The sequence below is a fragment of the Nocardioides daejeonensis genome (assembly GCF_003194585.1).
Classification (GTDB): domain Bacteria; phylum Actinomycetota; class Actinomycetes; order Propionibacteriales; family Nocardioidaceae; genus Nocardioides; species Nocardioides daejeonensis.
The window spans coordinates 167,644-222,341 of sequence record NZ_QHKZ01000005.1; the positions used below are offsets into that span (position 1 = coordinate 167,644).

Here is a 54,698-nt window from a genome sequence, read left to right on the forward strand (position 1 = left end):
GGTTCACCCAGCTCTGGGTGACCACCATGCCGACCTTGCGGTAGAGGTCGAGGGCGCCGGTGCGGGAGTCGGTGGAGAGGGTGGTGCGAGCAGCGCCGTGCTCCCGGCAGATCGCGAAGGCATCGTTCAGCAGCACCTGAGCGAGGCCGCGCCCGCGCTGGTCGCGGCGTACGGCCAGGCGGTCGACGTAGCCCTCGGCGATGCCGTCGATCTCGGAGCGGATAAGCACCGTCACACCGACCACGGTCTCCTCCGCGTCGACGACGACCCGGAGCTGCCAGGGCTCGCGACCAGGGCGTTCCAGAACCGTCGCCCGGAACTCCTCGAACGTCTCCCGAGCGCGATCCGACCACTCCAGGAAGGCATCCTCCAGGACGTCGTGTGCGGCCTGCTGCTCGTCGGTGCGGGCCGCGCGCACCGCGTAACCCGGAGGCAGGTCGCGGTCGGCGAGGTCGCGGCCCTGAGGCAGCGCGAGGACCCAGGAGGTCCAGCGTGGCTCCCAACCCAGCGCGGCGAGGAGCCGGTCGCCGGGCGAGCCTTCCGGGTTGGGCATGCCGATCACGCGGCCGCCGCGCTCCCGGACCTTCTCGGTGAGCCACCCGGCCAGCCAGGTGCCGATGCCCTGCCCGTGCCATTCAGGATGAACCGCCGCGTCGCCGCGGTCGCCGTGGCTGTGCTCGGCATAGCCGACGAGTCCTTCCTGGGCGAAGACGCCGATCGTGCTGTCGGCGATGTCGAACCCGGGCCGCTGCCAGTCGGAGAGGATGTCCGCCTCCTCGATGGCGATCTCTCCGGTGGCGGCCAGCTCTTCGGCGGCCATCACTGCTGCCACCGCTGCGGCGTCGGTGCCGCCGAGTGGGCGGATGCTGAGGCCGGTCGGAAGTGCGGTCATGGCGTCATTGAACTGACGCCGTACGGTCGGGCGCATCTGCTTTTCGGCGCCGGATGCCCGGAAGCAACAGGTCCCGCCCCCGGCGTACCGGGAGCGGGACCTGCAGAGAGGTGCGACTCAGGCGTTCTTGATCGCCGAGACGTCGAACTTGAGCTTGACCTTCTCGGAGACGAGCACGCCGCCGGTCTCCAGCGCGGCGTTCCAGGTCAGGCCCCAGTCCTTGCGGTTGACGGCGACCTCGCCCTCGAAGCCGACGCGGGTGTTGCCGAACGGGTCCTGAGCGGAGCCGACGAACTCGAAGTCGATGGTGACCGGCTTGGTGGTGCCCTTGATGGTCAGGTCGCCGGTGATCGCCCAGTCGTCGCCGTCGCGCTCGACGGAGGTCGACGTGAAGGTGATGGTCGGGAACTGCTCGACGTCGAAGAAGTCGGCCGAGGCAAGGTGTCCGTCGCGGTCGGCGACACCGGTGTCGACGCTGTTCACGGCGATGGTCAGGTCGACCTTGGAGTTGGCCGGGTTCGCGGCGTCGATGTGAGCGGTGCCCTCGAACTCCTTGAAGGCGCCCCGGACGTTGGTGACCATCGCGTGCCGGGCCTGGAAGCCGATCTGCGTGTGCGCGGCGTCGATGGTGTAGTCGCCGGTGATGTCCTCGATGGCCTGGGTGGCGGCGTCGAAGACGGGCTCGTTCTTGGCGGACTTGCGGGAGAAGATGCTCATGTGGGTGTCCTTCGCGATCTTGGTGCTTCTGGCTTGGTTTAAGTTTCAACCATCGACCCCCGACAACGCTTCCCTCCGAGGGTGTGATTCACGTCACGTCCACTCCGGACCAGGCGCGGTCGATCGCGTGAGCGACATCGATCAGGCGGGCGGCGCGCACGGCGGGCTTCTCAAGCTCCCGGGCGACGTACTTGGCGACGAAGCGGGTCAGCTCCGCCTCGACCCCCGCGACGCGCTGCAGGAGCGAGGCGCGCAGGCCGAATCCGCGCAGGTCCACCTCGATCTGGTCTCCGCGGGGCGGGAGTACGTCGATGAAGACCCGGCAGCCGGTCAGGGCACGGGCGGTCAGCTCCAGCGGGATCGAGAGTCGTGCATCGAACCGCTGCTTCTCCAGTTGGAGGTCCAGCTCGAAGGAGAGGCTCACCGGCAGCGTCACGATCAGGCGGACCAGATCGCCGTCCACGGAGGTCGCGGTGGGACGCTCGATCACGCCCGTCGCGCGGACGCGGGCCAGCCTGCCTGGTCCGACTCCGATCGGACCGAAGGCGATCGGCTCGCCAGCCAGCACGTCCACGCCGGCGAGGATCCGCTGCTCGGTCACGGCGACGCGGAAGAAGTCGCGACCGAACTGCTCGTAGGTCGTCGCCTGGCCGGGCGCGTGCTCAAGGTGTTTCTCGTCGTACGGAGCTTCGTCGGGCATGGGTTCATCGTGCCGCGAGCACAGTTTCCGGAACAGGGGGACCGATCAGGTTGTTGAGCTTTGTATCCGGATCACGGTGACCCAGATCTCATCTGGGGTTAAGGTCCCATCACCTCACCAGGGGAGCGAGAGGGGTCGATGATGATTATTCACGAGGGTGTCAGTCACCAGGCCAAGGTCGTAGGCAGGTTTGCCCGGACCTTCGTCCGCCCTGCGCTCGCGATGTATCCCACGCGTGGTCCGCTCTCGCACGGTCGGCACGCCATCGAGGCTGTTGCCAAGGCTCAACCCCGCAGTCGTCGGGTGCGGGTGCGCAAGGTTCGCTACGGCTACTGGGACGCCGAGCTCGTCCGGCCCCGCGGCGTTCGTCCGGGCGTCGAGTCGATCGTCTACTTCCATGGCGGGGGCTTCCTCTTCTGTGGCACGGCGACCCACCGCAAGGTGGTCGAGCAGCTCGCGCTGCGCACGGGCCTGCCGGTGCTCAGCGTCAACTACCGCCAGCACGGCCGGGGCACGGTCCGCGAGGCGGTCGCCGACGGCCTCGATGCCGTGGAGTGGATGCTGGCCCACGGGTACGAGTCGTCACGGATGGTGCTGGCCGGCGACTCGGCCGGTGGCCACGTCGCCTTCTCTGTCGCGATGGCCGCCCGGGACCAGGGCATGACGCTCGCCGGCCTGGTCGGCCTCTCGCCCTGGCTGGAGTTCGACAACACCGAGCGGTGCGCGACCCCCAACGCCCGCTCGGAGCACTACCTGCCGAGTGCCCGACTCGGCCGGATCGCTCAGCTCGTCACGGGCCAGCCGATCGTCGAGCCCGCTCTCTCCCCGGTCAACGGCAACCTGCGTGGCCTGCCCAGCACCTTGCTCATCTGCTCCACCGACGAGGTGCTACGTCACGACAGCGAGCTTGCGGCTGCCCGCCTCGCTGCCGCCGGCGTCCCGGTCGAGGTGCATGCGTGGCAGGGGCAGGTGCACGCCTTCCCCGTGCTCGCCGACCTCATCCCCGAGGGCTCCGCCGCCCTCGACCTCGTCGCCGACTTCGTCACCGAGCACGTCGGCCGCTCCCGCCTGCGCGTCGTGGGGGACATCGCCGTCTGAGCCCGCGCTCCGCTTCAGTTTCCCCGCCCGGGCGGGGAACTTGGTGCTTGTATGCCGTAGCTACGCACACCAGGCATGCAATTTCCCCGGCAAGTTGCTGTGATCCTGCTCCCATCGGCTTGAAATCGGGGCCCGAGGAATGTCGACATGCGACGCTGACCCACTACCGTTGTGGGGTGAGTGACCACGACGTGACCGAGACCGAGACGACGGACGAGCAGCCCGAGACCCCCACCTTCGCCGACCTGGGGCTGGAGGAGCGGGTCCTGAAGGCCATCCGTGCGGTCGGTTACGAGACGCCGTCGCCGATCCAGGCAGCGACGATCCCTGCGTTGATGGACGGTTCCGACGTCGTTGGCCTTGCGCAGACCGGCACCGGCAAGACGGCGGCGTTCGCGCTGCCGATCCTCTCCCGGCTCGAGCGCGGCCAGAAGTCGCCGCAGGCACTGGTGCTCGCCCCCACCCGCGAGCTCGCCCTGCAGGTCGCCGAGGCGTTCGAGAAGTACGCCGCCAACCTCTCCGGTGTCAGTGTGCTCCCGGTCTACGGCGGCCAAGGGTACGGCGTCCAGCTCTCCGCGCTGCGCCGTGGCGTCGACGTCGTGGTCGGCACCCCCGGCCGGATCATGGACCACCTGGAGAAGGGCACGCTCGACCTGACCGAGCTCCGCTTCCTGGTGCTCGACGAGGCCGACGAGATGCTCCAGATGGGCTTCGCTGAGGACGTCGAGACGATCCTGGCCGACACCCCCGACACCAAGCAGGTCGCGCTCTTCTCGGCGACCATGCCCTCTTCGATCCGCCGGATCTCCAAGAAGTACCTCAAGGACCCGGTGGAGGTGACGGTCAAGAACAAGACCACCACCAACGCCAACATCACCCAGCGCTACCTGATCGTGTCGTGGCCGCAGAAGATCGACGCGATCACCCGCATCCTCGAGGTGGAGAACTTCGAGGCGATGATCATCTTCGCCCGCACCAAGCAGGCTACCGAGGAGCTGGCCGAGAAGCTGCGCGCCCGGGGGTTCTCCGCCCAGGCGATCAACGGCGACGTGGCCCAGGTGCAGCGTGAGCGCACGGTCAACCAGCTCAAGGCCGGCAAGCTCGACATCCTGGTCGCCACCGACGTTGCCGCCCGCGGTCTCGACGTCGAGCGCATCAGCCACGTCGTCAACTACGACATCCCGACCGACACCGAGTCCTACGTGCACCGCATCGGTCGCACCGGCCGGGCCGGACGCAGCGGTGACGCGATCTCCTTCATCACGCCGCGCGAGCGCTACCTGCTCAAGGCGATCGAGAAGGCCACCCGCCAGCAGCTCACGCAGATGCAGTTGCCGACCGTCGACGACATCAACTCGACGCGCCTGAGCCGCTTCGACGACGCCATCACCGAGGCGCTGGGCAACGAGGACCGGGTCAGCTTCTTCCGTGATGTGGTCACCCACTACGTCAACGAGCACGACGTGCCTGAGGTCGACGTCGCCGCCGCTCTCGCCCTCGTGCTCCAGGGCGACGAGCCGATGCTGCTCGACCCCGACGAGCGTCCGGCCCGCCAGGAGAAGTTCCGCGAGGACCGAGGCGATCGCCACGAGCGATCCGGCCGCGACGACCGGCCGCAGCGTGGTGGCCGAGGCCGCCAGTCCGACGTACCGATGCAGATGTACAAGCTCCAGGTCGGCAAGCGCCACAAGGTGGAGCCGCGGCAGATCGTCGGTGCGCTGGCCAACGAGGGCAACCTTCGCCGTGCCGACTTCGGACGCATCGAGATCCGCCCGGACTTCTCCCTCGTCGAGCTTCCGGCAGACCTGCCGGCCGGCACCCTCGACCTGCTTGCCAACACCCGGATCTCGGGCAAGCTCATCGAGATCCAGGTCGACAACGGCCCGCGGCGGCGTACGTACGGCGACCGCCCCGAGCAGCGCGGCGGCTACAAAGGTCGCGGCGACCGCAAGCCGCACCGCAAGGGCCAGCGTCACGACGGCTGATCCCCGGACGGCGTCCACCGCGCAACGTCATGCGCCGGCGGAGCTACACCTCGTCGAGCGCAGCACGTCCCACTCGGGTGGGGTCGGCTAGCGGGGAACGCGCACCAGCAGTCGGCCGTGCACGCACTCCATGACGAGCTCGCGGCCCGGGCCGACCGAGTCGCCGTCGAGTTGGCGCGGAGTGTCGGCGGCAGCGCGGATGATCACCTTGCGACCGGTCATCCGGTCGAGGGTCTCGTCGGTGCGGCTGCGCTTGGCCATGACCCGCCACACGATGGGCAGCCAGGAGAGGAAGCGCTTGGGGTGCAGCATCACGACGTCCAGCACGCCGTCGTCGATCGCGGCGTCGGGGAGGAGAGGCATGCCGGCCTGCAGGAAGCCCACGTTGCCGACCACGACGGTCCGGGCGCGGTGCTTGGTGAAGGGGCCGTCGTCGACGGAGATCTCCAGGCGTACGGCGGGGAACATGAGTGACTTGAGGGCCGACCAGACGTAGGCGAGCCAGCCCACCTTCGCCTTGATCTCCTCGTTGACGCCTTCCATGATCGCGGCGTCGAAGCCCATCCCGGCCATCACCATGAAGTGGGTGTCGTCCAGACCGCCGTCGCCGGAGACCTCGACCATGTCGATGGCCCTGTCCTGACCGTTGAGCGCGACGTCGATCGCGGAGCGGATGTAGAGGGGGATGTCGAGGTTGCGCGCCAGCAGGTTGCCGGTGCCGGCGGGGATGATCCCGACCGGGATGCCGGTGCCGGCCAGCTCGGCGCAGACCTCGCGGACCGTGCCGTCGCCGCCACAGACGACCACGAGGTCGGCGCCGGCGACGGAGGCGGCGTGCGCCATCCCGGTGCCCGGGTCCTCGACCGTCGTCAAGTGCCAGACCGGCGCGTTCCACCCGGCTTCGGCGGCCATCGCACCGACGATCGACTGGAACTGGCCGACGTCCTCCACCTTGATCGGGTTGAGCACGACGTGCAGATCACGGGTCGTCGCCGGCACGCTGGTGAAGAGTGGCTCCGCCGACTCCGCCACGCTGCGCGGTTGCGGAGAGAAGAAGGCGAGCACCAACAGCACGATCCCGGCCGAGAGCAGGGCGCCACCCACCACGTCGCTCGGGAAGTGCCGCGCCAGCAGGATGCGGTCGGCGAAGATCAGCAGGCACAGCAGCACCAGCCCCGCGGTGGCCGTACGACGCAAGCCCGGACGGCGTAGGAACATCTGGCTCAGCACCACCAGCACCCCGGTGATGGAGACGATCCAGGCCGAGTGGCCCGAAGGGTAGGAGCCGCTCGTGAGCTGCTCGGCGAGCACCGACCAGTCGGGACGCTCGATCCCTACGACCGCCTTCATGATGTGCGTGAGTGCGAACGAGGAGAGCATCACGATCGCGCCGTAGACCGCGGCTCGCCGCTGCCCCTTCAGCCAGAGCAGGAGCACCAGGACGGTGGAGATGATGGTGGCCGCGATCGTGTCGCTGGCGACCTCCACCACATGGAGTACGTCGACCAGCAGCTCGTGCGGCGAGGTCCAGTCAGCGGCGCTGCGGGAGACGTCGCGGTCGAACTCCCCGAGGGGTTGCCACGTGGTGGCGACCAGGGTGGTCACCACGGCGAAGAGGCCCAGGCAGAGCCCGGACCACGTCAGCAGCCAGGCGCGGGAACGGTCGATCAAGGGAGGGTGTCGCTTCCGTCGGGGTGGTTCAGGGGCGGAGGGGCAGCAAAGAGTATGCCTGCCCGGCCTCGGTCGGGGTCCGGCGATAGCCTTGGGCCCATGATCGACCCGCGCCTTCTCCGAGACGAGCCAGACCGTGTCCGCGCCTCCCAGGTCAAGCGCGGGGCCTCTCCCGACGCGGTCGACGACGCGCTCGCCGCCGACGCGGCCCGCCGGTCCGCCATTGCGGCCTTCGAGGAGCGCCGCGCCGAGCAGAAGGCCTTCGGCAAGTTGGTGGCGCAGGCGAAGGGCGAGGAGAAGCAGGCCCTGCTGGAGCAGGTGAAGGCGCTGGCCGCCGAGGTCAAGGAGCTCGAGGCGGCGCAGGGCGTCGCCGAGGAGGCCTGGAGCAACGCGCTGAAGGCCATTCCCAACGTGGTCGCCGATGCTGCTCCCACCGGGGGCGAGGACGACTTCGTGGTGGTCGAGGAGGTCGGCACGCCGCGTGACTTCGCGGCCGAGGGCTTCACGCCGCGCGATCACATCGAGCTGGGCCGAATGCTCGGCGCGATCGACCTCGAGCGCGGTGCCAAGGTCAGCGGCAGCCGCTTCTACTTCCTGACCGGCGTCGGTGCCGAGCTTGAGCTCGCCCTGGTGAACCTGGCGATGGAGCAGGCCCGCAACGCCGGTTTCACGCAGGTCATCGCCCCCTCCCTGGTCCGCCGTGAGGCGATGGAGGGCACCGGCTACCTCGACCAGGGCGGTGGAGAGGACATCTACCGCATCGAAGGGGAGGAGATGTACCTCGTCGGCACCTCCGAGGTGCCGATGGCTGCCTATCACTCGCAGGAGATCCTCGACGCCTCGTCGTTGCCGCGGCGCTACGCCTCGTTCAGCCCGTGCTTCCGCAAGGAGGCAGGATCGCACGGCAAGGACACGCGCGGCATCATCCGGGTGCACTGGTTCGACAAGGTGGAGATGTTCGTCTACACGACGCTGGAGCAGGCCGCCGACGAGCACCAGCGCCTGCTGGCCTGGGAGCGGGAGTTCCTCGACAAGCTCGAGCTCGCCTACCGGGTCGTCGACATCGCCTCCGGCGACCTCGGCGCCTCGGCGATCCGCAAGTTCGATTGTGAGGCGTGGATCCCCACCCAGGGCAAGTATCGGGAGCTCACGTCCACCTCCAACTGCACCGACTTCCAGACCCGGCGTCTCGACATCCGTGGGCGGTTCACCGCCACCGACTCGACGCCCGCCACGACGGGTCCGATCGCCACCCTCAACGGCACCCTGACGGCCATCACCCGCACGATCGTGGCGGTGCTGGAGACCCACCAGCAGGCCGACGGCTCGATCCGGGTGCCGGCGGCGCTGCGGCCCTGGCTCGGCGGGCGCGAGGTGCTCACCCCGGTGACGTCGTGACTGCGTCCTGGCAACCGCGCTTGGTCGCGCTCGACATCGACGGCACGCTGCTGAGATGGGTGGAGGGCTCAGGCGCCGTCCACGGCGAGGTCGACCCGGTGGTGCGCGACGCCGTACGCCGAGCGGCCGAGGCGGGCGCGGAGATCGTGCTGGCCAGCGGCCGCTCCCTGCACTCGATGTTGCCGATCGCCGACCAGCTGGGGCTGCCGTACGACGGCGAGCGCTGCTGGATCGTCGCGTCCAACGGTGCTGTGGTGCTCCGCTACCCGCCAGCCGAGATCGTCCACGAGGAGACGTTCGACGCCTCCGAGGCGGTGCGCGATGTGCTGCGGCTGCGTCCCGGTGCGCTGGTCGGGGTGGAGGAGCGCGGCAAGGGCTACCGCGTCAACCGGCACTTCCCCGACGGAGAGCTCGCCGGTGAGATGATCGTGACACCGGTCGAGGAGATGGTCTCCAGGCCGGTGAGCCGGGTGATCATCCGCGACCCCGAGGCGACCGTCGAGGACTTCGAGCGGCTCGCGAAGGAGCTCGGACTGCACGGCACCGACTACGTCATCGGGTGGACGGCCTGGATGGACCTGGCGCCGCTCGGCATCTCCAAGGCGTCCGGTCTGGCGCGGGTCGCCTCCGAGCTGGGTATCGAGGCAGCCGATGCGCTGGCGATCGGCGATGGCCGCAACGATCTGGAGATGTTCGACTGGGCCGGCCGCAGCGTGGCGATGGGGCAGGCCGTCCCGGAGGTCCTTGCTGCCGCTGACCACGTCACCCTCGCCGTCGACGATCACGGCGCTGCCGTCGAGCTCGATCGATGGTTCGGACCCTCCGGTGGCTGATTCGCACCCACGGGATGACTCCCGCTCGGTGGTCGGGCTGGACTCGGCGGGTGGCTCCCGCTCGGTGGTCGGCTCGGACTCGGCGGGTGGCTCCCGCTCGGTGGTCGAGCCTGTCGAGACCCTCCGTACCGCGCGGCTCTCGTTGCCGTTGATCACCCCGGCGCAGGCGGCTGACCTGCGCGAGGGGAACCGGCATCCGAGCTTCGCGCCCGGCTTCCCACGCCCCGACGACATCGACGCCGCCAGCCTGGCGTCGGGCACTCCGTGGGGCCCGCGGCTGGTCGTGCGTGCGCACGATGGATTGGTCTGCGGCACCGCCGGCTTCTTCGGACCGCCTGACCAGGAGGCGGAGGTCCCCGAGGTCGAGGTCGGCTACGGCCTGGTGCCTGAGGCGCGCGGCCGGGGCGTGGCGAGTGAAGTGCTGGCCGCGCTGCTGGCGCTGGCCGACGAGGCGGCGGTGCGGGTGCGTGCCAGCGTTGCGCCCGACAACGCAGCCAGCCTGCGGGTGCTGGCGAAGAGTGGCTTCACCCAGTTGCGGTCGACCACTCCCGAGGGTGAGCTCGTGATGGTCCGTCCTGTCCGCACGGAGCACGGATGAGCAGGCCGCGCCTGGTCGCCACCGACCTCGACGGCACCCTGCTCTCGCCGGACGGCACGGTGAGCGACCGGACGCGGCGGGTACTCCAGCAGCTCGACGCCGAGGGCATCCCGGTGGTCTTCGTGACCGGCCGGCCGATCCGCTGGATGGAGATGCTCTGGAGCGACGTGGGAGGCCACGGGCTGGCGATCTGCTCCAACGGTGGCATGGTGTACGACGTCATGCGGCGGGAGGTGCGCAACGCCCTCACTGTGCCCCGCGACTTGGCGCTCCGGGTCGGCGAGACGCTACGTCGCGCCGTACCGGGCACCAGCTTCGCGCTGGAGAAGACGACTGGGTTCGCGCGTGAGGCGGAGTTCGCCAGTCGCCATCCCGACTCGTCGGGCATCCCGACCGGGCGGCTCGAAGCCATCTTCGACGACCGGGTCGTGAAGCTGCTGGCGCTCCACGACGAGATCGCACCGGAGACCTATTGGCGGCAGGCGCGGGAGCTGGTGGGGGAGCTGGTCGAGGTCACCTGGTCCTCCCAGTGGGCGCTGCTGGAGATGTCGGCGCTCGGCGTGACCAAGGCGAGCACGCTAGCCCGGCTCTGCGTCGATCTGGGCATCGGCCCCGAGGAGGTCGTCGCCTTCGGCGACATGCCCAACGACATCGCGATGCTGGAGTGGGCGGGGCGCTCCTACGCGATGGCCGGGGGCCACGAAGACGTACGCCGGGTGGCCGGCGATGTTGCGCCGGGCAACGACGAGGACGGTGTGGCCGTGGTGCTCTCCGACTTGTTCGGCCTGTGAGAGTGTGTGATGCGCACGAGCGTCGGTGATCCGGAGGTGATGAAGGTGTGGGTGCAGCACGCTCCCGTCGGGCGACGTCTGCTCGCGGCGGCACTGGTCACGCTGGGCCTGGCCTTCACCGGCCCGATCGTGTCTCCGGCAGCCCACGCCGTCGACACCTGTGCCACCGACCAGCTGACGCCGCAGCAGCAGGCGAAGCTCGACTACGTGTTCCTCGGCAAGGTCAGCGACGTCGCCGAGTCGGCCAAGGACGGGGTCGTCACCCGCATCTACACCGTGCAGGTCTCCCGCTGGTGGCGGGGCGACCTGCCGGAGCTGATCCGGGTCACGTCGCCGGCCGGTGCCTCCGAGTGTGGGCTGCGCGGCGTCCGCAAGGGATCGTCGTATGTCTTCATGGCGGGTGCCGCCGACGGCAAGGACCAGGTCCGGGCGCTGAGCTATGAGGGCACGCGCAAGGCCGACGCCGCCACCGAACGCGAGGTGACCCGCCAGCTGGGTGTCGATCCGCAGAAGCCGGTCACCGAGAAGCCCGCTCCGGAGAAGCCGACGGCGACGCCGACCGTGCTCGACGACTCCGATCCGCCCGCCGTGGCGGACGTGATCACCGTGCCGGTGATCGTCGTGGTGGCAGGGCTGATGCTCTTCGGCGTAGGCACCCTGCTGGGCCGCCGCGAGCACTGAGCTCGAGGGAACCTCCCGATCGATCTCGCCTGCTGCGCGCCGTGATGCAGCACGCTGGGCTGCGCCACGAACCGCCGACAGGGATCCCAGCCGCCTTGGTGCCCGTTGCGTTGCCAGCGCACGCGCCTTCCGACGCTCGCGACGGCCGAGCGTTTACCGACGCCCTCGGGCGGTCAGAGGTACATGCCGCCGGTGGTCGGGTCGCCAGCGGTCGGCGACTGCGGCGGCATCTCCTGCTCCTGCTGTGCCCGCGCCATCGCCTGAGGGAGTGCCCGGCGCATCTGCTCCAACTGGGCGCGTGAGGCCATCTGCTGGGCGTAGATCGCGGTCTGGATGCCGTGGAAGAGGCCCTCGAGCCAGCCGACCAGTTGCGCCTGGGCGATCCGCAGCTCGCTGTCGCTGGGGGTGCCCTCGGTGAACGGCAGGGAGAGCCGCTCGAGCTCCTGCACAAGTTCGGGAGCCAGACCCTGCTCGAGCTCCTTGATCGAGGCCTGGTGGATCTCCTTGAGGCGATTGCGGCTCGCGTCGTCGAGCGGTGCGGACTTCACCTCTTCGAGCAACTGGCGGATCATGCTGCCGATCCGCATCACCTTGGCGGGCTGCTCGACGAGGTCGGTCAGGCCGTGGCCGCCTCCCTCGCTCTCGCTCTCGCCGTCGTCCTGCTGGACCGCTGCCAGCGCCTCGGCGGGGATGGTCCCGACCGGCTGACCGTCGGGTCCCACGATGACGATGTGCTGCTCCTCGCCGGCGTTCTCAGTCATGCCCCCACCCTACTGACCGGCCGTACGGCGGCCGGCAGCGGAAGCGAGTCTCACGGCAGGGCAGGCAGCGTGGTGAGCAGCACCTTGCCGATGTGCGTGCTCTCGTCGACCAGCGTGTGTGCCTCGCCGGCGCGTTCCAGGGTCAGCACGGTGTGGATGACCGGCTTGATCGAGCCGTCCGCCACAAGCGGCCAGACATGTTCGACGACGGAGGCGCAGATGGCGGCCTTCTCCTCGGTGGGGCGGGCGCGCAACGAGGTGGCGAGCACCGCGGCGCGCTTGCGGAGCAAGGTGCCCAGATCGAGCTCGCCCTTGGTGCCGCCCTGCATGCCGATGACCACGAGCCGCCCCTGGGTTGCCAGCGCATCCACGTTGCGGCCGAGGTACTTCGCGCCCATGTTGTCGAGGATGACGTCGGCCCCGCCCGCGGCCTTGAGCACCTCGACGAAGTCCTCATCGCGGTAGTTGAGAGCGACGTCCGCGCCGAGATCGCGGCAGACCCGCAGCTTCTCCTCCGAGCCGGCCGTGGTGAAGACCCGAGCAGAGAGCGCGGTCGCCAGCTGGATCGCGAAGGTGCCGATGCCTCCGGCCCCGCCGTGCACCAGGAAGCGCTCGCCGGGTTGGAGGCCGGCCAGCATGAACACGTTGGACCAGACGGTGCAGGCCACCTCGGGCAGGGCTGCGGCGGAGACCAGGTCGATGCCCTCGGGCACCGGCATGACCTGTCCGGCAGGGACGCGCACCTGCTCGGCGTAGCCGCCTGAGGCGAGCAGCGCACAGACCTCCTGGCCCACCGTGAAGCCCTCGACGCCCTCGCCGAGGCTGGCGATGCGGCCGCTGCACTCGAGGCCGAGGATGTCGGACTCCCCAGGTGGTGGCGGATAGAAGCCCATCCGCTGCAGCGTGTCGGCCTTGTTGACCGCCGTGGCGACGACGTCGATGACCACCTCGCCGGGGCCGGCGACCGGTGCGTCAGTCTCGGTGACGGTGAGGACCTCGGGGCCCCCTGGCTCTCGGGCGATCACAGCGCGCATGAGGCCACCGTAACGCCCGGTCCGAGCCGCGTCAGAGGTCAGCGAGGTCCGAGCTGTGATCGACCGTGCTGTCGTCGGGGATCTCCTCGTCGACGTCCTCCGGGTCGGGGGCTCCGGCCGGTCTCTCCCAGCTCAGGGCGAGCTGGGTGGCCCGCTCAGCCAAGCCCTCGACGGCGGCGCTGTCGGCCTCGGCCAGCCCCGCGGCGTACCCAAGGAGGTAGGTGGTGATCGGCGCCGCCGGCCGTTGCACGTTGTGGGCGGCGGCGCGGGCGAGGTCCAGCACCAGGGCCTCGTCCAGTTCCGCCTCGATGTCGAGAACGTCGCAGAGCTCGTCGATCCAGTCGTGCAGGTTCACACCACCAGCGTGCTGTCTTCGCCCCCGCCTGGCAACCCTTTCGACGTCAGCTCTCCTCGAACCGCGTCCGAGCTTCGCGGAGGTCGGCGAAGCTGTCGATGTCGAGCGCCTCCTCCGGGCGCCCGGGTACGTCGACGAGGTCGAGTCCGTCGAGCAGGCGGTGCAGCGGCATCCCATGGCGCTCGTCGTACGGCGGGGCAGCGGCCGCGAGACGTTCGGTGTCGAGGACCATCGCCAGCTGTCGGCGTCCGGAGAGATCGCAGAGGACGGCCCCGTCGCGCCCGCGGGCCCCGTCCCGGAGCCGGGTCACGGTGCGCAGGTCGACGAACGGCATGTCGACTGCCAGCGCCATGAGCTGACGCGGGGCGCGCGCGAACGACTCCAGGCCGTGGAGGAGCCCGGCGGCAGGGCCGCCGCCACGCGGATCCTCACGGGTGAAGGTGACCGGCCGCTCGGTCGGCACCCAGTCGCCGAGCACGACCACCTCGCCGGCGTCGAGGACGGCGTCGAGGGCCCAGTCGAGGAGGGTGCGGCCGCCGAGCTCGATGGAGGCCTTGTCGGCGCCGCCGATCCGGGCCCCGGTGCCGCCGGCGAGGATGACCGCGCCGAGCGCGAGCGGGCGTGTGTCCGACATGCCCACCATCCTGCACCAACGATCTGGCACGCTGGACGCATGGATGCGTGTGATCCGGGAACCGGCCGCCTTCGCGTGGCGCTTGCGCAGCTGGCCTCCGGCCTGGACCCCGCCGAGAACCGCGCCGCCATCGCCGGACTGGCGGAGGAGCCGAGCGCGATGACGGCCGATCTGGTGGTGCTCCCCGAGGCGATCGCCCGCGACTTCGGGTCTCCTCGCGACGACCTGGCGCCGTACGCCGAATCGACGTCGGGGCCGTTCGCCCAGGCGATCACCGCGCTCGCCGGCAGCGACCGGACCGTCGTCGCCGGCATGTTCGAGGCGTACCCGGGGGGTCATCCGTTCAACACCTTGGTGATGCGGGGTGCCCGAAGCGCCGACTATCGCAAGATCCACCTCTACGACTCCTTCGGCTACCGGGAGTCGGAGCGACTCACCGCCGGCCCCTGGGAGCCGGTCACCGTCGACCTCGCGGGCTTCCGGCTCGGTCTGATGACCTGCTACGACCTGCGCTTCCCCGAGCTGGCGCGTGACCTGGTCGACCGCGGCGCCGACGTCCTCGTCGTCCCGGCCGCCTGGGTGGCCGGAAGGACGCCGGAGGAGCATGCCCTCAAGGTCGAGCACTGGCGCACCCTGGTGCGGGCCCGCGCGATCGAGAACGTCGCGTACGTCGTGGCCGTCGGCCAGCCGAGCCCCCGCTACACCGGTCACAGCATGGTGGTGGACCCGACCGGTCGCGTGCTGGTGGAGGCGGGTGACGCGACGGAGGTGCTCTGCGCCACACTCGAGGCGAGCACCCTGCGTGCGGCCCGGGAGGCGAATCCCTCCCTCGACAATCGGCGTACTCCGTCCCGGTAGCCTCGGTCCGTGTCCCGTCGTGCCCCAGGTCGTCGCGCCCTGCGAGCCGCGCCCGAGCCTCGCCGCGATCTGGCGCGCTCCAGCAAGGTGATTGCCGGGTTCAGTGCGGTGGGAGTGGGCCTGGCATGGGCACTGCTGGCGATCTTGGAGGTCGGTCCCTCTTGGGCTGACCAGGTCGCCGCCGTGGTGCTCTCCACCACGATCACGGTCTCGTTGGCAGCACGCACCGGCGGCCGGCCGGTGGTCTTCGGCGCCCTCGCCCTGGCGCTCGGAGTGGTCGCAGTGACGACGGACTCGGGGCCGATGCGAGCGGGCGCCGCAGTGCTCACCGCGGTCGCGACGGGCGTGCTCGCGGTGGTGCTGACCGTGCCGGCTCCTCGGTTCCGGCTCGCCGTGCGCGAGGTCGGCGTCGCCACTCTGGTCTCGGTGGTCGGCGCGTTCGGTGTGGTCGGCTTCCGTCCGCGCGTGAGCATGGACGCCTTCGACTACGTCTCCCTCGCCCTCGCCTTCGCGCTCACCCTCGCGCTCGTCTACCGCCTGGGTGCGGGCCTCAACAGCCTCGGCCGTCGCGGCGTGATCGTGGTCGTCGGTGGAGCGGTCGCCGTCGTTGTGGTCATCGCCTACGCAGAGCTGCTGCGCCGCTACGGGCCGCCCGGGATGCTCGAGACCGTCTTCGACGCCGTCCGTTGGCACCGGGACACGCTCGGCGCGATCCCCCGCCCCACCGTGCTCTTCATCGGCGCCCCGGCCATCGTCTGGGGCTGCCACATGCGCGCTCGGCGTCGTCAGGGCTGGTGGGTGACCGCCTTCGGTGTATGCCTCACCGTCAGCTTCGCCACCGTCCTGATGAACGACGAGACCGGCTGGCTCGAGGCCGCGCTCATCGTCTTCTACTCCCTGCCCCCCGGCCTGGTCCTCGGCTACGCCGCCATTCGCGTCGACCTCGCCCTCACCGGCCCCCGGGGCCGCCGCGCCCGTCGCGACGAGGAGGCCCGCGCCCTGCGCCCCGAGCCCAGCCGCTTCCACGCCCTCCTCTGAGCCGCCCGCTCTGGTTAGTTTCCCCGCCCGGGCGGGGAAACTGGCACTTGTTGGCCGTAGCTACGCACACCAAGCGACAGTTTTCGTCACACAGTTCCGGCTCGAAGGGACGCGAAGGGCCCGCGAGCCGGTACGCCGCACAGCGGCCAGCCAGCGCGGAGCGGCGTACTTCCTGGTAACCGGAGTGCGGGAGTAGCGTCGCCGCCATGGTGCGTGAGCAGGTGACTGACATCGTCGCCGAGATGGTGGCCAACGTGATGAGCATTGACGTCGCCGTGGGCGACGCGGTGGGGGCCGGCGACCAGGTGATCCTGCTCGAGTCGATGAAGATGGAGATCCCCGTGCTCGTCGAGGCGGGCGGGACGATCCGTCAGATTCGGGTTGCGGTGGGCGACGTCGTCCAAGAGGGCGACGTCATGCTGACCGTCGGCTGATCACCTGGCAGAGGGAGCGGGATTCGAACCCGCGGTAGGTCTCCCTACGACCGCTTTCAAGGCGGTTCCGATCGGCCACTCCGGCATCCCTCCACGTGCCCGGCGGGGCACAGGGGCAGTCTACGCAGGTGCCGTACGCCGCCCCGGCGGCCGGTCTGCTCCGTCGTAGCGGGGCCTATTCGGAGCCACCTAGCTCCAGTTCGACGTCGTCGTACGCCAGATCCCGCAGGCGCTGGCGGTGATGGGTGACGTCGGTGAGGAGGCGGCGCAGCGCCTGGCTGAGCGAGTCGACGTCGGGATTGCTCAGCACCTGCGGGCTGAAGACGGCGATCCGGCTCATCAGGTCGTTGCGTTCGCGGAGCACGGTCGCCTCGCGCGCTGCCAACCAGCCGTTGTGGGCCTCGGAGCTCTCGCGGGCGAGCAGATCGCGCAGCGTGGAGAGCCGTTGTCGGACCGTCCAGCGCCAGTTGCCGAGCGCGGTCCCCTGCTGGCGTGGAGCGTCCAGCAGCTGCGACAGCTCGAGCATCGTGCCGTGGCATGCATCCTGCATGGGTGCCTCCGTCCGGGCCAATGTCCCAAGAGTGAGCGTCGGAGTACGAGTGTGACTCCGATCACAGATCCGGACAAGGGCCGGTGCGCGGCGGCGCCGTGCGTTCGGGGAGAATGGCCACATGACGTCCGACTATCGACTGGCCCCTCCGGTCGCCGCCCGGTTGTTGGGCGTGTCGATCGCCGGCTTCGGCCTGCTCATCTTCCTCGTCACTGGAGTCGTCGTGCTTCTCAGTGCGCCCGTTGCGGTGCTGTGGGGCGCCGTGGTGGTGAGCGTCGTGGGGATCTTCGCGGTCGGTGCGCTGCTCACCCGGACTGGTTACGTGCTGAGGCTGACCGACGACGGCTACCGGGTGCGTCTGGTCCGTGGCGCGGGCGTCAAGCAGGCTCGCTGGGCCGACGTCGAGGAGCTGGTCACCGACACGGTGGCTGGCGCTCCTTGCCTGATCTTCCGTCTCCGGGGCGGCGAGGCGACCGTGCTTCCGGTGCAGGTGCTGGCCGGGGACCGTGAGGAATTGGTCCGCGAGGTGGGGAGCCACCTGGCCCGCGGGCGGTGACCACGGGCCCGATTCTGCACCCGACGGCCGGGGCGGCTAGAGTAACCACCGCTCAATGGAGGCGTCGCCTAGTCTGGTCTATGGCGCCCGCCTGCTAAGCGGGTTTGGGGCTACAACCCCATCGAGGGTTCAAATCCCTCCGCCTCCGCAGCGTGATGTCGCAACGACATCGAGGAAGCCCGGGCCCCAGGCCCGGGCTTCCGGCATTTCCATGCACCGGATGTCCGTTAGTGCAGGTATTTGAACAAACTGTTCGTAAGCGCTGCACTTTCTTGCATTGCAGACATTTGCAGTCGCTGGGGCTGGAAGGGCGCCCTCCGAAGGGGCACACTGGAGAATGCAGGGGGTCCATAGGACGTGGGGAGGTTCCACATGCAGAAGTTCGTACGTCGCGTGGCTGCGCTCGTCGTAGCCGTCGGCTTGGCGGTGGGCATCGGCGCTGCGCCGGCGCAGGCAGACACCAGTTGGGGCTACGTGATCGCTCCGCACAGCAACGTGGATCGGTAGCCGACAACTCCACACAGACCTGAGACGAGGACCAACTCATCCCCCCACATGTTCGGTCCCTGAGCCATCCCCCCGGCCCGTCTCAGTGCGAGGGCAGCGACGTTGGTCGCTGCCCTCGCTTCATTTCTCCTGCTGCTGGGGGTCGATGCCGGTGCGTGCGTACTCCTGGCCGAGCAGGAAGCCGAGCTGGAAGCGCGTCTCCGCGTCGTACTCCCGTTTGAGATCGGCCACGTAGCCGGCATAGGTCCGCGGGCTGACGCCGAGCCGTTTCGCGCAGGTGACGTCGGAGTGTCCCTCGGTGAGCATCCGGATCAGCATGGCTCGCTGCTCCTCGGCGATGCCCTTCATCAGGTCGGAGTCGCGGCTGGTGAAGGGGCGGCCGCGCTCCCAGGAGCGCTCGAAGATATCCACGAGGTACGCGATGAGACCGCTGTCGCGGATCGCCAGAGCCATGCCCAGGTTGTCGCCGTGCGGGATGACGGCCACCGAACGGTCGACCACGATGAGCCGGTTGAAGAACTCGTCCAGCGTGCGTACCTCGGCGCCGACGGCGGTCACCTCGGCCACGTAGGCGCGTGTGGCCCTGTTGCGGCGCGCCGCGTGCTGGTAGATGGTGCGCATGCTCACCCCGCGGCGTACCGCGTCGACGTCGCGGGCCGCGGCCACCTTGAGGGTGGACGCCTTGCGGCCCGCCTGCGGTTGGGCAGTGAGAAGCTCGGTCTGCGCGCTGGGTACGACGGCAGCCAGGAACTGCTCGATCTCCTCGCCCCGGAGCTCGCTGATCTGGCCGCTGTGGGTGGAGGGGGAGCGGCGATACGCCTGGCCGAGGCCGTCGAAGACCCGTGCCCAGGCGCTGGACTCCTCGATGAGCTCCGCGCCGCGCATGCTCAGCGGTGAGACAACCTGGGTCTGCACCGACTGCGGGTCGACCACCACGTAGCGGTCGTCCTCCTGCCGGATCAGTCCGGTGTCGGTGAGCAGCTGAACGGCATCGTGGTTGTCGCGGATCAGCGGGTCTGTGCGCGACACCCCGCCGCGGTTCGCGATCTCCTCGAAGAGCGGTGACGCCGACTCCTCGAAGAACTGCCGTCGGCCGTCCGAGGCCCATGCATCCACGGTGATCCCACCTTCCGTCCCCCTTTCCATCCCCCCGAATGTGGCACCAGTATGCCCGGTGGTCGGTGCCCGTTCCGGCCTCGATTTCGACACGCGGTGCGGATCGGCTATTCTCTTCAAGTCCTCGTGACGGGCGCCTGTAGCTCAACGGATAGAGCATCTGACTACGGATCAGAAGGTTTGGGGTTCGAATCCCTACAGGCGCGCAGGTGGCCCCCAACGACTCAGTCGGTGGGGGCTTTCTCGTACGTCGGCACTCGGCTGCTCGAGCGCACCGCGTGGTCGAGGCGCTCGGCCAGGGCGAGGAGGCGGTCGTCGGTGGCGTTGGTCGGGTCGCTGAGGCGCAGCTGCAGAAGCTCGCGCCCGGCGGCCTGAAGGACTCGCGCGCTGTACTCGGGGTCAGGCATGGCGGGGTCGATACCCAGTAGCGCGGAGGCGAGCTGTGCGCGCACCCGTTCCTCCGAGGCCAGCATCCGCTGGTGGAGCTCGGGTGGCGCCCCCTCGGGCGGGAAGAGGAAGAGGCGCCAGGTCTCGGGGTGTGCGTCGACGGCGTGCAGGACGCCCATGAAGATGCCACCCAGGGAGAGTTGTGGCGCAGGGGTGCGAAGCGCTGCGGCAAGCACGTCGGCGAAGTGCTCGGCTGCACGCTGGGTCTCGCGGTCGATCAGGGCGACGAAGAGTCCGGCCAGGTCGCCGAACTGCTGGTAGATGACCGTGCGGCTCACGCCGCTCTCTGTCGCGACCCGCTTCAGGGTCGCAGCGTGGAAGCCCTCGCGGGAGGCGATCTGCTGCGTCACGTCGAGGATCTGCGTTCGCCGGTCCTCGGCGCGCATCCGGGTGCGGCGAGGTTCGTCAGGCGACATGCTTGACAGTCTAACTTACAGAGTGCAAGATCTTGTCAACTAACATAATGAAAGTTAGGCGGATCGGATGTCTCACCACCCAGCGCTCGCCGAGCTCGTCCACCGTCAGGGTGAGCAGCAGCCGACGATGTACGGCCAGATCGACTTCGACGTGGCGCCGTACCGCCTCGCGCTGCGCCACGATGACCTCTCCGCGCTGCCCGACTGGCTGGGCGTCGATCGCGACGAGTTGCTTGCTGACGAGACGGTCGTCGAGCTCTTCGCAACGACCACGATGCTGGGGGACACGGTCGCCGATCCCTACGCGGCGCTGTTGTCGGAGCACTCCCTCAAGCACCTGGTCGACATGCTGGTGCGCGCCTGCCAGGGCGGGATCGAGTCGGTTCCCGAGGCTCCGCCCGAGCTGCGCGCGTTCATTGCGGCGATGGAGCAGAAGCCGGCCTGGCTCGACATGGGGATGGTGGAGAAGGGCGCACGCGCGGCCCGGGTCCAGGCGGCGCTTCTTGCGCCGTTCATCACGCGGGGTGCCTTCGTGGCGACGTTCATGAACACCTACGCCGCGCTTCCGATGGCGCTGACCGGTGCACTCACCGGCGCCCGCGCGGCGCATCGGGTGAACGAGACGACGAGCTTCTTCGCGGTCACCACCCAGCCGGGAGCACTGGACCGCCACGGACCCGGCTTCCAGGCCGCAGCGATGGTTCGGCTCATGCACTCCATGGTGCGCTTCCACGCACTCACCCGTTCCGAGCGCTGGGACCCAGCCGTGTACGGCGTCCCGGTGCCGCAGGTTGACCAGCTGCCGGCCAACTACATCACCACCTTCTTGCTGGCGCACCGTGTGCTTCGCTCGGGACGAACGTACTTCACCAGCACGGAGCGGGCGATGGTCGAGTTCGCGCGCTATCGCGGATTCCTGCTCGGACTCCCGGAGGAGTTGCTGCCCACGGAGCCGGAGCAGATCGTGCAGGTGTTCTACACCTGGGGCGCGCTGCTGCGCGGCGGCTTCGACGACGAGACCTGCGGTCAGTTGGTGCGCTCGACGATGGCGGCCTATCTGCGTCCCACTCGTTCCTGGCCCGACCGGATCGCCGACGAGGTGGAGAAGAGCTACAGCAAGGCCTTCTTCCTGCGGGCCTTCGCCGGCGGCAAGACCGCTGTCGCGCACGAGATGGGCGTCGACTTCGGGCGGGCCGACGTCGCAAGGATCGCGGCCACCGCACCGTTCGTCCTGGGGCGATACATCGCGGTCGGCCAGGCCCGGCGGGTCCCGGTGCTCCGCAAAAGTGTCGATGCCTATCTGGTGCGGATGGTGGAGCGCCGCTTGCGCCAGTACGGAAAGGCGGAGTACACCACGGACGGGTCGTCGTACGCCGATGCGCAGCGCCCACACGCCCCCGCCCGCGGGACCACTGTGTGACGTTTCTTGGCACTTGTGTGCCGTAGCTACGCACACCAAGTGCCAGTTTCCCCGCCCGGGCGGGGAAACTGACGGAGCTAGCGCGGAGCGGCGAGGAAGCGGTTCACCTCGCGGAGGAGGCGGCCGGGGGTGACTTGGGCGGCGGCGAAGAGCGCCTTGGCCTGAAGGCCGACGGCGCGGTGGACGCCGGCGAAGCGGAGGGGGCTGGTGGCGGTGACGAAGACGTCGTCGGCGACGTCGTCGGCGGTGAGCTTGATGCCGAGGGTGTCGGTGCTGCGGGTGTGCATGCCGTCGGTCATCGCGGTGGCGACGAAGAGCGGCCACAGTGCGCGCACCGTGATGTCGTGCTCACGCCACTCCAGGTCGAGTGCCTCGGTGAGGCCGCGCACCGCGAACTTGGTGGCGGAGTACGTCGCCAGCTCCGGTTGCCCGTAGATCGCGGAGGCGGAAGCCAGGTTGATCACCCGGGCGCCGGGGGTGTCACGTAGGTAGGGGAAGGCGGTGTGGCAGCCGTTCAGGACGCCGCCGACGTTGATCTGAACCATCCGCTGCTGGCGGGCCAGGTCGATCGTCTCGAACCGCCCCGACGCGAGGACGCCGGCGTTGTTGACCAGCACGTCGAGGCGGCCATCGGTGAGACCGGCGAACCCGTCCAGTGCGGCGCGCCACGCGTCGGCGTCGGTCACGTCGAGGTGGCCGACGTGCACCTGCCCGCCCGCCTCGCCCGCCAAGCTCGCCAGACCGGCCTCGTCGACGTCGAAGGCACCGACGGTGAAGCCGGCCCGGGCGAACCTGAGCACGGTGGCGCGGCCGATGCCTGCCGCGGCGCCGGTGATGAGCACGGTGGAGCGCGGTGTAGCCAAGGGGACCTCCGTCGGATGCGCTGGACAGCGCCTCAGTCTCGCAGCCGACGTCGGTCTCCGCAGCGTGGCCGCTGTCACTCCTGGAGGTCGGTGGCCTCGACCTCGTCGTCGTCCTCCTCGCGGCGACTGCGCACCACGGCGACGGCCGCGAGTCCGGCGGTGACCACCGCCACGCCACCGATCGTCCAGACGGCCCATGCCGGGAAGTCGCTCTGATCCTGGTCGGAGAGCGCCTTCTCCTTGGTGGGCTCAGCGAGGGCGGAGACGTCGCAGCCGAGGGTCTCAGGGGTGCTGCCGCCCTCCTTGACCGTGAACTGGTAGCTGCCACGCACCACGTGCTCGTCGGCGCTGGTCACCTCGTAGCGGACGGTGTGGACGCCGGGCTCGAGCTCGGCGACCCGGGCACAGACGACGCTGCCGTCGGTCGCGGCCGGCTGTGCGTCGCTCACCGGGACCGGCTTCTCGTCCTTGTCGAGGACGGCGACCTCCAGCGAGCCCCCCACCTCCTCGCCGAACTTCAAGGCGATGAGGTTGGTGTCGGTGCCGACCTCCTCACGGACCGCGGGTCCGGAGTTGACCAGCGTGGTGTGGGCCCAGGCGGGCGCGGCCAGGCCAACGAGGGTGAGCGCGGCGGCGACTGGGAGGGCGCGCAGGGAGGTACGACGGAACGCAGGCATACTCATGGCATCCATTCTGCCGAGGGGGTGGGTGGAGGAATCGCGTGCGTGGCTCCCCTCCAGGTCAGGCGGCCTGCGCGGGGTCGGGTGCCTGCCCTCCGAGCAGCTCGCGCAGCGTCGCGCCGACGGGGTAGTCGGCCAGCACGGGACGTCGGTCGGGGAGGGGATCGCCCTCGATCAGGGCGTTGAGCCGCTCACAGGCAGCGGTGACCACCTGTCGGTGCGCGGTGGAGACGTCCTTGCTCATGTCGAAGAACATCGCCATGAGCACGACGTCGTCGCGCCGAACCATCGTGACGGCGAAGGAGATCGGCAGCTCGATCCCCTTGGCCGTGGCTGTGCCGGTGGCCGAGATGGTCAGCTGCTGGTCGGCGCCCGGTGCCCAGGTCTCGTCGTCGTTGGCGACGTCGAACTGCCAACGCATACCGTCGCCGTCGGTGGTGTCGACCCGCGCACAGTCCTCGGTGAGCTCGATGACCTTGTCGAAGACGTGCGCGGCGCGCTCTCCATCGCCTGTGTCCGTCAGGCTCTCCACGACCGACGGCATCTGGGGCTCCTCCGTGGCGCGGAACTCGATCTCAGGACCGTCGTCTCCGCTGTCGTCGCCCGCCCCGAACGGCCCCAGGTCGAAGAGACAGCCGAAGTCAGGGCCCGCGCCGTCCGTGTCCTCCGCGTCGTCGGGCGCCACCTCGAACGCTGGCCCGAGGTCGTCGACGGCGAGAAGGGCAGGCTCGAGCCAGGCCTGGTCGACCGGCCGGTCGTCTCCCGAGCACGCCGCCGACGAGGCGGCCAGGGCGAGGCCGATCAGGGCCTGGGCGAGACGTCGACGAAGCATGGCGGCACGCTACTCCGGGGGTACGACGGCGCCCCGGTTCGTGGCGGCGGCCCACGGACCGAGATGGCGGGGAACCGGGGCGGAGCACCCAAACGTCGGTGCCGCCGGGTATACCTCGACCCATGGCCTTGCACATCCATCGCGCGGAGCGCACCGACCGGTTGGCGGACGGGTTGGCCGCGTTGCTGAGCTCGCCGTTGCCCGACCCGTTCGCCGACGAGGTCGTCGCGGTGCCGCAGCGCGGCGTGGAGCGGTGGCTGGGGCAACGGCTCGCGCACCGGCTCGGCGTGGGGCCTCGCGGCGGGGACGGAGTCTGTGCGGGCGTTCGCTTCGTGTCGCCGTACTCGCTGGTGGCGATGCTTCACGGTGTCGACCGTGACGACCCCTGGGGCCCGGACCAGTTGGTGTGGCCGGTGTTGCGTGTGATCGACGCGGCGATGGAGGAGGAATGGGCCCACACCCTCGCGGCGCACCTGGGGCACGGTCATCGGGGGGCCGAGGCGGAGGTCCGTGGCAATCGTCGCTACTCGGTCGCGCGCCGGCTTGCTGGGCTTCTCGCCGCAGCGGCGGTGCAACGGCCGGAGATGCTCAGCGACTGGGCTGCGGGCCGGGCCACCGACGGCGCCGGCCGGCCGCTGCCCGACGACCTGGCCTGGCAGCCCGAGCTCTGGCGCCGTGTGGTCGACGAGGTCGACCAGCCTCCGCCCGACGTCCGGATGACGCGGACGATCGATCGCCTTGCTACGGGCGGCGACGATCTCGATCTCCCGGCACGTCTCTCCCTCTTCGGGCACACCCGTCTCGCCCGCAGTGAGGTGCGGGTGCTCGCTGCCCTCGGGCAGGTCCGCGACGTGCATCTCTGGCTGCCCCAGCCCTCCGGACGCCTCTGGGACGCCTTGGCTGAGCTGAGCGCAGAGGGGCCGGTACCGCGCCCCGACGACCCCAGCGCTCCCTACGTCCGGCACCCGCTGCTGGCCAGCCTGGGACGAGACGCACGCGAGCTGCAGCGGGCCTTCGCCGAGGTCGAGTTCGTCGACCACGTCGTGGCGTTGGAGCTACCGGCGCCGACGACCCTCCTGGAGCGGCTCCAGGCGGACATCCGGGCCAACCGGGAGCCGCGACCCGGCCCGGCGGAGCCACGGGACGACTCACTGCGGGTGCATGCGTGCCACGGTCCGGCACGGCAGATCGAGGTGCTTCGAGAGGTGCTGGTCGGCCTGCTCGCCGACGACCCGACGCTCGAGCCGCGCGACGTCCTGGTGATGTGCCCGGACATCGAGACCTATGCGCCTCTGATCCAGGCAGGCTTCGGGCTTGCCGGCGTCGTCGACGAGCCCGGTGTGGAGAGTCACCCGGCTCATCAGCTCCGCGTGCGCTTGGCCGACCGCTCCTTGGCCGCGACGAATCCGCTGCTGACCGTCGCTGCCCGCCTCGTCGAGCTGGCTGGCGGGCGGGTCACGGCCACCGAGGTGCTCGACCTGCTGGCCAGCCCTGCGGTCGCGGACCGCTTCCGTCTCACGACCGATGACCATGCGCGTATCGCGCGCTGGGTCGCCGACGCAGGTGTCCGCTGGGGCATCGACGCCGTAGGCCGCGCCGACTACCGGCTGGACGGGTTCACGCAGAACACCTGGCGGTCGGGGCTCGACCGGATCCTCGTCGGGGTGGCCCTGGCCGAGGACGACCACGGGCGGCTCGGCTCGGCGTTGCCGCTCGACGACGTCTCCTCGGGCGACATCGACCTGGTGGGCCGCCTCGCGGAGTACCTCGATCGGGTCGCCTCGGCCCTGGATGCGCTGCACACCGCGCGCACGGTCCCGGAATGGGTGGCCGCTCTGCAGGAGGCGGTCGGTGCGCTGACGCGGGTGTCCGCCGACCAGGTCTGGCAGACCGCCCAGCTCGAGCGGGAGCTCGCCTCGGTGCGCGAGGCGGTGAGCGCCCAGTCCACCGAGCTTCGCCTGACCGACGTACGCGCGCTGCTTCAGCACCGCTTGGCGGGACGGCCGACCCGAGCCAACTTCCGCACCGGCACGCTCACCGTCTCCACCATGGTGCCGATGCGTTCGGTTCCGCACCGGGTGATCTGTCTGGTGGGGCTCGACGACGGGCAGTTCCCACGGGTCGGTGCCCTCGATGGCGACGATGTCTTGGGCCGAGCACCGCTCACCGGGGAGCGCGATGTGCGCAGTGAAGACAGGCAGTTGCTGCTCGACGCAGTCCTGGCAGCCACCGAGAAGCTGGTGGTCACCTACAGTGGCGCCAACGAGCACACGGGTGCTCCGAGACCGCCTGCCGTGCCGGTAGGGGAGCTGCTTGACGCAGCCGCGCGGACCGCACCGGAGGCGCAGGTGCTGGTGCGCCATCCGCTCCAGTCCTTCGACCCACGCAACCTCACTGCCGGTCTGGTGCCTGGCCGCGCCGAGCCGTTCAGCTTCGACGTCTCCGCTCTCGCGGGGGCCCGCATCGCCCTCGCCGAGCGCACGCCTCGGCCCCCGCTGTTGGTCAAGCCGCTGCCCGCCCAGCCCACGGGCGACGTCTCGCTCGACGAGCTCATCGCCTTTCACACCCACCCGGTGCGGGAGTTCCTGCGGCACCGTCTCGATGTCGCCACCTCCCGCGAGGCGGAGCTGCTCGACGACGCGATCCCGGTCGAGCTCGATGCGCTCGCCACGTGGGGAGTGGGGGACCGGCTCCTGCGGGCGGTGCTCGACGGACGCGATCCGATGCCGAGCATGCTCGACGAGCAGTTGCGCGGCATGCTGCCACCTCGTCAGCTCGGGATCCGCACGCTGCGCCAGGTGGTCGCCAATGTCCAGGGGATCGTCGATGGCACCTCTGCGCTGCGCAGCCCGGAGGCTCGCGCGGTCGACATCGACGTCGATCTCGGCGACGGCCGGCGGCTGACCGGCACTGTGACAGGGGTGCGTGGCCATCAGCGCCTGGTCGTCGGCTACTCCGGCGTGCGGGCCAGGCAGCGGCTGGAGAACTGGATCAGCCTGTTGGCGCTGTCGGCAACCCATCCCGACGACCACTGGACGGCTCTGGTCGTCGGCAAGGGCAAGGGTGCGCCGGCGCGCAGCCTGGCGGGCCCGGTCGATCATCGCGCCGTCGCGTGGCTGCGTGCCTTGGTCGAGTTGCGCGATCAGGGGCTGTGTGCGCCGTTGCCGTTGCCGCTGCGCACCGGGCTGGGCTGGGCTGAGGCGAAGTTCCGCGCGGAGATGGGCGCCCCGATGTCACCTGAGCAGGCAGCGCAGCGTGAGTGGCTCACCGACCGCAACCGCGCCAACGCGCCGGCGGGGGAGCAGGACGATCCGGCGCATCGCCTGGTCTGGGGGGAGGGCGCCGGCTTCGAGGTGCTCGCCGGCCCCGTCGTCGCCGAGGAGGCCGAGGCGGATACCGAGCATCGCCTCGATCAGCTTGCCCGGCAGGTGTGGTGGCCGCTGTTGGCGCACGGCCGGGAGAAGGTGGGGCCACTATGACCCGCGCAGTCCAGCACGTCGCGAGCGATCAGTCGCCTGCGGCGATCCAGCCGCACCGGATCACCGATCCGCTGCCGACTGGGACGACGTTGCTCGAAGCGAGCGCCGGCACCGGCAAGACCTGGACGATCGGTGCCCTGGTCGCCCGGTTCGTCGCCGAGGGGGAGGCCCGGCTCGACGAGATGCTCGTGGTCACCTTCGGCCGAGCCGCCAGTCAGGAGCTGCGGGAGCGGGTGCGCGCCCAGCTGGTCGAGCTGGAGCAGGCCTACGCCGATCCGGCTGCACCACGCTCCGCCAACGAGGTCGTCGATCTCCTGCTCGACGTCGACGAGCCCGAGCGGGAGCAGCGGCGGCGCCGCGTCCGGGAGGCCCTGGCCGAGTTCGACGCGGCGACCATCGCGACCACCCACCAGTTCTGCCAGCTGGTGCTCCGCAGCCTCGGAGTCGCGGGCGACACCGACGCAGAAGCCACGCTGGTCGAGGATCTCGACGAGCTCCTGGTGGAGGTCGTCGACGACCTCTACCTCCGGGGATTCGCCGACACCGAGGAGCCCCCGCTCTTCAGCCGCAGCGAGGCATTGCGCCTGGCGCGCGGTGCGGTCTCCGACCCGCAGGCTCGGCTGGAGCCGGCCGACGCCGACCCCGGTTCGCCGGCCGGGCGACGGGTTGCCTTCTGTGGCGCCGTACGCACCGAGCTCGCTCGCCGCAAGCGCCTCCTGGGTGTGCTGGGCTACGACGACCTGCTCAGTCAGCTGGCCGAGGCCCTGGCGCGTCCGGAGGCACCTGCGCGAGTCCGGATGCGCCAGCGCTGGAGGGTGGTGCTCGTCGACGAGTTCCAAGACACCGACCCGGTGCAGTGGAACGTGCTGGACCGGGCCTTCACCGGCCACGCGCGGATGGTGCTGATCGGAGACCCCAAGCAGGCGATCTACGCCTTCCGCGGTGGCGACGTGGTGACCTATCTGGACGCTGCCGAGACCGCTTCGCAGAGTCGCACGCTCGCCACGAACTGGCGCTCCGACCAGGCCCTGCTCGATCGCATGCAGGTCGTCCTCGAGGGAGCCGCGCTCGGCGACCCGCGCATCGTCGTTCGGCCGGTACAAGCGGCGCATGCCGAGCCTCGGCTGGTCGGCGCACCCGAGCCAGAGCCGTTCACCGTCCGGGTGCTGACCCGCTCGATGCTGGGCAGGCGAGGCAGCGGCGGCCTGCCGGTCGCTCAGGTCAGGCCACTGATCGCCGCGGACTGTGCTGCCCAGATCAAGCGACTGCTGCTCTCGGACGCCACGGTCGACGGTCGGCCGGTGCACCCGGGCGACGTCGCGGTGCTGGCCCATACGGGGGCTCAGTTGCAGGCCGTGCACGCTGCCCTGACCGAAGCCGGCGTCCCGGCGGTCATCGCCGGTGGTGGCAGCGTGTTCCGGACGCCGGCCGCCCGGGAGTGGCTGACCCTCATGGAGGCGATGGAGCAGCCGCACCGTTCCGCACGGGTTCGTGCCGCCGCGCTGACGCCGTTCCTCGGTCTCACCGCGCAGCGGCTCGACGCCGACCCGACACTCACCGACGCTCTCTCCGAGAGGATCGTCGAATGGGCCGGGCTCTTCACTCGGCGGGGGGTCGCCGCCGTGCTGGAGGCCGCGGTCATCGGCGGGTTGCACGAGAGAGTGCTCACCTGGACCGAGGGCGAACGCCACCTCACCGACCTGCGTCACGTCGGCCAGGCCCTGCACCAGGTGGTGATGGTGGATCGACTGGGTCTGGTGGCGGTGGTGCAATGGCTGCGCGAGCAGGTCGCCGACGAGTCGCCCGAGACAGGATCCGAGCGCACCCGACGCCTCGACAGCGATGCCGCCGCCGTGCAGCTGGTGACGATCCACGGCAGCAAAGGGCTGCAGTACCCGATCGTCCATCTGCCGTTTGTGGCTGATCGGTGGGTCGGCAAGCCCGATCTGCCGCGCTTCCACGCGCCGACCGACCAGCAGCGCTGCCTCGACGTCGGCGGCAGCAAGGGGCCACGCTGGCGAGACGACACCGCCCTGCACCAGGCGGAGGAGGCGGGCGAGTCACTGCGGTTGCTCTACGTGGCGATGACGCGGGCACAGAGTCAGCTGGTGACGTGGTGGGCGCCGAGCAACAACGCGACCGGTTCACCGCTGCATCGGATGCTCATCGGGCGTGGACCAGGCATGGCCGCAGTGCCCGACCAGTGCGAGCTGCCCACCGACGAGGCCGCGCACGGCTACTTCGAGGCGTGGCGTGCCCGCGGTGGCCCGGTCTGGCGACTGGCCACCGCCGAGTTCCCGGAGGACCCGCTGCGCTCGACGACGAGCGACGAGCTCGCCGTACGCCGATTCGCCCGGGACGTGGACACCGTCTGGCGTCGTACCTCCTATTCCGCGCTCAGCGCGGCTGCGGAGAGCGCCGGGCTGGCGACCGTCGACTCCGAACCCGAACAGGTGCCTCGGGACGACGAGCCCGAGACCGCTGAGCCGGGGCCGGCAGCGCCGATCACGCTGCCGGGCGACCTGCCCTCGCCGATGGCGGACCTTCCCGTCGGCGCGGCCTTCGGCTCCTTGGTGCACGCCGTACTCGAGCACGCCGATCCGGCCGCTCCGGACTTCGCGGCAGAGCTGCTCACCCGGATTCACGAGCAGCTGCCGCGGTGGCCGGCACCGGTCGATCCGGAAGAGCTGGCGGCCGCACTCGTCACAGTCTGCGAGACGCCGTTGGGCCCCTTGGCGGGCGAGCTGCGGCTGGTCGATCTGCCGTTGCGCCGGCGGATGCGTGAGCTGGAGTTCGAGCTGCCTCTGGCAGGCGGTGACGTCGTCGGATATCCGGCTGACGAGGTCCGGCTCGGAGACCTGGCCGGGCTGCTGCGTGAGCATCTCCCTGCCCACGACCCACTGCTTCCGTACGCCGACGCCCTGGCGGACCCGGCCCTGGGCAGCCAAGTGCTGCGCGGCTATCTCACCGGGTCGATCGACCTGGTGATGGAGTCCGAGGGCCGGTTCCTGGTGGTCGACTACAAGACCAACTGGCTCGGCCGCCCGGACCAACCGCTGACGGCGGCTGACTACCGTCCCGAGGCCCTCGCCGCAGCGATGGGCCACTCGGACTACCCGCTGCAGGCACTTCTCTACGCCGTCGTGCTGCATCGCTATCTGCGCTGGCGTCTCCCCGACTACGACCCTGGGAGCCATCTGGGTGGTGTGCTCTACCTCTACCTCCGGGGCATGTGCGGGCCCGAGACCCCGCGCGTCGACGGCCAACCGACCGGCGTCTTTGCGTGGCACCCGCCCGCTGCCCTGGTGGTGGCCATCAGCGACCTGCTCGACGGCGTCAAGGGGGCACCGTGAGTGAGCTCTTCGAGCCTGACGGCCCAACCGATCACCGGCTTGCGCTGCGTGCGTCCGGCCTGCTGGCGGAGGCCAACCAGGCGGGCGTGATCACGGCTGCTGACGTGCATGTCGCGCAACGACTGGCAGAGCTCGGTGGCGAGCCCGACGACTCGGTACTGCTTGCCGTGGCGTTGACCTGTGCGGCCGTGCGCAACGGCTCGGTCTGCCTCGACCTGACCGACCTCGAGACGCCCGAGGGGCTGACCTGGCCGGATCCGGCGAGCTGGCGTGCAGCCATCGCCGCCTCTCCTCTCCTCGAGGCAGGGGTTGTGCACTGGGAGCACGACCTGCTCCATCTCGACCGCTACTGGAGGCAGGAGGGGCAGGTCGCCGACGATCTGGCCGCTCGCGCCGGGCGCCCCGTTCCATCGCCGGCAGCCGGGATCGACGAGGTCGCTGCCCGGCTCTTCCCCGGTGACGGCTACGCCGACCAGCGCAGTGCTGCGCTCCGGGCGATCCGCGTGTGGACCGCCGTACTCACCGGTGGCCCCGGGACCGGGAAGACGACCACCGTGGCTGGGCTGCTGGCGTTGCTCCTTGCTGCGGCGGGGAGCCAGCCGGAGCGCCCACTGCGGGTCGCGCTGGCCGCGCCGACCGGCAAGGCCGCGGCTCGGCTGAGCGCTGCCGTCCGAGAGGAGTTGGCCGACGTGCGGTTCGACGACGCGGAGCGGGCCGCGTTGAGCGGCATCCGGGCCACGACGCTGCACCGGCTGCTCGGTTCACGGCCCGACACCCGGAGCCGGTTCCGGCACCACCGGGGCAATCGGCTGCCCCACGATGTCGTGATCGTCGACGAGACGTCGATGGTGTCGCTGACGATGATGGCGCGACTCTTCGAGGCGGTCCGCCCAGACGCCCGGCTGGTCCTGGTGGGCGACCACCACCAGCTGGCGTCGGTCGAGGCCGGCGCCGTGCTGGCCGACCTCGTCGCGGGCCTGCCGTCGGAGCAGGTGGCCGAGCTTGCCCACAACCACCGCTCCGAAGCCGACATCGTGGCATTGGGTGAGGCGATCCGGGCTGGCGATCCCGACCAGGTCGTCAGCCTCCTGCGTGCGCCGTCGGAGGAGGTCTCCTTCCAGGAGGAGGTGGGCGATGCCCTGCAGCAGCGCTTGGTCGCTGCCGCGTGGGAGCTCCGCCGAGCCGCACAGGCCGGCGACGTCGCGGAGGCCCTCGCCGCGATGGAGCGCCACCGCCTGCTCTGTGCCCACCGGGAGGGACCGCACGGCGTCGACCGCTGGAACTCGCGGATCGAGCACTGGCTCGCCGAGAGCCTGCAGGACGGCGTCGACCACCCGCTCCGCGATCCCTGGTACGCCGGTCGGCCGGTTCTGGTGACCGCGAACGACCCGACCTTGGGCATCTTCAACGGTGACACCGGCGTGGTGGTGCGGACACCCGACGGCGGTCGACGGGTGGTCTTGGAGACCGCGAGCGGCCCGCTTGCGCTGCCGCCCAGCAGGCTCGACGCGGTGGAGACCATGCACGCGATGACCATCCACAAGGCGCAGGGGAGCCAGGCCTCGGAGGTCACGGTGCTCCTGCCCGACGAGGAGTCCCGGCTCCTTACGCGCGAGCTCCTCTATACGGCGGTTACTCGCGCTCGCCATCGGGTGCGGGTGGTCGGCAGTGAGCAGGTCGTGCGTGCGTCCGTCACTCGCGGCGTGCGCCGCGCCAGCGGGCTGCAGCACCGGCTGGGCGCCAGGTGAGCCGAGCCTCGGTGGCGGAGACCGTGGGAGAGGTGCCCCGATGCCCCTGGTGCGACGCCGGACGACACGGGACAATCGCCCGACGTACACGAGGAATGAGGCTGATGGAGTTGCACAGCAAGCGGATGCGTCTCGGTATGGCTGCCCTGGTCGTCTTGGGTACGCTCGCCGGATGTGGGGACGACGACGAGTCGCCCGCCACCCTGGAGGGCAAGAGCGGAGCCGAGGTGCGGGATGCCGCAAAGAAGGCGATGACCGAGCTCACCGGCATGCGTATGGTCGCCTCCTTCGCTCAGGAGGGGCGCACCGTGAAGGTCGATGCCGTGATGGACTCCGACGGCGACTGCGAGGCAAGCCTCGACATGGGCCCGGGCAAGGCCGAGATCGTCGGTGATGCCGACGGCACCTACGTGTCGGGCGACCAGGAGTTCTGGGCGCTTACCGCCGGGGGCGAGTCCGAGGCGGAGCGGGTGCTCGGGCTCGTCGGCGAGAAGTGGGCGAGGGTCGAGCCGGAAGGCTTCGCCGGTTTCTGCGATCTGCAGTCGTTGGTCGATGGCTTCAACGACGGCGACAAGGCGGAGATCGAGCTCGGCGATGTCGTCGAGCATGACGGGACGAAGGCCCTGCAGGTGACCACGACCAACGCGGAGGAGGGCCGGGTCAGCTCTTTGCTGGTGGCCTACGAGGCGCCGCACCGCGTGCTGCAGATGCGCCAGGAGTCCGACGAATCCACGTCGCTGGATCTCAGCGACTTCGACCGGGACGTGAAGCCGGAGCTGCCGGGTGAGGACGACTACGTCGACCTCACCACGATCGGCGGCTGAGCCTCGTCGGGGTTTGCTGGGTCCCTGTCGCGGGCAAGGAGTGAAGGGCACGGCGGGTGCGGGGCCGCCGTGGAGCACGCGTGGGGGCTCGTTACCGGTAGATTCCGGTAGCGAAGACATGAAGGAGTGGACGTGGAGTTGCATCACCAGCTGCAGACGTTGGTGCAGCAGCGTGGCGAGGCGGTTCTGGCCGACCCCGACGTGCTGCGCGCTGCGCTGGAGGACTACCTCGACGAGCAGACGGCGAGTACCGGTGACCTGAACCTCCTGGTTGACGCCGTGCGTCTGGGGGGACTGACCCGGCTGCGGTCGGCCATGCAGGGGGGCGCCGTTCCGGGAGCGGCCGTCGAGACTGCCGGTGGCTACCTCGCGCGACAGCGTGGCAGCAGTGATGTCGCCAGCGCCCAGTGGGCGGTCGCCGCACTCGGCTACGCCGTTGGGCAGGTTCCTGACCAGATCCCGACCGCCCTCCGGCAGAGCTTCACCAGCGGTGGCCCCGCCCCGTGGCCGCCGGCTGGCGCTCCGGTGGTCTCTCCGCCGCCGATGATGTCGCCGCCGATGATGTCTCCGCCGCAGCAGCCCTGGCAGGCGGGTCCGCCGGCTCAGGCCGGGCCCCCGCCCGGGTGGCAGGGCGGCCCCCCGCCCGGCGCGCCGTACGGGCAGCCTGCAGGGGCGAAGAAGTCGAAGGCGCCACTGATCGCGGTCGGCGCGGCCGTCGCCGTGCTGGCCGTCGGCGGCGGGATCGCCTGGGCGGTCAGCGCGGGCGGAGACGACGGCGACAAGAAGGCCAAGGACGACCCGACGACGTCGCAGACCACGAAGTCGGGCACGACCGAGGACCCGACGAAGACCGGCGGTGACTCCTTGGAGGCCAAGTCGCCCGCGGAGATCCAAGAGGCTGTCGTTGCCGACATGAACGAGGTCACCTCACTCAACATGCGCGGCAAGGTCGAGTTGGACGGGCTCGAGATGGACCTCTCCATGGATACCGACGGGCGCTGCACCGGCACCTTGTCGATCTATGGTGGCGTCGCCAGCATCATCTCGGACGGCACCGACGAGTACCTGAAGGGCGATCAGAAGTTCTGGATCGCCAGCAGCAAGGGGTCGACGCCCCCGTCGTCGGTGCTCGACATGTTCGTCGGCAAGTGGATGAAGACGCCGGGCACCGAGAACTTCGCCAGCTTCTGCGACCTCAACAACCTGCTGGAGGAGTTCGACAACGACGGGGCGGCCGACTTCGAGACCGGTGGCACCAGCATGGTCAACGGACGTGAGGCGCTGCAGCTGAACTCCGATGACGGCAGCACGATCTACGTCGGAAACTCGAGCCCGCACCACATCCTGCGGATCGTCGGCAACGACACCGAGCCTGGTGAGTTCCTGCTCTCCCAGTTCAACCAAGAGCTCGAGATCCGGGTACCCAGCGACTACGTCGACAACCCGAGCAGCTGAGTGGCACGCCCGGATCGACCGTTCGCCGGTCGGTTCGGGCGCATCGCTCGCCGTCGCGGGCCAAGGTCTGGCGGTGCCGCCGAGGTGTGGTGCTCAGTGCGCGGAGCGGCGCCCGGGCCGTTTCTTGCCGCCCGTTGAGCGGCGCGCCGGCTGGTGCGTCGGCGTACGCCAGTCGAAGTAGGTGCGTCCGGCGACCGGCTTGCCGATCACCTCGCTGACCGTGACCAGGGTGAAGCCGCGACGGCGCAGGCCTCTGATCATGCTGTCGACGGCGGCAACCGTCGTCGGGCGGATGTCGTGCATCAGGATCACGCTGTTGCGACGCGCTCGCTGCACGGCAGTGCGAGAGACGTAGCCGGAGTTGCGGATCTTCCAGTCGCTGGTGTCGACGTCCCACAGCACCTCGCTGAGGCCGAGCTCGCCCTGCAGCCTGAGCACGCGAGGGTTCGAGGCGCCGTACGGCGGGCGGGAGAGCACCGGGCGCACGCCGGTGACCTCGGTGATCAGGCGCTTGGTGTGCGCGAGCTGCCAGGTGACCCACTTGTCGGGGAGTGTGGTGAGGTTCGGGTGCGCCCAGGTGTGCACGCCGATCTCGTGGCCTGCCCGAGCGATCTGCCGGGCGGTGCGGCGCCGGCCGTCGAGCATCTGCCCGACCAGGAAGAACGTCGCGGGGGCCTTGCGGCGCGCGAGAACCTGCAGCAGGCGAGGCGTGTCGAGGCCCGGCCCGTCGTCGAAGGTGAGCGCGACGCAGCGCTTGCGCTTGCAGTCCACGGTGCGACGCGTCGACGGCCCGTGAGTGCCTCGGCCGCGCGATGCGGCCGTTGCTTCGTCGTCCTTCGCCGGCGCGGGCGCGGCGGGCTCCTCCGGTGTATCGCCCGCGACGCGGCCCACCGCGGCGGCGACGTCGGGGTCCCCAGCGCCGTGGTGGGGGCGCGAAACGCCCAGTGTGATCGCCAAAGCGAGAGCCAACAGCGCAACTAGCGCCCGTGCCTGCATGCTGCCCCGTCCAGATGTCCCCGCGTTCGTGCTTGGAGAATCATCCCAGAATCCAACGTGATCTGTGGCCTAACCCCAACTCTTCCGCGGTGGGGTCAAGTTACCCTGGCGTACATGAAGCGCACGATCTACGACGCCGACCACGAATCGTTCCGCGACTCCGTCGCAGCCTTCCTCGACCGCGAGGTCAAGCCGCACGTCGAGGAGCACGCCGCCAACAAGGCGATCCCCCGTGAGTTCTGGCTCGGCGCGGGGCGCCAGGGCTTCCTCGGCCTGGAGATTCCCGAGGAGTACGGCGGCGTCGGTGCCGGCGACTACCGCTTCAACGCGGTCGTGGCCGAGGAGCTCAACAAGGTCAATGCCGCACTGGGTTCCTGCTGGGGCATCCACGCTGACATCACCGCGCCGTACATCGTGGAGCTCGGCACCGAGGAGCAGAAGCAGCGGTGGCTGCCCGGCGTCGCCGCCGGTGAGATCCTGCTGGCGATCGGCATGACGGAGCCCTCCGGCGGCTCCGACCTGGCTGCGCTCAAGACGACTGCGGTGCGCGACGGTGACGAGTGGGTCATCAACGGCTCCAAGACCTTCATCACCAACGGCTACTCCGCTGACCTGGTGATCACCGCGGTGCGCACCGACCCCGAGAAGGGGCCCAAGGGCATCACCCTCTTCGCCATCGAGACCAGCAAGGAGGGCTTCAGCCGCGGCCGGAAGCTCGACAAGGTCGGGCAGGACGAGTCGGACACCGCCGAGCTCTTCTTCGAGAACGTTCGGGTGACGGATGCCGAGATCGTCGGCGAGCTCAACATGGGCTTCATCCACATGATGCAGAAGCTCCCCCAGGAGCGCCTCGGCTGCGCGATCTCCAACGTCGCGCACGCGAAGCAGATCCTGCTGGAGACGCTGCAGTACACCAAGGACCGCAAGGCGTTCGGCCAGTCCATCGGGCAGTTCCAGCACAACAAGTTCCTGCTCGCCGACCTGTTCACCCGCATCGAGGTCACCGAGTCCTACATCGACAAGTGCGTCGAGGCCCACGCTGCCAAGGAGCTCACCTCCGTCGACGCGGCGAAGGCCAAGTGGTGGAGCTCGCAGATCCAGAACGAGGTGCTTGACCACTGCGTGCAGCTGCACGGTGGCTACGGCTTCATGAACGAGTACCGTGTCGCCCGCGCCTGGCGTGACGCCCGCGTCTCGAAGATCTGGGCCGGCTCCAACGAGATCATGAAGGAGCTCATCGGCCGCGAACTCGGCCTCTGAGCACTCGCCTTTCCAAGATCGTCCCTAACAGATTCGTGGCTGAATCCGGTTCTGACCACGAATCTGTTAGGGACGATCTGGATTTCGCCGAGGGTCAGGAGCGGGAGATGCTGACGGCGAGGCCGATGAGATGGCCCATACGGGCGAGCTCGGACTCGAGGAACTCGGGTCCGCCGCGGCGTCCGACCACCACGATGTCGTCGCCCAGGGGGGCAGCGGCGATCACGGTGTTCTCGTCGGGGCTCGCGACCTGCGTACTGCGGTCGATGTCGTGCCACTCGACCTGCGAGGGCGCGGCCTGGCTGCGGTGCACCACCTCGGTACCCGCCGGCGTACGGCGGACGCGGGCGGCCCAGTCGGAGCGGAAGGTCGCCGGCAACAGCTCGATCAGCCTGTCGAGCGCCTGCACCGGGTGCACGGTGAGCTCCTCGACCGCCTCGAGGTCGAGGAAGAGGTTGCCGCCGGCTGCGTAGCGCGAGATCCACAGCACGTGTACGCCGTCGAGCAGGTTGCAGGCGCTCACGATGGAGTCGGGCATGGTGCCCTGGGCGGTCTCGAGGAGCACGTCGTCGACCGCGGTCCCGTCGTCGGGCCGATGCTCGACGATCTCGATGGCTTCGATGTCGCCGCCTGCCTCACCGATCGCTGTCGCCACCCGGCCGAGGGATCCCGGGACGTCGGGCAGTTCCACGCGCAGCAGGTAAGGCATGCCTCCACTGTAGCGACGTCATGTTTCGCGGGGATGAAGAATTCGCCGGCTCGCGCGGAGCATCTAGAGCACGCGCTGTACCGGCAGATGCGCGAACGGGTCCCATCCCGGTCCCGTACGCCGGCCACTGAGCCGTTCGGGAAACAGCCGGAGGTAGAGCGGGCGATTGCCGCCAGCCCAGGGCCGAGGGTTCCAGGTGCGCGCGATCTCCGCGACCTCCTCGAGGTCGTCGACATGCTCGGCGTGTCCCGTCGCGAGCACGCTCCATCCGCGCTGGTTCTCGTAGTCCAGATGATCGATCTCGAACGCGGCAGCCGCACCCGGCAGGTGCTGAGCCAGGACCGAGTAGCCCGTCGTGCGGATCGTGATCGCCTCGCTGACCCAGGCGTAGTTGACCGGAATGATCTGGGGGCCGTCGGGGGTGGTGAAGCCGAAGCGGCCGACGACGTTGTGGCCCAGCAGGCGGCGGCACTCGTCCTCCGCGAGCTCGACGGGGGCGTCCATGCTTCCTCCTCACACGAGCCGTTCGTCGTCGGCTCCGGTACCAGTGTGCTCCTCGAAGCCTGGGCGGACTACCGTGATCGCTCATGAGCGCTCTCGATGGTGTGTCCGAGATCTTCGACCCGGAGGCGTGGGACGTCGTCCCTGGCTTCGAGGACCTCACCGATCTGACCTACCACCGGGCGAAGGCGCACGGCACGGTGCGGATCGCCTTCGACCGTCCGGACGTCTTGAACGCCTTCCGACCGCACACCGTCGACGAGTTGCTGCGCACGCTTGACCATGCCCGGATGTCGGCGGACGTCGGCTGCGTGCTGCTCACGGGCAACGGCCCGTCGGAGAAGAACGGCAAGTGGGCGTTCTGCACGGGTGGTGACCAGCGGATCCGGGGCCGGGCCGGCTACCAGTACGAGGACGTCGCGGCCACCTCCGGTGACACCGGCGCCGAGGAGCCGAGCCCCATCGACAAGGCCAAGATCGCCCGCCTGCACATCCTCGAGTGCCAGCGGCTGATCCGGTTCATGCCGAAGGTGGTCATCGCGGTCGTCAACGGCTGGGCAGCCGGCGGCGGGCACAGCCTCTTCGTCACCTGCGACCTCGCCCTCGCCTCCCGCGAGCACGCACGCTTCAAGCAGACGGATGCGGACGTCGGCTCCTTCGACGGTGGCTACGGGTCGGCGTACCTCGCTCGGCAGGTGGGGCAGAAGTTCGCCCGGGAGATCTTCTTCCTCGGCCAGGAGTACTCCGCCGAGGACGCCGTGCGGATGGGGGCGGCGAACCGCGCGGTTCCGCACGCCGAACTGGAGGCCACCGCGCTGGAGTGGGGCCGGCTGATCAACGGCAAGAGCCCGACCGCGCAGCGGATGCTGAAGTATTCCTTCAACCTGCTCGACGACGGCCTGGTCGGCCAGCAGCTCTTCGCCGGCGAGACCACTCGCCTCGCCTACATGACCGACGAGGCGCAGGAGGGCCGAGACCAGTTCCTGGAGAAGCGGGACCCGGACTGGTCCCCTTACCCCTGGTACTACTGACCGCTCAGCGCCGTGGCTTCCACTTCACGGAGACAGGCTTGGTCCAGTCCCAGCCGTCGCGGTAGGCGGCGCCGTCCTGCCAGCTGAGGGTGGCGATGCCTTCGAGCTTGGCGAAGCGCCACCCCTTCTTGAAGCAGGAGCGGGGGACCTTCACGGTGATGGTGTCTGCTCGGTCGGATGCCCGGCGAGTGATCTGCCCTGTGTCGCAGCGCCACCCGCTGGTGCCGGCCGCGAGGTTCTCCCACCGCAGGGTGGTGTCGATGTTGGGATTGGCCCCGTAGGCGGTGGCCCAGATGGTGACCTGCTTCGTGCCCTTCCGGTTGCTGAGCACCGCGCGGTTGCCCTGGTTGTCGCAGATGCCGGAGCTGGGGCAGGGCGTCCAGTCGCGGTACTTGAACGTGAAGACCGCCTTGCGCTTGCCGAGCTTGTAGGAGAGTCGGGTGACGTCGCCGCGAGCCTTGTCGGCGGCGGTCGGTGCAGGAGCGCCGCCTTCGACGCGCCACTGGACGTCGCGTTTCGGATCGCTGCGGGTGCCGGCCTCGGCGGAGAACGCAGACAGCCCGACAAGCGCGAGCGCGATGGCGAGGACGAGCAGGTAGCGGGCGCGGAGTGGAGTCACGTCGTGCTTCTACCCCCGCGGCCGGGCTTTCACTCGCACCTGAGGTGAACCGTGCATGCTGGCGGCAGAGGTAGGTCAGGATCGCGAGGGAGAGACCATGAAGCTGAGTTCGGCCCAGATCGATCGAGCGCGGGGCGCGGTGCTGGGCTCGGCGGTCGGCGACGCGCTGGGCGCGGCGTACGAGTTCGGGAGCCGGGACGTCGGTCCGGCCGGCCCGGAGATGCTCGGCGGCGGCCTCGGAGACTTCGCGCCGGGTGAGTGGACCGATGACACCACGATGGCGTGGTGCGTCCTCGACGTTGCCGCAGGTGGTGCCGACCTGAGAAGCGAGGGGGCGCTCACGGAGATCGCCCGCCACTTTCGTGCTTGGTACGAGACCGGACCGGCAGACATCGGTCACCAGACCCGGACGGTCCTCGAGGAGGCGGGCTCGGAGCCGACCGGTGCGGGACTTGCCGCCACCTCCTTCGACCTGCACCGGCGTACCGGACACACGGCGGGCAACGGCTCGCTGATGCGCACGGCGCCGGTGGCGCTGAGGTTCCTCGACGATCCGGCCGGCCTGGTGGACGCCGCCCGTCGAGTCAGTGTGCTCACCCACTACGACCGTCAGGCCCAAGACGCCTGTGCGCTCTGGTCCCTGGCGATCAGGCGCGCGGTCATCTCCGGTGAGCTCGAGCTGCGGGAGGGGCTGGCGCGCCTCGAGCCGGATGCCGCAGCCGAATGGGCCGGATTCATCGACGAAGCGGAACGACGGGCCCCGGGGGCGTTCACGCCGAACGGCTGGGTGGTCACCGCCTTCCAGGCGGCGTGGTCGGCGATCGTGCACACCCCGGTCCCGGCCGATCACCCGGAGGGTCACCTCGGGGATGCGCTCGAGACGGCGATCCGGATCGGTGACGACACCGACACGGTCGCTGCCATCGCCGGTGGCCTGCTCGGGGCTCGGTGGGGCGCGGCGTCGGTGCCGCAGCGCTGGCGCTCGGTCCTGCACGGCTACCCGGGGATCGCCGCCGCGGAGCTTGTCGCGCTGGTGGACCGCGCGATCAGCTGACCAGCCGCAGCGACGTCGACGAGCGTCCGATCCGTACCGTCTGGCCCCAGGTCAGGGAGAGTGCGTCGGCCTCGATGCCGTCACCGAAGGCCACCAGGTGATCGCTCTTGATCGTCAGCGTCAGCGCGTCATCGACAAGTTCGCCCTCGGTCAGCGACGTGCCGGTGGCCGGCGAGGGCCAGGCCTCCCGCACGAACCAGGCCAGCCGTGACTCCGTGGGCGCGGGCAGGCGCAGCGTGCTGCGGCGTTCGCGGGCCACCGAACTGCACCACCCCGTCGCTCCGGTGCCGGTCGCGACGATCAGGCCCGACGACGCCTGCGCCTCCTGCGATCCCTCCGGCAGGGTCAGTTCGTAGCGGGCGGTCTGGTGGCTCGGGTGCCCGACGAAGATCTCGTTGAGCGCCCGCAGCCGTTGGCCGTCGTCGAGGACCGCCTCGACCATCGTGCGCTGCACGGCCCGGTCGGTAGCACGCAGCAGGTCGCCGAGGTCCCGGGCAGCATGCGTCACCAGCACGCCGGCGTTGCGCTCCGGCTCCGGGTCCACCCCGATCACCGGTTGTCCGTCGAGGTACTTCGCGACGTTGGCCACCAGCCCGTCCTGCCCGACGACCACCACGACGTCGTCGGGCGAGAACAGGAAACGTGAGACGTCGCCACGCTCGACGCGGCCCCGCCGCCAGTCGACCGGGATCCCTGCTGCGGCTGTTTCGATCGCTGCCCGGGTGAGTCGGTGCCGTTCCTCGAGCTCTCCGATGTCTCGACCTCGGCTCGCGAGGAAGAACGCCGCTTGACCGCGGGTGCCGTGGGTAGCGAGGAGCTCCTCGTATTCGGTACGCCGAGTCACCAGGACGACCCGGGGCGTCAGGCTCATGCCGCGCCCCTGCTCTGGCCCAGCTGGGCCAGGGCCTTGCTGACCAGGTCGGGGCTCAGCACCAAGGTCTCGATCTGGGGCAGGTTCGCCGCCAGCTCCTTCACGGCAAGTGCCAGCAGCACCGCCTCCGAGACGTCGCGGTAGGCCGCGACGCGGGCGGCCTCCGCGTCACCCTCCGCCGCACCCGCCAACCGGGCACCTGCGGCGCGCGCCTCCGCGATGGTGACCGTACGCCGCGCCTCGGCCTCGCTGGCGATGACCCCTGCGGCGGCGTTCTCCTCGGCCTCGCGGCGTGCGTTCGCACCCCGCTGGGCGACCAGCTGCTCCTCGCGCCGGGCCAGCTCGATCTGGGTCTGCAGCTCGTTCTCACCGATGGCGCGCTCCCGCTCGACCGCCACGGCGCGCCGTTCGAAGGTCGCCTTGTCGGCCTCTTGTTGCACCTGCTCGCGCGTCGGGGTCCGCAGTGCCTTCTCCACCTCGGGCTCGGGCCGCACGGCCACCACGCGTACGCCGACGACGGCGATCCCGGTCTCGGCGAGCCGGGCGTCGCCGGCCAGGCCCGCGGCGATGACCGCGCGCACCGGCCCGACACCGTCGGCCATCGCGGTGGTCAGATCGGCGGTCGCCAGCAGGTCGATGGCGTATTGCTGTGCCGACTCGGTCAGCAGCGCCGCGACCTGGTCGAGCGGGGTTCCCCGCCAGGCGCCGGTGTCCGGGTCGATCGAGAAGTCGATACGGGCGGCTGCTGTGGCGGGGTCGGTCACCCGGTAGGTGATCGTCGCCTGCACGGTGACGTCTTGGAAGTCGCTGGTGCGAGCGTGGAAGAGCAGCGGCAGCTCCCGGTCGTCGACCGGCACCTCGTTGAGCACCGCGCTCAGCGGGCGGAACCAGAACGAGGCGCCGACACCTGCGCGGACCGTCGTGCCGTTGCGGATCTGCTCCACGTGGGTCGTGCCCGATCCGCGCAGGTGGCGGACCAGGGGGTAGCGGGCGATGTCAGCCATGACTCTCTCCTTCTCCTCAATTAGCGTCAGTATGACGATAAGCCGGAATGATGGTAATCGTCAACTTGACGCTAAAGGGGCTAGGGTGTCGCTCATGAGCGACCTTCCCGACTACCCACGTGTCGCGGTGACCGTTGATCTCGTGGTGCTCACGGTGCGCGACGGCGAGCTGCAGGTGCTCACCATCCGCCGGGGGGAGGAGCCGTTCCGGGGGCGGTGGGCGCTGCCCGGCGGATTCCTGAGGCCCCGTGAGGACCTGCATGCTGCCGCCGCGCGGGAGCTCATGGAGGAGACCGCTCTGCCGGCGGAGCACGTCCACCTCGAACAGCTGGCGAGCTACGGCGCGCCTGATCGCGACCCGCGGATGCGGACCGTGACCGTCGCCTACCTGGCTCTGGCGCCCGACCTGCCCACACCGGAGGCAGGCAGCGACGCTGCCGACGCGCGGTGGCAGCCGGTGCACACGATGCTGGCTGGCGCTGAGCTTCCCTTCGACCACGCGGAGATCCTGCGTGACGGCGTCGAGCGTGCGCGGGCGAAGCTCGAGTACACACCGCTCGCCACCGCCTTCTGTGCGGCTACCTTCACGATCGCGGAGCTGCGCCGCGTCTACGAGGTCGTCTGGGACACCACGCTCGACGCCCGGAACTTCCACCGCAAGGTGACCAAGACGGAGGGCTTCGTCGTCGAGACGCCCGAGACGACCACGCGTGACGGTGGACGACCTGCGCGGCTCTATCGAGCAGGGAGCGCCCCCCGCCTGCATCCGCCGCTGCTCCGCTGAGCCGGCGGCCCTGCCGTCCATCATCCGCGCCGGTTGGCATGATGGGTCGGTGATGACGACGGCGCCAGCGACACGCTTGCCGGACCGGCTCTCCGCCCAGGTCGCCACGCTGACCCCCAGCTACTTCGCGCTCGTCATGGCCACCGGCATCGTGGCGGTGGGGTTGCGTCTCGAAGGATTTCCCCTGCTCGGGCAGGCGCTCTGGCTGATCGCGGTCGCGGCGTACGCGGTGCTGCTCGTCCTTACCTCCTGGCGGTTCGCCAGTCATCGACCGGCGATCGTCGCCGACTTCTTCGACCCGACGCGGGCCTTCGGCTTCTTCACCTTCGTCGCTGGGACGAACGTCCTTGCGACCTACCTGACGCTCTCCGCCCACCACACGATCGCGACCGTGCTGCTCGGCGTCACGGGGGCCTTCTGGCTGGTGCTCGGCTACCTGGTGCCCTGGACCGCGGTGCTCGATCGCCAGGTCCGCCCGGTCGTTCGGCTGGCCAACGGATCCTGGTTCCTCTGGGTCGTCGCCAGCCAGTCGGTCGCGGTCGTGGCCGCCTCGCTCGAGCCGGTGCACCACGGCGTACGGCGCGAGCTTGCCTTCCTCGCGGTGATGTCGTGGTCGGTCGGCATCTTCCTGTATGCCGCGACTGCGGTGCTGGTCACCCTGCGGCTGATGCTCTACGACTTCCGGCCCGAGGAGCTGGATCCGCCGTACTGGGTCTCGATGGGTGCGCTGTCGATCACCGTGCTGGCTGGAGCACGGATCGTCGCGATGACCGATGCGCCCACGGTGCACGTCGTACGGGAGCTGGTCGGCGGCCTCTCCTTCGTCTGTTGGGCGTTCGCCACCTGGCTGATCCCGGTGCTGGTGGCCGCTGGCTGGTGGCGGCACGTCCGTCACGGACTGCCCCTGGCCTACACGCCGACGCTGTGGAGCATGGTCTTCCCGCTCGGCATGTACGCCGTCGCGGGGATCCATCTCGGGCGTTCGGAGGAGCTGCCGCTCGTCGAGGCGGTCGGCACCGTGGAGCTGTGGGTCGCGGTCGTGGTCTGGGCGGTGGTCTTCGGCGGCCTGCTGCGCCGGACGGCCGGGGTCCTGACCGGCCGCTGGTGACCCTGCGGAGCACCGGGTAGCCAGCGCAGGCAGGAGGTTGCTAACGTCAAGGCATCCAGCACGGGAGTCCGCGGCAGCGGACTGAGAGGGAGCTGAGTCCGCTCCGACCGTCGAACCTGATCCGGGTCATGCCGGCGAAGGAAGCGAAGGAGCTCCTCATGGTTGCCGTTCCCCCACGAGTCCTGCCACGACTCTTCTGCCTGGTCTCGTCCGACGACGACCTGTCCTTGCTGCCGCGCCTGGCCGGCGTAGGAATCGACGGCTTCCAGGTCCGTGACAAGGGAGCGACGACGCGTGAGCTGATCGCCCTCACGGCGCGGATCCGCTCGGCGGTCGGCAGCGCGTGTCTCGTCGTCGACGACCGGATCGACGTCGCCCTGGCTGCCGGAGCGGACGGCGTGCACCTGGGTGCGGAGGATCTTCCGATGGCCGCCGCGCGTCGGCTCGGGCCGGACCTCTTGATCGGCGCCACCTGCCGCGGCCGCGGGGCTGTGCAGGTGGCGCGGGAGGCGGGCGCCGACTACGCCGGATTCGGGCCGATCTATGCGTCCGCCTCGAAGAGCGGACTGCCGGTGCCGCTCGGCCCGGGGGCGATCGCCGAGGCGTCCGACGTGCTCCCGTTGATCGCCATCGGCGGCATCGATGCAGAGAATGCCGGCGGCGTGCGCGGCGCCGGTGCGCACGGGGTGGCCGTCATCGGTGCGATCTGGCGACAACCGGACCCTGTGCAGGCAGCGAAGGAGCTCGTCGCGAGCGTCGCCTGATGGCGGGCCTGATCCGCGTGCTCGGTGCCGGGATCGTCGGGTTGGCGGTCGCCGATGAGCTGCTGCGGCGCGGTCACGAGGTCGAGGTCGTCGATCCGGCACCGGGGACCGGCGCCTCCCGTGCCGCGGCCGGCATGCTCGCCCCCGCCGGGGAGCTCTGGCACGGAGAGGAGAGGGTGCTCACGCTGGGTCGCCGCTCCACCGAGCTGTGGCCAGCGTACGCCGCACGTCTCGGCGTCCCGCTCCGCTCGGGCGGCACGCTGCTTGCCGCCGTGGACCACGGAGATCTGCAGCTCCTCGACCGGCAGGTCGCGTTGGTCCGGGCCGCAGGCGAGCGGGTGGTCGAACTGGGACGTCGCGAGCTCCTGTCGGAGGAGCCACGGCTGGGCCGGGTCCTCGGGGGTGCGCTGCTGCCGGTCGACCACAGCGTCGACCCGCGCGCCGTGGTCGCCGCGCTGCTGGCCCGTATCCCCGTCTGCGCGGCGCCCGGGTCGCGGCCGCCCGCCGGGACAGTCATCGCCACCGGCGCCACGCTCCCGCCGCCGTACGCGCGGCTCGTCCGCCGGGTGCGCGGCGAGATCCTGCGCCTGCGCACCGCGGACCCGCCACAACGGACGCTGCGGGCGTGGGTACACGGCCAGCAGGTGTACGTCGTCCCACGGGCGAGCGGCGAGGTCGTCGTCGGCGCCACGCAGGAGGAGCACCCCGGCCGGCCGGTGGTCACCGTCGAAGGCGCCTGGCGGCTGCTCGACTCCGCCCGGCGGCTGCTCCCGGGCCTGGACCGGGCCGAGCTGGTCGAGGCCATCGCCCGCGACCGTCCGGGGACCCTCGACAACCTGCCGCTGATCGGCCCGACCCACGACCCCGCGGTGACGCTCGCCGCCGGCCACTTCCGTCACGGCGTCCTGCTCGCCCCACTCACTGCGCAACTGGTCGCCGACCACCTCGAGCACGGACACGTCGACCCAGCGGTGGATCCCCGCCGCTTGCTCACCCAAGGAGACACATGATCACCCTCAACGGCGTGTCGGTGGAGTTCGCCGGCTCCGTCGCCGACCTCGTCACCCAGCAGCATGTCGATCCGCGGGGGCTTGCGGTCGCCGTCGACGGGACCGTCGTGCCCCGTGCCGACTGGGCCCGTTCCTGGCTGGCGGGCGGCCAGCAGGTAGAGATCGTGACGGCGGTGCAAGGTGGCTGACCTGACGATCGCCGGCCGCACCCTCGCCTCGCGCCTCTTCCTCGGCACCGGAGGGCTGCCGTCGACCGGGCTGCTGCCGGAGCTGCTCGCTGCTGCCGCCCCGGGTCTGGTGACGGTCTCGGTGCGGCGTACCTCCTCGCTCGCCGACGGAAGCCTGCTGGGCCTGCTCGCCCGTGCCGGCGTGCCGATACTGCCCAACACCGCCGGGTGCACGTCCGCACGGGAGGCGGTGCTCACCGCCGAGCTGGCACGTGAGGCGTTGGGGACGGACTGGGTGAAGCTCGAGGTGATCGGCGACGAGACCTCGCTCCTGCCCGATGCGATCGAGCTGGTGGAGGCGGCCGAGCAGCTGGTACGTCGCGGCTTCGTGGTGCTGCCCTACGCCACCGACGATCCGGTGCTCGCCCGGCGGCTGGAGGAGGTCGGCTGTGCCGCGGTGATGCCGCTCGGATCGCCGATCGGCTCCGGGCTGGGCATCCTCAACCCCCAGGCGATCGCCGCGGTCGTGGCGGCGGTCTCGGTGCCGGTGGTGCTCGACGCCGGGATCGGCACCGCCTCCGACGCCGCGCTCGCCATGGAGCTGGGCTGTGCGGCAGTGCTCGCCGCCACCGCGGTCACGCGCGCCGACGATCCGGTGGTGATGGCGCGCGCCCTGCGGTGGGCGGTCGAGGCGGGAGTCGCGGCGCGCGCTGCCGGCAGGATCCCGCGGCGGGCGGTGGCTCGGGCCTCCAGCCCGACGACGGGACGGATCGAGGTGGCACCGACATGACCCTCGATCTGCCGCCGTTGCTGGTCCTGACCGACCGTGCCCAGCTGCGGCTCGGCCGCTCGCTGGTGTCTACGGTCGCCGAGTGCGCGCGCGCCGGTCTGACCCACGTCGTGCTCCGCGAGCTGGATCTCCCACCGCGATCGCGTGCGGCTCTGGCGGCGCGCCTCGTCGCGACCGGCGTCTCGGTGATCGCCGCGCATCGACCGCTGCCGAAGACGATCGGGCTCCACCTTCCCGCGGGGGCGTTGCCGCCCGGTGACCCGCCGGGTGTGCCAGGGCTGCTCGGCCGCAGCTGCCACACTCGTGCCGAGGTCGCGGCGGCAGCCGCGGATGGCTGCGACTACGTGACTCTGGGCCCGTACGCCGACACCAGGTCCAAGCCCGGCTACGGGCCGCCTCTCGCGGTGGAGGAGTACGCCGGCGCGCCGCTGCCTGCCTACGCCCTCGGCGGCGTCGACCCGGCCAACGCGGCTCGGGCGCTCGCTGCCGGTGCCTACGGCATCGCTGTCATGGGCGCGGTGATGCGCTCGTCCTCGCCCGCCGCGGTCGTCCGCGACCTGCTTGCCGTCGCCGCCGACACGCCCCAGGGCGAGCGATGAGCGCCGCCACCGCCCCACCGGTCGTGCTCAGCATCGCCGGGACCGACTCCGGCGGAGCCGCCGGACTTGCCGCAGACCTGACCACCTTCGCGAGCGTGGGCGTCCACGGTGCCTGCGTGGTCACTGCCGTCACCGCTCAGGACACGACCGGCGTGCACGCGATCCATGCGACGCCGCTCGACATCGTCTCGGCCCAGCTCGACGCCGTGCTCGGTGACCTGCCGGTGGCCGCCGTGAAGACCGGGATGCTCGGCACCGCGGCGGTGGTGCGACTGGTCGCCGAACGGTGCGGACACCTGCCCCTGGTCGTCGACCCCGTCCTCGTCGCCACCTCCGGAGCCGTGCTCGGCGATGCCGAGGTGGTGCGCGCCTACCGCGAGCACCTCCTTCCCGTGGCCACGGTCATCACGCCGAACCTCGAGGAGGCGCATGCCCTCGCCGCGGTCTCGGCTTCCTGCCCGGAGTCCGCCGCGCGTCTGGCCGCCCTTCTCGCCGAACACGGCCCCGCGACCGTGGTCACCGGCGGCGACCCTCATGGTGCCGGTCCCTGCACCGACTGGGTCACTCGTCGCAACGAGCCGCCGGTGCCCTGCGCGCACCCCTCGGTCGCCACCGACAACGACCACGGGAGCGGCTGCACCTTCAGTGCGGCGCTGGCTGCGCAGCTCGCCCTCGGCAGGACCTTGGAGGAGGCGGTCGCGTGCGCCGCCGACTTCACCCTCGCGTGCCTGCGCACGAGTGCCCACTGGGAGCTGGGCCGTGGCCGCGGCCCGATCGCCCACGTGGTCCGACCGGCGTGACCCCGCCCTTGCCGGCCCGGCCGGATGCCGATCGGGTGCCGACCTGGCGCGAACACCCACCCTCGAAGAACCAGCAGAGAGACGGAGCAACCCGATGACCCACGACGTCCATCCGGCCCACGCCCGCGTGTTGACGGGCGACCTGCAGGTGCCGGTCACCCGCGTCAGCCTGACCAACGGCGAGACCTTCGACCGTTACACCACCGCGGGTCCGGGCTCGGACCCCGAGCGCGGTCTGCCCCGGCTGCGGGAGCAGTGGATCGCCGAGCGCGGCGACACCGAGGCGTACGCCGGCCGCGCGGTGCAGCTCGTCGACAACGGGCGCGCCGCCCTGCGCTCCGGCGTACACCGGGAGCAGTGGCGGGGCGCGAAGCCGCAGCCGCGGGTGGCGGCGCCGCTTCCACACCCCCAGGACGGCACGACCCCGGCCGCCGGCCGGAAGGTCACCCAGATGCACTACGCCCGGCGCGGCGAGATCACGCAGGAGATGCGCTACGTCGCCGAGCGTGAGGGCTGCGACGTCGAGCTGGTGCGCAGCGAGGTCGCGGCGGGCCGCGCGATCATCCCGGCCAACGTCAACCACCCGGAGTCGGAGCCGATGGTCATCGGCCGCCGCTTCCTGGTGAAGGTCAACGCCAACATCGGCAACTCGGCGGTCACCAGCAGCATCGCGGAGGAGGTCGACAAGCTCACCCATGCGGTCACCTGGGGGGCGGACACCGTGATGGACCTGTCCACCGGCGACGACATCCACACCACCCGGGAGTGGATCATCCGCAACAGCCCGGTGCCGATCGGCACCGTGCCCATCTACCAGGCACTGGAGAAGGTCAACGGCGAGGCGGACAAGCTCACCTGGGAGCTGTTTCGCGACACCGTCATCGAGCAGTGCGAGCAGGGCGTCGACTACATGACCATCCACGCCGGCGTGCTGCTGCGCTACGTGCCGCTCACCGCGGACCGCATCACCGGCATCGTCTCCCGCGGCGGCTCGATCATGGCCGGTTGGTGCCTGGCGCACCACCAGGAGAACTTCCTCTACGCCCACTTCGACGAGCTCTGCGAGATCTTCGCCCGGTACGACGTCTCCTTCAGTCTCGGCGACGGGCTGCGGCCCGGCTGCACCGCCGACGCCAACGACGAGGCCCAGCTCTCCGAGCTGCGCACCCTCGCCGAGCTGACCCGGCGCGCCTGGGCGCACGACGTGCAGGTGATGGTGGAGGGTCCCGGCCACGTGCCGCTCAACCTGGTCGAGGAGAACGTCGTGCTCCAGCAGGACTGGTGCCATGGTGCGCCGTTCTACACGCTGGGACCGCTGGTCACCGACATCGCGCCCGGCTACGACCACATCACCTCGGCGATCGGTGCCGCCACGATCGCGATGCACGGCACCGCGATGCTCTGCTACGTCACCCCCAAGGAGCATCTCGGCCTGCCCGATCGCGACGACGTGAAGACCGGGGTGATCACCTACAAGCTCTCCGCGCATGCCGCTGACGTCGCCAAGGGCCACCCGCGCGCCCGGGAGTGGGACGACGCGCTGTCGCGCGCCCGCTTCGAGTTCCGCTGGCACGACCAGTTCGCGCTCTCCCTCGACCCGGTCACCGCGGAGGCCTTCCACGACGAGACCCTGCCCGCCGAAGGCGCCAAGACCGCCCACTTCTGCTCGATGTGCGGCCCGAAGTTCTGCTCGATGCGGATCAGCCAGGACGTCCGGGAACGCTTCGGCAGCCAGCTCGAGGCAGCCGAGGAGGGGATGGCCGCGAAGTCGGCGCAGTTCCTCGAGCTCGGGGCCAGCGTCTACGTCGAGGACAGCCGGGGCGACAGGTCGGAGGAGTCTCGCGCCGGTGCATGAAAGCGCCGTGCAAGCGGGTCCCGGCAGGGTCGGGACGACGCGCCGGCAACGGGCGGGCGCCGAGGTGGAGGAGAAGCAAGGATGAAGCAGACCCGAGCTCGGGCCGGGAGGCGGATGCTGGCGGTCGCCGGTGCGTTGGCAGGTGGCGTGGTGGCCGTCGGGTTGACCACTGCGCCTGCGCAGGCGGAGCCCTACCAACCCTGGGAGGTCAACGACTGGACGGGGACGTTGCGCACCGACTGGAGGTGCACGACCGAGGACGGCTGGTCGTTCGTCAAGCCGGAGCGTGGCAACGGGCAGTGCATCGTGCCCGACGACATCGACGGCTCATGGTTCCAGGACGACGCGGGTGGCAAGGCCGGCAAGATCGTGCTGCGCAGCACCCGGCCCGGCCAGGCGATCGTCGGCAAGGTCGAGTTCCACCCGCAGGGGGAGCACCTCTATGTCTACGACACCGCCAACGACGGTAAGTCCTTCTGGGTGACCTTGGACGGCAAGAAGTACGTGCCGCCCGGCACCGGCAAGGAGGTCGACCTGCTGCACCGCAATCTGTCCATCAAGGACGGTCGGGTGATGCGACTCAACGCCTGGGGCAAGGACTACAAGGGATCGACCGTGCTGCTGGGCAGCACCCTGGTGATCGCGTAGGCATCCCGCGGCCGGCGGTAGGGAGCCCCCGCCCGCCGGCCGCGCTTCCGTGGGGAAGCCGAACTGGGAGAAGCCCGGCAGGAACGACCTGATCCGGGTGCCGCTCGAGAACGATCTCGACCAGGCGGGCACTCCCGGTCGCCGGCGGTGTACGTGACGCCCATTACGCTGACCTGCGTGAACATCGTCGTGCTGACCGGTGCCGGAATCTCCGCTGAGAGCGGGGTGCCCACCTTCCGAGACGCCGACGGACTCTGGGAGGGGCACCGGATCGAGGAGGTCGCCACTCCCGAGGCATACGACCTCAGCCCGGTCGCGGTGCAGCGCTTCTACGACGCGCGCCGCAAGGCCTTGGCCGAGGTGGAGCCCAACCCTGCGCACGTGGCGTTGGCCCGGCTGGAGGAGGTGCTGGGTGACGAGCTCTTCCTGGTCACCCAGAACATCGACGACCTCCACGAGCGCGGCGGCTCGCAGCGGGTCGCGCACATGCACGGTGAGCTGCTCTCAGCCCTGTGTCGCAGCTGCGGCGGCCGCAGCCATTGGACCGACGACCTCGACGACTTCCCGCCGTGCCCGCGGTGTGGCATCCCCGAGCTCCGACCCGACGTGGTCTGGTTCGGAGAGGTCCCGTACGGCATGGACGTGATCCAGGGGAAGCTGATGCGGGCCGACCTCTTCGTCTCGATCGGCACCTCGGGTGCGGTCTATCCGGCGGCAGGATTCGTGCAGATGGCCGCCGCCTGTGGTGCGCGGACCCTGGAGATCAATCTGGAGCCCAGCGAAGGCACGCATTTCTTCAACGAGGCCCGGCACGGTCGCGCGGGCGAGCTCGTGCCGATCTGGGTCGACGAGGTACTCCGTCCCCTCGGCTTCTGACTCGTCGTCTCGCCTCGCTGCCGGCCGGCTGGTCAGGAGGGGCGGGCGATCTCCTCGGCCAGCAGCGCGCGAAGTCGGTCTGCCTCCTTGCCGAGACCGATCCGCGGGATCCAGTCGTGCACCATCTGCACGAACATCGCCGCGCTCTCGATGATCCGTGGATCCATGTGGCCGAAGACCTCGAGGGTGACGACGCCGTAGAGAGCCTGCCAGGCCTGCATGAAGATCCACAGCACGCCTCGGTCGGTCCGCTCTATCACCGAGGCGTCCATCGGGATCAGCGGATCCTCCACCGCTGCGCGTACGGCGGTGGGCAGTTCGTCGAGCGTCGGGTGCGGGAAGTCGGTGTGCTGCCAGATCTCCACCAGGAGGCCGTTCATGAAATGCCCGGAGGTGGCCGAGGTCAGCAGGTCGCGGCGTACGCAGGCGGTGTCGGCGATCGGGTTGGCGAAGACCAGGCCGAACTCCCGTGGGCTTGCCAGCGCCCAGCGCCGGAACGCAGCTGCCGCTGCGATCAGGCGGGCCGCCGGATCGTCGACGGGGTGGCGTGCTGCGGCGGCGACGAAGTCGGCAGTCGCGGCGCGGTCGATCTCGAAGGCGACCAGGTCGACGAGCTCCTGATAGCTGGCGACGTAGCGGTACAACGCCGGAGCTGTCATGCCCATTCGCTGGGCGATGGCCCGCAGGGAGAGTTCCGCGCCCTCGGCGAGCAGGTTCCGAGCGGTGCTGACGATCTCGGCGTACGTCGCCTCGCGCTGGCGTTCGCGGCGCCCAGCCATGACTTCCTCTCGATGTGCGGGGGTGATCTCGACAGGCTCGATCCCCGAATTCAGTGGTCGATCCCCGAATTCGGTGGTCGATCCCCGAATTCGGTGGTCGAGCTTGTCGAGACCTCTGGCCCTTGACCGGAATAGTTTACACCGTTTACCGTTAACGCCGTTAACTCGAATGAACCCCCTTCACGAAGGCTCGTCATGATCGATCGCTGGGGCCGCTACGTCGCCCGCCGCTCCCTGCCCGTCCTGCTGATCGCCCTGCTCGTCGCGGGCATCGCGGCTGCCTTCGGGGCAGGCGTCTTCGGCAGCCTGTCCAACGGTGGCTTCGACGACCCGGACACCGAGTCCGCCCGCGAGCTGGCTCTCGAGCGCGAGACCTTCGGCAACCAGGCGGTCGACGTGATCGCCATCTACTCCAGCGACACGTTGCGGGCCGATGCCCCGGCCTTCCAGTCGGCGGTCGAGCAGACTTTGGCCGAGCTGCCGGACGGCGTCACCGCGACGCCGTGGTTCGCGGCCGGCGACCCGTCGATGACGAGCCATGACGGCCATGCCGCGACCGTGCTGATCTCGCTTGCCGGCGAGACGCAGGACGAGAACTCCGACAGCTTCGAGGAGATCAAGGACGAGCTCGCTGCGGACGGCCTCGAGGTCGAGCTCGCCGGCCCCTGGGCGGTCTACACCGACGTCAACCACATCACCAGCGACGACCTGGCGCGGGCCGAGCTGATCGCCCTCCCCTTGGTGCTGCTGCTCTCTCTGGTGATCTTCGGCAGCCTGGTTGCGGCAAGCATGCCGGTGCTGGTCGGTGGGGTGGCGGTCGTCGGCGCGCTGGGGGTGCTGCGGCTGATCGCCGGCGTCACCGAGGTGTCGATCTTCTCGGTCAACATCATCACCTTGCTCGGCATGGGCCTGGCGATCGACTACGCGCTCTTCGTCGTCTCCCGCTTCCGTGAGGAGCTTGCGCTCCGCGCCGGCGACGATCCCGAGGCGGTGCGCGACGCGCTCCGTCGCACCATGGCCACCGCAGGCCGGACGGTGCTCTTCTCCGGTCTCACGGTCGCGGCGGCGATGAGCTCGCTGCTCGTCTTCCCGCAGAACTTCCTGCGTTCGATCGGGTACGGCGGCATGGCAGCCGTCCTGGTCGCGATGGTGGCCTCACTCACGGTGCTCCCCGCCGTGCTGGGGCTCCTCGGCCGGCGCATTGATGCCGGACGGGTGCCGTTCCTCAACCGGAGCGCGGGCCGCCGGGCCCAGGGAGAGCATGGGGACACGGGAGCGTGGTCGCGCCTGGCGCACGCTGTGATGCGGCGGCCGATCGTCTTCGCCGTGGCCATCACGGCTGTCCTGCTGGCGATCGGATCACCGTTCCTGGGCGTGAAGTGGGGCAGCGTCGACTACCGGGTCCTGCCCGACGACGCTCCCTCACATGTGGCCGCCGAGCGACTCAACACCGACTTCGGTCCCGAGCGATCGACGGCCAACGTGACCCTCCGCGGCGCGGACGAGGAGCAGGTGGCTACCTATGCGGCCGACCTGCTGACGGTGGACCGCGTGGTCGACGTACATCCTGTCGCGGAGCGGGAAGGCGTGACCCTGCTGCGTGTCGCCTGGGAGGGCAACAGCCAGACCGAGGCTTCGCAGCAGGTCGTCCGCGACCTGCGAGAGGTCGCCACGCCTGGCGACTCCGAAGCGCTGATCGGCGGGCTCTCCGCCGACACCGTCGACCTGCTCGGCTCCATCGGGCACCAC

General features: G+C 70.3%; 54 protein-coding genes, 3 tRNA genes and 1 riboswitch (2 of these 58 only partly in view). Of the genes, 35 read left to right on the plus strand and 22 right to left on the minus strand.

Annotated elements, in window-relative coordinates; genetic code table 11:
- The 3 genes from DNK54_RS14365 to DNK54_RS14375 all read right to left on the minus strand — a co-directional run.
- A protein-coding gene (locus DNK54_RS14365; protein ID WP_110207889.1) for a GNAT family N-acetyltransferase crosses the window boundary here: on the minus strand, positions 1-892 show its 5' portion. Its footprint begins 17 nt before the window's first position; 892 of the gene's 909 nt are visible here — the first part of the coding sequence; the start codon lies at positions 890-892; its stop codon lies off the left edge, out of view.
- A 117-nt stretch (positions 893-1,009) separates the two neighbouring features.
- Entirely contained in the window at positions 1,010-1,609 is a 600-nt protein-coding gene (locus DNK54_RS14370; RefSeq protein ID WP_110207688.1) for a YceI family protein, read from the minus strand.
- An 88-nt stretch (positions 1,610-1,697) separates the two neighbouring features.
- Positions 1,698-2,309: a hypothetical protein gene (locus DNK54_RS14375; RefSeq protein ID WP_110207689.1), complete on the minus strand. Its 612-nt coding sequence runs from the start codon at positions 2,307-2,309 to the stop codon at positions 1,698-1,700.
- 138 nt (positions 2,310-2,447) lie between these two features.
- Here DNK54_RS14375 and DNK54_RS14380 point away from each other — a divergent pair, with 138 nt between their 5' ends.
- Positions 2,448-3,407 carry an alpha/beta hydrolase gene (locus DNK54_RS14380; protein WP_110207690.1) on the plus strand — a complete coding sequence of 320 codons (960 nt, stop codon included), beginning with the start codon at positions 2,448-2,450 and terminating at the stop codon, positions 3,405-3,407.
- A 176-nt stretch (positions 3,408-3,583) separates the two neighbouring features.
- The gene (locus tag DNK54_RS14385; RefSeq protein WP_239460105.1) at positions 3,584-5,392 is read left to right on the plus strand and encodes a DEAD/DEAH box helicase; all 1,809 of its coding nucleotides are present in this window, start codon (positions 3,584-3,586) and stop codon (positions 5,390-5,392) included.
- Between the two features lie 87 nt (positions 5,393-5,479).
- Here the strand turns inward: DNK54_RS14385 and DNK54_RS14390 are convergent, their stop codons facing one another.
- Positions 5,480-7,063, minus strand: coding sequence for a bifunctional phosphatase PAP2/diacylglycerol kinase family protein (locus tag DNK54_RS14390; protein ID WP_239460106.1), 1,584 nt, complete (start codon positions 7,061-7,063; stop codon positions 5,480-5,482).
- A 99-nt stretch (positions 7,064-7,162) separates the two neighbouring features.
- On the opposite strand from DNK54_RS14390, the gene serS reads away from it, so the two are divergent.
- From serS to DNK54_RS14415, 5 genes are read left to right on the plus strand one after another with little or no spacing between them, the layout of a single operon-like run.
- A complete protein-coding gene (gene serS, locus DNK54_RS14395) occupies positions 7,163-8,461 on the plus strand; it encodes a serine--tRNA ligase (protein WP_110207691.1) in 1,299 nt (432 codons plus the stop codon).
- Complete coding sequence (locus tag DNK54_RS14400) at positions 8,458-9,294, plus strand: HAD family hydrolase (protein ID WP_110207692.1); 837 nt, start codon at positions 8,458-8,460, stop codon at positions 9,292-9,294. Before serS ends, DNK54_RS14400 begins: the two co-directional genes overlap by 4 nt.
- Positions 9,287-9,892: a GNAT family N-acetyltransferase gene (locus DNK54_RS14405; protein WP_239460107.1), complete on the plus strand. Its 606-nt coding sequence runs from the start codon at positions 9,287-9,289 to the stop codon at positions 9,890-9,892. The genes DNK54_RS14400 and DNK54_RS14405 overlap by 8 nt, the downstream gene beginning before the upstream one ends.
- On the plus strand, positions 9,889-10,683 hold the full coding sequence (locus DNK54_RS14410; RefSeq protein ID WP_110207693.1) for an HAD family hydrolase: 795 nt from the start codon (positions 9,889-9,891) through the stop codon (positions 10,681-10,683). The genes DNK54_RS14405 and DNK54_RS14410 overlap by 4 nt, the downstream gene beginning before the upstream one ends.
- Positions 10,684-10,692: 9 nt before the next feature.
- Positions 10,693-11,364, plus strand: a complete 672-nt coding sequence (locus tag DNK54_RS14415) for a hypothetical protein (RefSeq protein ID WP_110207694.1) — start codon at positions 10,693-10,695, stop codon at positions 11,362-11,364.
- A gap of 173 nt (positions 11,365-11,537) precedes the next feature.
- Here DNK54_RS14415 and DNK54_RS14420 read toward each other — a convergent pair whose 3' ends face one another.
- From DNK54_RS14420 to mobA, 4 genes are read right to left on the minus strand one after another with little or no spacing between them, the layout of a single operon-like run.
- A complete protein-coding gene (locus DNK54_RS14420) occupies positions 11,538-12,125 on the minus strand; it encodes a bacterial proteasome activator family protein (protein ID WP_110207695.1) in 588 nt (195 codons plus the stop codon).
- Positions 12,126-12,175: 50 nt separating this feature from the next.
- Complete coding sequence (locus DNK54_RS14425; RefSeq protein ID WP_110207696.1) at positions 12,176-13,159, minus strand: NAD(P)H-quinone oxidoreductase; 984 nt, start codon at positions 13,157-13,159, stop codon at positions 12,176-12,178.
- A 31-nt stretch (positions 13,160-13,190) separates the two neighbouring features.
- The gene (locus DNK54_RS14430; protein WP_204164614.1) at positions 13,191-13,514 is read right to left on the minus strand and encodes a DUF6457 domain-containing protein; all 324 of its coding nucleotides are present in this window, start codon (positions 13,512-13,514) and stop codon (positions 13,191-13,193) included.
- Between the two features lie 46 nt (positions 13,515-13,560).
- Positions 13,561-14,148 (minus strand): molybdenum cofactor guanylyltransferase, encoded by a 588-nt coding sequence (gene mobA, locus DNK54_RS14435; protein ID WP_239460108.1) that lies wholly within the window; start codon positions 14,146-14,148, stop codon positions 13,561-13,563.
- A gap of 39 nt (positions 14,149-14,187) precedes the next feature.
- Here mobA and DNK54_RS14440 point away from each other — a divergent pair, with 39 nt between their 5' ends.
- The 3 genes from DNK54_RS14440 (at position 14,188) to DNK54_RS14450 (ending at position 16,478) form a co-directional block, all read left to right on the plus strand.
- The gene (locus tag DNK54_RS14440; protein ID WP_110207698.1) at positions 14,188-15,006 is read left to right on the plus strand and encodes a carbon-nitrogen hydrolase family protein; all 819 of its coding nucleotides are present in this window, start codon (positions 14,188-14,190) and stop codon (positions 15,004-15,006) included.
- Positions 15,007-15,015: 9 nt separating this feature from the next.
- Positions 15,016-16,044, plus strand: a complete 1,029-nt coding sequence (locus DNK54_RS21165; RefSeq protein WP_162602479.1) for a hypothetical protein — start codon at positions 15,016-15,018, stop codon at positions 16,042-16,044.
- Positions 16,045-16,250: 206 nt separating this feature from the next.
- Positions 16,251-16,478, plus strand: a complete 228-nt coding sequence (locus DNK54_RS14450) for a biotin/lipoyl-binding carrier protein (protein ID WP_110207699.1) — start codon at positions 16,251-16,253, stop codon at positions 16,476-16,478.
- 5 nt (positions 16,479-16,483) lie between these two features.
- Here DNK54_RS14450 and DNK54_RS14455 read toward each other — a convergent pair.
- Together DNK54_RS14455 and DNK54_RS14460 are read right to left on the minus strand one after the other, a co-directional pair.
- A tRNA-Ser gene (locus DNK54_RS14455) sits at positions 16,484-16,571 on the minus strand.
- Positions 16,572-16,653: 82 nt separating this feature from the next.
- A complete protein-coding gene (locus tag DNK54_RS14460) occupies positions 16,654-17,028 on the minus strand; it encodes a hypothetical protein (RefSeq protein ID WP_110207700.1) in 375 nt (124 codons plus the stop codon).
- A 121-nt stretch (positions 17,029-17,149) separates the two neighbouring features.
- Between DNK54_RS14460 and DNK54_RS14465 the strand changes: the two genes are divergently transcribed.
- The 3 genes from DNK54_RS14465 to DNK54_RS21735 all read left to right on the plus strand — a co-directional run bounded on the left by DNK54_RS14465 (position 17,150) and on the right by DNK54_RS21735 (position 18,091).
- Positions 17,150-17,584, plus strand: coding sequence for a hypothetical protein (locus tag DNK54_RS14465; RefSeq protein ID WP_110207701.1), 435 nt, complete (start codon positions 17,150-17,152; stop codon positions 17,582-17,584).
- A gap of 57 nt (positions 17,585-17,641) precedes the next feature.
- Positions 17,642-17,732 (plus strand) — tRNA-Ser (locus tag DNK54_RS14470).
- A gap of 224 nt (positions 17,733-17,956) precedes the next feature.
- Entirely contained in the window at positions 17,957-18,091 is a 135-nt protein-coding gene (locus DNK54_RS21735) for a hypothetical protein (RefSeq protein WP_275426272.1), read from the plus strand.
- A gap of 120 nt (positions 18,092-18,211) precedes the next feature.
- Here the strand turns inward: DNK54_RS21735 and DNK54_RS14475 are convergent, their stop codons facing one another.
- On the minus strand, positions 18,212-19,207 hold the full coding sequence (locus DNK54_RS14475) for a phospholipase D-like domain-containing protein (RefSeq protein WP_110207702.1): 996 nt from the start codon (positions 19,205-19,207) through the stop codon (positions 18,212-18,214).
- Positions 19,208-19,340: 133 nt separating this feature from the next.
- Between DNK54_RS14475 and DNK54_RS14480 the strand changes: the two genes are divergently transcribed.
- Positions 19,341-19,413, plus strand: a tRNA-Arg gene (locus DNK54_RS14480).
- Positions 19,414-19,431: 18 nt separating this feature from the next.
- Here the strand turns inward: DNK54_RS14480 and DNK54_RS14485 are convergent.
- Positions 19,432-20,070: a TetR/AcrR family transcriptional regulator gene (locus DNK54_RS14485; RefSeq protein WP_204164615.1), complete on the minus strand. Its 639-nt coding sequence runs from the start codon at positions 20,068-20,070 to the stop codon at positions 19,432-19,434.
- A 67-nt stretch (positions 20,071-20,137) separates the two neighbouring features.
- On the opposite strand from DNK54_RS14485, the gene DNK54_RS14490 reads away from it, so the two are divergent.
- The gene (locus DNK54_RS14490; protein ID WP_110207704.1) at positions 20,138-21,490 is read left to right on the plus strand and encodes an oxygenase MpaB family protein; all 1,353 of its coding nucleotides are present in this window, start codon (positions 20,138-20,140) and stop codon (positions 21,488-21,490) included.
- 77 nt (positions 21,491-21,567) lie between these two features.
- Here DNK54_RS14490 and DNK54_RS14495 read toward each other — a convergent pair whose 3' ends face one another.
- From DNK54_RS14495 to DNK54_RS14505, 3 genes are all read right to left on the minus strand, one after another.
- The gene (locus tag DNK54_RS14495) at positions 21,568-22,353 is read right to left on the minus strand and encodes an SDR family oxidoreductase (protein WP_239460109.1); all 786 of its coding nucleotides are present in this window, start codon (positions 22,351-22,353) and stop codon (positions 21,568-21,570) included.
- A gap of 74 nt (positions 22,354-22,427) precedes the next feature.
- Positions 22,428-23,036: a copper resistance CopC family protein gene (locus DNK54_RS21525; RefSeq protein WP_162602480.1), complete on the minus strand. Its 609-nt coding sequence runs from the start codon at positions 23,034-23,036 to the stop codon at positions 22,428-22,430.
- 58 nt (positions 23,037-23,094) lie between these two features.
- The gene (locus DNK54_RS14505) at positions 23,095-23,865 is read right to left on the minus strand and encodes a hypothetical protein (RefSeq protein WP_110207707.1); all 771 of its coding nucleotides are present in this window, start codon (positions 23,863-23,865) and stop codon (positions 23,095-23,097) included.
- Positions 23,866-23,987: 122 nt separating this feature from the next.
- Between DNK54_RS14505 and recC the strand changes: the two genes are divergently transcribed.
- The 5 genes from recC (at position 23,988) to DNK54_RS14530 (ending at position 34,724) form a co-directional block, all read left to right on the plus strand.
- Positions 23,988-27,344: an exodeoxyribonuclease V subunit gamma gene (recC, locus tag DNK54_RS14510; protein ID WP_110207708.1), complete on the plus strand. Its 3,357-nt coding sequence runs from the start codon at positions 23,988-23,990 to the stop codon at positions 27,342-27,344.
- Positions 27,341-30,697 (plus strand): UvrD-helicase domain-containing protein, encoded by a 3,357-nt coding sequence (locus DNK54_RS14515; protein ID WP_110207709.1) that lies wholly within the window; start codon positions 27,341-27,343, stop codon positions 30,695-30,697. The genes recC and DNK54_RS14515 overlap by 4 nt, the downstream gene beginning before the upstream one ends.
- A complete protein-coding gene (gene recD / locus DNK54_RS14520; protein WP_110207710.1) occupies positions 30,694-32,445 on the plus strand; it encodes an exodeoxyribonuclease V subunit alpha in 1,752 nt (583 codons plus the stop codon). The genes DNK54_RS14515 and recD overlap by 4 nt, the downstream gene beginning before the upstream one ends.
- Before the next feature lie 104 nt (positions 32,446-32,549).
- Positions 32,550-33,269, plus strand: a complete 720-nt coding sequence (locus tag DNK54_RS14525; RefSeq protein ID WP_110207711.1) for a hypothetical protein — start codon at positions 32,550-32,552, stop codon at positions 33,267-33,269.
- Between the two features lie 132 nt (positions 33,270-33,401).
- A complete protein-coding gene (locus tag DNK54_RS14530) occupies positions 33,402-34,724 on the plus strand; it encodes a hypothetical protein (protein ID WP_110207712.1) in 1,323 nt (440 codons plus the stop codon).
- A gap of 93 nt (positions 34,725-34,817) precedes the next feature.
- Here the strand turns inward: DNK54_RS14530 and DNK54_RS14535 are convergent, their stop codons facing one another.
- Complete coding sequence (locus tag DNK54_RS14535) at positions 34,818-35,681, minus strand: polysaccharide deacetylase family protein (protein ID WP_204164616.1); 864 nt, start codon at positions 35,679-35,681, stop codon at positions 34,818-34,820.
- 153 nt (positions 35,682-35,834) lie between these two features.
- On the opposite strand from DNK54_RS14535, the gene DNK54_RS14540 reads away from it, so the two are divergent.
- A complete protein-coding gene (locus DNK54_RS14540; protein ID WP_110207714.1) occupies positions 35,835-36,980 on the plus strand; it encodes an acyl-CoA dehydrogenase family protein in 1,146 nt (381 codons plus the stop codon).
- A 94-nt stretch (positions 36,981-37,074) separates the two neighbouring features.
- Here the strand turns inward: DNK54_RS14540 and DNK54_RS14545 are convergent, their stop codons facing one another.
- Positions 37,075-37,689, minus strand: a complete 615-nt coding sequence (locus DNK54_RS14545) for an ACT domain-containing protein (RefSeq protein ID WP_110207715.1) — start codon at positions 37,687-37,689, stop codon at positions 37,075-37,077.
- Positions 37,690-37,752: 63 nt separating this feature from the next.
- Positions 37,753-38,193, minus strand: a complete 441-nt coding sequence (locus DNK54_RS14550) for a pyridoxamine 5'-phosphate oxidase family protein (RefSeq protein ID WP_110207716.1) — start codon at positions 38,191-38,193, stop codon at positions 37,753-37,755.
- Between the two features lie 83 nt (positions 38,194-38,276).
- On the opposite strand from DNK54_RS14550, the gene DNK54_RS14555 reads away from it, so the two are divergent.
- The gene (locus tag DNK54_RS14555) at positions 38,277-39,221 is read left to right on the plus strand and encodes a 1,4-dihydroxy-2-naphthoyl-CoA synthase (RefSeq protein ID WP_110207717.1); all 945 of its coding nucleotides are present in this window, start codon (positions 38,277-38,279) and stop codon (positions 39,219-39,221) included.
- Positions 39,222-39,225: 4 nt separating this feature from the next.
- Here DNK54_RS14555 and DNK54_RS14560 read toward each other — a convergent pair whose 3' ends face one another.
- Positions 39,226-39,840, minus strand: coding sequence for a hypothetical protein (locus DNK54_RS14560; protein WP_110207718.1), 615 nt, complete (start codon positions 39,838-39,840; stop codon positions 39,226-39,228).
- Positions 39,841-39,937: 97 nt separating this feature from the next.
- Between DNK54_RS14560 and DNK54_RS14565 the strand changes: the two genes are divergently transcribed.
- Positions 39,938-40,894, plus strand: a complete 957-nt coding sequence (locus tag DNK54_RS14565; protein WP_110207893.1) for an ADP-ribosylglycohydrolase family protein — start codon at positions 39,938-39,940, stop codon at positions 40,892-40,894.
- On the opposite strand, the gene DNK54_RS14570 is transcribed toward DNK54_RS14565, so the two are convergent.
- Positions 40,887-41,765 carry a diacylglycerol kinase catalytic domain-containing protein gene (locus tag DNK54_RS14570; RefSeq protein WP_110207719.1) on the minus strand — a complete coding sequence of 293 codons (879 nt, stop codon included), beginning with the start codon at positions 41,763-41,765 and terminating at the stop codon, positions 40,887-40,889. The two genes, DNK54_RS14565 and DNK54_RS14570, sit on opposite strands and share 8 nt — an antisense overlap.
- Positions 41,762-42,769, minus strand: a complete 1,008-nt coding sequence (locus DNK54_RS14575) for an SPFH domain-containing protein (RefSeq protein ID WP_110207720.1) — start codon at positions 42,767-42,769, stop codon at positions 41,762-41,764. Before DNK54_RS14575 ends, DNK54_RS14570 begins: the two co-directional genes overlap by 4 nt.
- A gap of 94 nt (positions 42,770-42,863) precedes the next feature.
- On the opposite strand from DNK54_RS14575, the gene DNK54_RS14580 reads away from it, so the two are divergent.
- The 11 genes from DNK54_RS14580 to DNK54_RS14630 all read left to right on the plus strand — a co-directional run bounded on the left by DNK54_RS14580 (position 42,864) and on the right by DNK54_RS14630 (position 52,170).
- Positions 42,864-43,553: an NUDIX hydrolase gene (locus tag DNK54_RS14580; RefSeq protein ID WP_110207894.1), complete on the plus strand. Its 690-nt coding sequence runs from the start codon at positions 42,864-42,866 to the stop codon at positions 43,551-43,553.
- Between the two features lie 52 nt (positions 43,554-43,605).
- Entirely contained in the window at positions 43,606-44,661 is a 1,056-nt protein-coding gene (locus DNK54_RS14585; protein WP_110207721.1) for a tellurite resistance/C4-dicarboxylate transporter family protein, read from the plus strand.
- A 50-nt stretch (positions 44,662-44,711) separates the two neighbouring features.
- Positions 44,712-44,821: riboswitch (TPP riboswitch) on the plus strand.
- Positions 44,820-45,425 carry a thiamine phosphate synthase gene (locus DNK54_RS14590; protein WP_110207722.1) on the plus strand — a complete coding sequence of 202 codons (606 nt, stop codon included), beginning with the start codon at positions 44,820-44,822 and terminating at the stop codon, positions 45,423-45,425. It overlaps the preceding riboswitch by 2 nt.
- Positions 45,425-46,435, plus strand: coding sequence for an FAD-dependent oxidoreductase (locus DNK54_RS14595; protein ID WP_110207723.1), 1,011 nt, complete (start codon positions 45,425-45,427; stop codon positions 46,433-46,435). The genes DNK54_RS14590 and DNK54_RS14595 overlap by 1 nt, the downstream gene beginning before the upstream one ends.
- Positions 46,432-46,623: a sulfur carrier protein ThiS gene (thiS, locus tag DNK54_RS14600; RefSeq protein ID WP_110207724.1), complete on the plus strand. Its 192-nt coding sequence runs from the start codon at positions 46,432-46,434 to the stop codon at positions 46,621-46,623. Before DNK54_RS14595 ends, thiS begins: the two co-directional genes overlap by 4 nt.
- Positions 46,616-47,392 carry a beta/alpha barrel domain-containing protein gene (locus DNK54_RS14605; protein WP_162602481.1) on the plus strand — a complete coding sequence of 259 codons (777 nt, stop codon included), beginning with the start codon at positions 46,616-46,618 and terminating at the stop codon, positions 47,390-47,392. Before thiS ends, DNK54_RS14605 begins: the two co-directional genes overlap by 8 nt.
- Positions 47,389-47,991 (plus strand): thiamine phosphate synthase, encoded by a 603-nt coding sequence (locus DNK54_RS14610; protein ID WP_110207725.1) that lies wholly within the window; start codon positions 47,389-47,391, stop codon positions 47,989-47,991. Before DNK54_RS14605 ends, DNK54_RS14610 begins: the two co-directional genes overlap by 4 nt.
- A complete protein-coding gene (thiD, locus tag DNK54_RS14615) occupies positions 47,988-48,791 on the plus strand; it encodes a bifunctional hydroxymethylpyrimidine kinase/phosphomethylpyrimidine kinase (protein ID WP_110207726.1) in 804 nt (267 codons plus the stop codon). The genes DNK54_RS14610 and thiD overlap by 4 nt, the downstream gene beginning before the upstream one ends.
- 94 nt (positions 48,792-48,885) lie before the next feature.
- Positions 48,886-50,646: a phosphomethylpyrimidine synthase ThiC gene (gene thiC, locus DNK54_RS14620; protein WP_110207727.1), complete on the plus strand. Its 1,761-nt coding sequence runs from the start codon at positions 48,886-48,888 to the stop codon at positions 50,644-50,646.
- An 81-nt stretch (positions 50,647-50,727) separates the two neighbouring features.
- Positions 50,728-51,294, plus strand: a complete 567-nt coding sequence (locus DNK54_RS14625) for a hypothetical protein (RefSeq protein WP_162602482.1) — start codon at positions 50,728-50,730, stop codon at positions 51,292-51,294.
- 177 nt (positions 51,295-51,471) lie between these two features.
- Positions 51,472-52,170, plus strand: a complete 699-nt coding sequence (locus DNK54_RS14630; RefSeq protein WP_110207896.1) for an NAD-dependent deacylase — start codon at positions 51,472-51,474, stop codon at positions 52,168-52,170.
- A gap of 32 nt (positions 52,171-52,202) precedes the next feature.
- Here the strand turns inward: DNK54_RS14630 and DNK54_RS14635 are convergent, their stop codons facing one another.
- A complete protein-coding gene (locus DNK54_RS14635) occupies positions 52,203-52,949 on the minus strand; it encodes a TetR/AcrR family transcriptional regulator (protein WP_110207729.1) in 747 nt (248 codons plus the stop codon).
- A gap of 195 nt (positions 52,950-53,144) precedes the next feature.
- Here DNK54_RS14635 and DNK54_RS14640 point away from each other — a divergent pair, with 195 nt between their 5' ends.
- Positions 53,145-54,698, plus strand: the 5' portion of a protein-coding gene (locus DNK54_RS14640) for an MMPL family transporter (protein WP_110207730.1). 639 nt of this gene lie beyond the right edge of the window; only the first 1,554 of its 2,193 coding nucleotides appear in the window; the start codon lies at positions 53,145-53,147; the stop codon falls past the right edge of the window.

What these genes read in the sequence shown, in the direction of transcription:
- DNK54_RS14370 (WP_110207688.1), bottom strand. Translation starts at nt 1,609, where the DNA reads ATGAGCATCTTCTCCCGCAAGTCCGCCAAGAACGAGCCCGTCTTCGAC.
- DNK54_RS14375 (WP_110207689.1), bottom strand. Translation starts at nt 2,309, where the DNA reads ATGCCCGACGAAGCTCCGTACGACGAGAAACACCTTGAGCACGCGCCC.
- DNK54_RS14380 (WP_110207690.1), top strand. Translation starts at nt 2,448, where the DNA reads ATGATGATTATTCACGAGGGTGTCAGTCACCAGGCCAAGGTCGTAGGC.
- serS (WP_110207691.1), top strand. Translation starts at nt 7,163, where the DNA reads ATGATCGACCCGCGCCTTCTCCGAGACGAGCCAGACCGTGTCCGCGCC.
- DNK54_RS14410 (WP_110207693.1), top strand. Translation starts at nt 9,889, where the DNA reads ATGAGCAGGCCGCGCCTGGTCGCCACCGACCTCGACGGCACCCTGCTC.
- DNK54_RS14415 (WP_110207694.1), top strand. Translation starts at nt 10,693, where the DNA reads ATGCGCACGAGCGTCGGTGATCCGGAGGTGATGAAGGTGTGGGTGCAG.
- DNK54_RS14420 (WP_110207695.1), bottom strand. Translation starts at nt 12,125, where the DNA reads ATGACTGAGAACGCCGGCGAGGAGCAGCACATCGTCATCGTGGGACCC.
- DNK54_RS14425 (WP_110207696.1), bottom strand. Translation starts at nt 13,159, where the DNA reads ATGCGCGCTGTGATCGCCCGAGAGCCAGGGGGCCCCGAGGTCCTCACC.
- mobA (WP_239460108.1), bottom strand. Translation starts at nt 14,148, where the DNA reads ATGTCGGACACACGCCCGCTCGCGCTCGGCGCGGTCATCCTCGCCGGC.
- DNK54_RS14440 (WP_110207698.1), top strand. Translation starts at nt 14,188, where the DNA reads ATGGATGCGTGTGATCCGGGAACCGGCCGCCTTCGCGTGGCGCTTGCG.
- DNK54_RS14450 (WP_110207699.1), top strand. Translation starts at nt 16,251, where the DNA reads ATGGTGCGTGAGCAGGTGACTGACATCGTCGCCGAGATGGTGGCCAAC.
- DNK54_RS14460 (WP_110207700.1), bottom strand. Translation starts at nt 17,028, where the DNA reads ATGCAGGATGCATGCCACGGCACGATGCTCGAGCTGTCGCAGCTGCTG.
- DNK54_RS14465 (WP_110207701.1), top strand. Translation starts at nt 17,150, where the DNA reads ATGACGTCCGACTATCGACTGGCCCCTCCGGTCGCCGCCCGGTTGTTG.
- DNK54_RS21735 (WP_275426272.1), top strand. Translation starts at nt 17,957, where the DNA reads ATGCAGAAGTTCGTACGTCGCGTGGCTGCGCTCGTCGTAGCCGTCGGC.
- DNK54_RS14485 (WP_204164615.1), bottom strand. Translation starts at nt 20,070, where the DNA reads ATGTCGCCTGACGAACCTCGCCGCACCCGGATGCGCGCCGAGGACCGG.
- DNK54_RS14490 (WP_110207704.1), top strand. Translation starts at nt 20,138, where the DNA reads ATGTCTCACCACCCAGCGCTCGCCGAGCTCGTCCACCGTCAGGGTGAG.
- DNK54_RS21525 (WP_162602480.1), bottom strand. Translation starts at nt 23,036, where the DNA reads ATGAGTATGCCTGCGTTCCGTCGTACCTCCCTGCGCGCCCTCCCAGTC.
- DNK54_RS14505 (WP_110207707.1), bottom strand. Translation starts at nt 23,865, where the DNA reads ATGCTTCGTCGACGTCTCGCCCAGGCCCTGATCGGCCTCGCCCTGGCC.
- recC (WP_110207708.1), top strand. Translation starts at nt 23,988, where the DNA reads ATGGCCTTGCACATCCATCGCGCGGAGCGCACCGACCGGTTGGCGGAC.
- DNK54_RS14515 (WP_110207709.1), top strand. Translation starts at nt 27,341, where the DNA reads ATGACCCGCGCAGTCCAGCACGTCGCGAGCGATCAGTCGCCTGCGGCG.
- DNK54_RS14525 (WP_110207711.1), top strand. Translation starts at nt 32,550, where the DNA reads ATGGAGTTGCACAGCAAGCGGATGCGTCTCGGTATGGCTGCCCTGGTC.
- DNK54_RS14540 (WP_110207714.1), top strand. Translation starts at nt 35,835, where the DNA reads ATGAAGCGCACGATCTACGACGCCGACCACGAATCGTTCCGCGACTCC.
- DNK54_RS14545 (WP_110207715.1), bottom strand. Translation starts at nt 37,689, where the DNA reads ATGCCTTACCTGCTGCGCGTGGAACTGCCCGACGTCCCGGGATCCCTC.
- DNK54_RS14550 (WP_110207716.1), bottom strand. Translation starts at nt 38,193, where the DNA reads ATGGACGCCCCCGTCGAGCTCGCGGAGGACGAGTGCCGCCGCCTGCTG.
- DNK54_RS14555 (WP_110207717.1), top strand. Translation starts at nt 38,277, where the DNA reads ATGAGCGCTCTCGATGGTGTGTCCGAGATCTTCGACCCGGAGGCGTGG.
- DNK54_RS14565 (WP_110207893.1), top strand. Translation starts at nt 39,938, where the DNA reads ATGAAGCTGAGTTCGGCCCAGATCGATCGAGCGCGGGGCGCGGTGCTG.
- DNK54_RS14570 (WP_110207719.1), bottom strand. Translation starts at nt 41,765, where the DNA reads ATGAGCCTGACGCCCCGGGTCGTCCTGGTGACTCGGCGTACCGAATAC.
- DNK54_RS14575 (WP_110207720.1), bottom strand. Translation starts at nt 42,769, where the DNA reads ATGGCTGACATCGCCCGCTACCCCCTGGTCCGCCACCTGCGCGGATCG.
- DNK54_RS14580 (WP_110207894.1), top strand. Translation starts at nt 42,864, where the DNA reads ATGAGCGACCTTCCCGACTACCCACGTGTCGCGGTGACCGTTGATCTC.
- DNK54_RS14585 (WP_110207721.1), top strand. Translation starts at nt 43,606, where the DNA reads ATGACGACGGCGCCAGCGACACGCTTGCCGGACCGGCTCTCCGCCCAG.
- DNK54_RS14590 (WP_110207722.1), top strand. Translation starts at nt 44,820, where the DNA reads ATGGTTGCCGTTCCCCCACGAGTCCTGCCACGACTCTTCTGCCTGGTC.
- DNK54_RS14595 (WP_110207723.1), top strand. Translation starts at nt 45,425, where the DNA reads ATGGCGGGCCTGATCCGCGTGCTCGGTGCCGGGATCGTCGGGTTGGCG.
- thiS (WP_110207724.1), top strand. Translation starts at nt 46,432, where the DNA reads ATGATCACCCTCAACGGCGTGTCGGTGGAGTTCGCCGGCTCCGTCGCC.
- DNK54_RS14610 (WP_110207725.1), top strand. Translation starts at nt 47,389, where the DNA reads ATGACCCTCGATCTGCCGCCGTTGCTGGTCCTGACCGACCGTGCCCAG.
- thiD (WP_110207726.1), top strand. Translation starts at nt 47,988, where the DNA reads ATGAGCGCCGCCACCGCCCCACCGGTCGTGCTCAGCATCGCCGGGACC.
- thiC (WP_110207727.1), top strand. Translation starts at nt 48,886, where the DNA reads ATGACCCACGACGTCCATCCGGCCCACGCCCGCGTGTTGACGGGCGAC.
- DNK54_RS14625 (WP_162602482.1), top strand. Translation starts at nt 50,728, where the DNA reads ATGAAGCAGACCCGAGCTCGGGCCGGGAGGCGGATGCTGGCGGTCGCC.
- DNK54_RS14635 (WP_110207729.1), bottom strand. Translation starts at nt 52,949, where the DNA reads ATGGCTGGGCGCCGCGAACGCCAGCGCGAGGCGACGTACGCCGAGATC.